56 protein-coding genes, 2 pseudogenes and 2 riboswitches (1 of these 60 running past the window's edge) are annotated in these 57,671 nt (G+C 40.1%); of the genes and pseudogenes, 42 read left to right on the top strand and 16 right to left on the bottom strand.

Annotated features, from left to right (window positions below; translation table 11 throughout):
* From ACFWE9_RS06345 to ACFWE9_RS06330, 4 genes are all read left to right on the top strand, one after another.
* Positions 1 to 2,061: the 3' portion of a YhgE/Pip domain-containing protein gene (locus ACFWE9_RS06345; protein WP_377356086.1), read on the top strand. Its footprint begins 42 nt before the window's first position; the window shows 2,061 of its 2,103 coding nt (coding positions 43-2,103); its start codon lies off the left edge, out of view; it ends in the stop codon at positions 2,059 to 2,061.
* Positions 2,062 to 2,342: 281 nt separating this feature from the next.
* Positions 2,343 to 3,185: an ABC transporter ATP-binding protein gene (locus ACFWE9_RS06340; protein ID WP_230157789.1), complete on the top strand. Its 843-nt coding sequence runs from the start codon at positions 2,343 to 2,345 to the stop codon at positions 3,183 to 3,185.
* Positions 3,118 to 3,876 carry an ABC transporter permease gene (locus tag ACFWE9_RS06335; RefSeq protein WP_377356083.1) on the top strand — a complete coding sequence of 253 codons (759 nt, stop codon included), beginning with the start codon at positions 3,118 to 3,120 and terminating at the stop codon, positions 3,874 to 3,876. The genes ACFWE9_RS06340 and ACFWE9_RS06335 overlap by 68 nt, the downstream gene beginning before the upstream one ends.
* A gap of 34 nt (positions 3,877 to 3,910) precedes the next feature.
* Positions 3,911 to 4,921: an aliphatic sulfonate ABC transporter substrate-binding protein gene (locus ACFWE9_RS06330; protein WP_230157785.1), complete on the top strand. Its 1,011-nt coding sequence runs from the start codon at positions 3,911 to 3,913 to the stop codon at positions 4,919 to 4,921.
* Positions 4,922 to 5,017: 96 nt separating this feature from the next.
* Here ACFWE9_RS06330 and ACFWE9_RS06325 read toward each other — a convergent pair whose 3' ends face one another.
* Complete coding sequence (locus ACFWE9_RS06325; protein WP_230157784.1) at positions 5,018 to 5,956, bottom strand: DHH family phosphoesterase; 939 nt, start codon at positions 5,954 to 5,956, stop codon at positions 5,018 to 5,020.
* Positions 5,957 to 6,363: 407 nt separating this feature from the next.
* Here ACFWE9_RS06325 and ACFWE9_RS06320 point away from each other — a divergent pair, with 407 nt between their 5' ends.
* The 3 genes from ACFWE9_RS06320 to ACFWE9_RS06310 are packed head-to-tail and all read left to right on the top strand — an operon-like array spanning position 6,364 to position 9,104.
* A complete protein-coding gene (locus ACFWE9_RS06320; protein WP_377356079.1) occupies positions 6,364 to 7,551 on the top strand; it encodes a CaiB/BaiF CoA transferase family protein in 1,188 nt (395 codons plus the stop codon).
* Between the two features lie 14 nt (positions 7,552 to 7,565).
* Positions 7,566 to 8,771, top strand: coding sequence for an acyl-CoA dehydrogenase family protein (locus ACFWE9_RS06315; RefSeq protein WP_230157884.1), 1,206 nt, complete (start codon positions 7,566 to 7,568; stop codon positions 8,769 to 8,771).
* 21 nt (positions 8,772 to 8,792) lie between these two features.
* On the top strand, positions 8,793 to 9,104 hold the full coding sequence (locus ACFWE9_RS06310; protein WP_230157780.1) for a DUF3870 domain-containing protein: 312 nt from the start codon (positions 8,793 to 8,795) through the stop codon (positions 9,102 to 9,104).
* Between the two features lie 145 nt (positions 9,105 to 9,249).
* On the opposite strand, the gene ACFWE9_RS06305 is transcribed toward ACFWE9_RS06310, so the two are convergent.
* Entirely contained in the window at positions 9,250 to 9,687 is a 438-nt protein-coding gene (locus ACFWE9_RS06305; protein WP_230157778.1) for a hypothetical protein, read from the bottom strand.
* Positions 9,688 to 9,924: 237 nt separating this feature from the next.
* Between ACFWE9_RS06305 and ACFWE9_RS06300 the strand changes: the two genes are divergently transcribed.
* Together ACFWE9_RS06300 and ACFWE9_RS06295 are read left to right on the top strand one after the other, a co-directional pair.
* Positions 9,925 to 11,016, top strand: coding sequence for a CotH kinase family protein (locus tag ACFWE9_RS06300; protein WP_230157777.1), 1,092 nt, complete (start codon positions 9,925 to 9,927; stop codon positions 11,014 to 11,016).
* Positions 11,017 to 11,174: 158 nt separating this feature from the next.
* Entirely contained in the window at positions 11,175 to 12,146 is a 972-nt protein-coding gene (locus ACFWE9_RS06295; protein WP_377356075.1) for a TRM11 family SAM-dependent methyltransferase, read from the top strand.
* A 45-nt stretch (positions 12,147 to 12,191) separates the two neighbouring features.
* Here the strand turns inward: ACFWE9_RS06295 and ACFWE9_RS06290 are convergent, their stop codons facing one another.
* A complete protein-coding gene (locus ACFWE9_RS06290; RefSeq protein WP_230157775.1) occupies positions 12,192 to 13,157 on the bottom strand; it encodes an MBL fold metallo-hydrolase in 966 nt (321 codons plus the stop codon).
* Between the two features lie 251 nt (positions 13,158 to 13,408).
* On the opposite strand from ACFWE9_RS06290, the gene ACFWE9_RS06285 reads away from it, so the two are divergent.
* Both ACFWE9_RS06285 and ACFWE9_RS06280 read left to right on the top strand, forming a co-directional pair.
* On the top strand, positions 13,409 to 14,386 hold the full coding sequence (locus tag ACFWE9_RS06285; protein WP_230157773.1) for a 2-hydroxyacid dehydrogenase: 978 nt from the start codon (positions 13,409 to 13,411) through the stop codon (positions 14,384 to 14,386).
* Between the two features lie 414 nt (positions 14,387 to 14,800).
* Positions 14,801 to 16,024, top strand: a complete 1,224-nt coding sequence (locus ACFWE9_RS06280) for a multidrug effflux MFS transporter (protein WP_230157881.1) — start codon at positions 14,801 to 14,803, stop codon at positions 16,022 to 16,024.
* A gap of 82 nt (positions 16,025 to 16,106) precedes the next feature.
* Here ACFWE9_RS06280 and ACFWE9_RS06275 read toward each other — a convergent pair whose 3' ends face one another.
* A complete protein-coding gene (locus ACFWE9_RS06275) occupies positions 16,107 to 16,892 on the bottom strand; it encodes an SDR family oxidoreductase (protein ID WP_230157772.1) in 786 nt (261 codons plus the stop codon).
* Positions 16,893 to 17,098: 206 nt separating this feature from the next.
* On the opposite strand from ACFWE9_RS06275, the gene ACFWE9_RS06270 reads away from it, so the two are divergent.
* From ACFWE9_RS06270 to ACFWE9_RS06175, 20 genes and pseudogenes are all read left to right on the top strand, one after another.
* Positions 17,099 to 18,085 carry a Gfo/Idh/MocA family protein gene (locus tag ACFWE9_RS06270; RefSeq protein WP_377356071.1) on the top strand — a complete coding sequence of 329 codons (987 nt, stop codon included), beginning with the start codon at positions 17,099 to 17,101 and terminating at the stop codon, positions 18,083 to 18,085.
* A 100-nt stretch (positions 18,086 to 18,185) separates the two neighbouring features.
* Positions 18,186 to 18,494 carry an iron-sulfur cluster assembly accessory protein gene (locus ACFWE9_RS06265; RefSeq protein ID WP_230157768.1) on the top strand — a complete coding sequence of 103 codons (309 nt, stop codon included), beginning with the start codon at positions 18,186 to 18,188 and terminating at the stop codon, positions 18,492 to 18,494.
* A gap of 22 nt (positions 18,495 to 18,516) precedes the next feature.
* Positions 18,517 to 19,638 (top strand): NADH-dependent flavin oxidoreductase, encoded by a 1,122-nt coding sequence (locus tag ACFWE9_RS06260; protein ID WP_377356069.1) that lies wholly within the window; start codon positions 18,517 to 18,519, stop codon positions 19,636 to 19,638.
* A gap of 265 nt (positions 19,639 to 19,903) precedes the next feature.
* Positions 19,904 to 21,313 carry a GH1 family beta-glucosidase gene (locus tag ACFWE9_RS06255; RefSeq protein ID WP_377356067.1) on the top strand — a complete coding sequence of 470 codons (1,410 nt, stop codon included), beginning with the start codon at positions 19,904 to 19,906 and terminating at the stop codon, positions 21,311 to 21,313.
* An 895-nt stretch (positions 21,314 to 22,208) separates the two neighbouring features.
* The gene (locus tag ACFWE9_RS06250; protein ID WP_377356065.1) at positions 22,209 to 23,849 is read left to right on the top strand and encodes a SulP family inorganic anion transporter; all 1,641 of its coding nucleotides are present in this window, start codon (positions 22,209 to 22,211) and stop codon (positions 23,847 to 23,849) included.
* An 84-nt stretch (positions 23,850 to 23,933) separates the two neighbouring features.
* Positions 23,934 to 24,347: a MerR family transcriptional regulator gene (locus tag ACFWE9_RS06245; RefSeq protein ID WP_230157760.1), complete on the top strand. Its 414-nt coding sequence runs from the start codon at positions 23,934 to 23,936 to the stop codon at positions 24,345 to 24,347.
* Positions 24,348 to 24,643: 296 nt separating this feature from the next.
* On the top strand, positions 24,644 to 26,158 hold the full coding sequence (locus ACFWE9_RS06240) for a carboxylesterase/lipase family protein (protein ID WP_377356063.1): 1,515 nt from the start codon (positions 24,644 to 24,646) through the stop codon (positions 26,156 to 26,158).
* 125 nt (positions 26,159 to 26,283) lie between these two features.
* Positions 26,284 to 26,560 (top strand): annotated as a pseudogene (locus ACFWE9_RS06235) (kynureninase/PvdN C-terminal domain-containing protein); the annotation flags it as partial.
* 14 nt (positions 26,561 to 26,574) lie between these two features.
* Positions 26,575 to 27,924: an amino acid permease gene (locus ACFWE9_RS06230; RefSeq protein ID WP_377356061.1), complete on the top strand. Its 1,350-nt coding sequence runs from the start codon at positions 26,575 to 26,577 to the stop codon at positions 27,922 to 27,924.
* A gap of 17 nt (positions 27,925 to 27,941) precedes the next feature.
* Positions 27,942 to 28,787: a tryptophan 2,3-dioxygenase gene (gene kynA, locus ACFWE9_RS06225; protein WP_230157754.1), complete on the top strand. Its 846-nt coding sequence runs from the start codon at positions 27,942 to 27,944 to the stop codon at positions 28,785 to 28,787.
* Between the two features lie 24 nt (positions 28,788 to 28,811).
* Positions 28,812 to 29,438, top strand: coding sequence for an arylformamidase (gene kynB / locus ACFWE9_RS06220; protein ID WP_230157746.1), 627 nt, complete (start codon positions 28,812 to 28,814; stop codon positions 29,436 to 29,438).
* A gap of 17 nt (positions 29,439 to 29,455) precedes the next feature.
* On the top strand, positions 29,456 to 30,109 hold the full coding sequence (gene nadD, locus ACFWE9_RS06215; RefSeq protein WP_230157743.1) for a nicotinate (nicotinamide) nucleotide adenylyltransferase: 654 nt from the start codon (positions 29,456 to 29,458) through the stop codon (positions 30,107 to 30,109).
* 268 nt (positions 30,110 to 30,377) lie between these two features.
* Complete coding sequence (locus ACFWE9_RS06210; RefSeq protein WP_377356058.1) at positions 30,378 to 31,430, top strand: sulfate ABC transporter substrate-binding protein; 1,053 nt, start codon at positions 30,378 to 30,380, stop codon at positions 31,428 to 31,430.
* 70 nt (positions 31,431 to 31,500) lie between these two features.
* Positions 31,501 to 32,340, top strand: a complete 840-nt coding sequence (gene cysT / locus ACFWE9_RS06205; protein ID WP_230157739.1) for a sulfate ABC transporter permease subunit CysT — start codon at positions 31,501 to 31,503, stop codon at positions 32,338 to 32,340.
* Positions 32,341 to 32,399: 59 nt separating this feature from the next.
* Entirely contained in the window at positions 32,400 to 33,239 is an 840-nt protein-coding gene (cysW, locus tag ACFWE9_RS06200; protein ID WP_377356094.1) for a sulfate ABC transporter permease subunit CysW, read from the top strand.
* Positions 33,240 to 33,250: 11 nt separating this feature from the next.
* Positions 33,251 to 34,315: a sulfate/molybdate ABC transporter ATP-binding protein gene (locus ACFWE9_RS06195; protein ID WP_230157727.1), complete on the top strand. Its 1,065-nt coding sequence runs from the start codon at positions 33,251 to 33,253 to the stop codon at positions 34,313 to 34,315.
* Between the two features lie 521 nt (positions 34,316 to 34,836).
* A complete protein-coding gene (locus tag ACFWE9_RS06190; protein WP_230157726.1) occupies positions 34,837 to 36,195 on the top strand; it encodes a C40 family peptidase in 1,359 nt (452 codons plus the stop codon).
* 197 nt (positions 36,196 to 36,392) lie between these two features.
* Positions 36,393 to 36,836: a hypothetical protein gene (locus ACFWE9_RS06185; RefSeq protein ID WP_230157879.1), complete on the top strand. Its 444-nt coding sequence runs from the start codon at positions 36,393 to 36,395 to the stop codon at positions 36,834 to 36,836.
* Positions 36,824 to 37,126 (top strand): YxcD family protein, encoded by a 303-nt coding sequence (locus tag ACFWE9_RS06180; protein WP_230157725.1) that lies wholly within the window; start codon positions 36,824 to 36,826, stop codon positions 37,124 to 37,126. The genes ACFWE9_RS06185 and ACFWE9_RS06180 overlap by 13 nt, the downstream gene beginning before the upstream one ends.
* A 293-nt stretch (positions 37,127 to 37,419) precedes the next feature.
* Complete coding sequence (locus ACFWE9_RS06175) at positions 37,420 to 38,391, top strand: aldose 1-epimerase (RefSeq protein WP_230157723.1); 972 nt, start codon at positions 37,420 to 37,422, stop codon at positions 38,389 to 38,391.
* Between the two features lie 40 nt (positions 38,392 to 38,431).
* On the opposite strand, the gene ACFWE9_RS06170 is transcribed toward ACFWE9_RS06175, so the two are convergent.
* Positions 38,432 to 39,820, bottom strand: a complete 1,389-nt coding sequence (locus ACFWE9_RS06170) for an amino acid permease (protein WP_230157721.1) — start codon at positions 39,818 to 39,820, stop codon at positions 38,432 to 38,434.
* Between the two features lie 523 nt (positions 39,821 to 40,343).
* On the opposite strand from ACFWE9_RS06170, the gene ACFWE9_RS06165 reads away from it, so the two are divergent.
* From ACFWE9_RS06165 to ACFWE9_RS06155, 3 genes and pseudogenes are all read left to right on the top strand, one after another.
* The gene (locus tag ACFWE9_RS06165; protein ID WP_377356053.1) at positions 40,344 to 40,511 is read left to right on the top strand and encodes a YezD family protein; all 168 of its coding nucleotides are present in this window, start codon (positions 40,344 to 40,346) and stop codon (positions 40,509 to 40,511) included.
* Positions 40,512 to 40,691: 180 nt separating this feature from the next.
* The gene (locus ACFWE9_RS06160) at positions 40,692 to 41,477 is read left to right on the top strand and encodes a serine hydrolase (protein ID WP_230157716.1); all 786 of its coding nucleotides are present in this window, start codon (positions 40,692 to 40,694) and stop codon (positions 41,475 to 41,477) included.
* A 162-nt stretch (positions 41,478 to 41,639) separates the two neighbouring features.
* Positions 41,640 to 42,190: pseudogene (locus tag ACFWE9_RS06155) on the top strand (YdcF family protein).
* Positions 42,191 to 42,240: 50 nt separating this feature from the next.
* Here ACFWE9_RS06155 and ACFWE9_RS06150 read toward each other — a convergent pair.
* Positions 42,241 to 42,501 (bottom strand): hypothetical protein, encoded by a 261-nt coding sequence (locus tag ACFWE9_RS06150; RefSeq protein ID WP_377356051.1) that lies wholly within the window; start codon positions 42,499 to 42,501, stop codon positions 42,241 to 42,243.
* A 335-nt stretch (positions 42,502 to 42,836) separates the two neighbouring features.
* On the opposite strand from ACFWE9_RS06150, the gene cspC reads away from it, so the two are divergent.
* Complete coding sequence (cspC, locus tag ACFWE9_RS06145) at positions 42,837 to 43,037, top strand: cold shock protein CspC (RefSeq protein ID WP_010331195.1); 201 nt, start codon at positions 42,837 to 42,839, stop codon at positions 43,035 to 43,037.
* 125 nt (positions 43,038 to 43,162) lie between these two features.
* Here the strand turns inward: cspC and ACFWE9_RS06140 are convergent, their stop codons facing one another.
* The 3 genes from ACFWE9_RS06140 to ACFWE9_RS06130 form a co-directional block, all read right to left on the bottom strand.
* Positions 43,163 to 43,330: a hypothetical protein gene (locus ACFWE9_RS06140; protein WP_169792904.1), complete on the bottom strand. Its 168-nt coding sequence runs from the start codon at positions 43,328 to 43,330 to the stop codon at positions 43,163 to 43,165.
* A 364-nt stretch (positions 43,331 to 43,694) separates the two neighbouring features.
* Entirely contained in the window at positions 43,695 to 44,927 is a 1,233-nt protein-coding gene (locus tag ACFWE9_RS06135) for an aminopeptidase (protein WP_230157712.1), read from the bottom strand.
* A gap of 440 nt (positions 44,928 to 45,367) precedes the next feature.
* Positions 45,368 to 46,855 carry an aldehyde dehydrogenase family protein gene (locus tag ACFWE9_RS06130; protein WP_230157710.1) on the bottom strand — a complete coding sequence of 496 codons (1,488 nt, stop codon included), beginning with the start codon at positions 46,853 to 46,855 and terminating at the stop codon, positions 45,368 to 45,370.
* Positions 46,856 to 47,128: 273 nt separating this feature from the next.
* Here ACFWE9_RS06130 and ACFWE9_RS06125 point away from each other — a divergent pair, with 273 nt between their 5' ends.
* Positions 47,129 to 48,334: an MFS transporter gene (locus ACFWE9_RS06125; RefSeq protein ID WP_230157709.1), complete on the top strand. Its 1,206-nt coding sequence runs from the start codon at positions 47,129 to 47,131 to the stop codon at positions 48,332 to 48,334.
* A 40-nt stretch (positions 48,335 to 48,374) separates the two neighbouring features.
* On the opposite strand, the gene thiE is transcribed toward ACFWE9_RS06125, so the two are convergent.
* From thiE to tenA, 5 genes are read right to left on the bottom strand one after another with little or no spacing between them, the layout of a single operon-like run.
* On the bottom strand, positions 48,375 to 49,007 hold the full coding sequence (thiE, locus tag ACFWE9_RS06120; protein WP_230157707.1) for a thiamine phosphate synthase: 633 nt from the start codon (positions 49,005 to 49,007) through the stop codon (positions 48,375 to 48,377).
* Positions 48,988 to 49,803 (bottom strand): hydroxyethylthiazole kinase, encoded by an 816-nt coding sequence (gene thiM / locus ACFWE9_RS06115; RefSeq protein WP_230157705.1) that lies wholly within the window; start codon positions 49,801 to 49,803, stop codon positions 48,988 to 48,990. The genes thiE and thiM overlap by 20 nt, the downstream gene beginning before the upstream one ends.
* Positions 49,800 to 50,606, bottom strand: coding sequence for a bifunctional hydroxymethylpyrimidine kinase/phosphomethylpyrimidine kinase (gene thiD / locus ACFWE9_RS06110; protein WP_230157696.1), 807 nt, complete (start codon positions 50,604 to 50,606; stop codon positions 49,800 to 49,802). Before thiD ends, thiM begins: the two co-directional genes overlap by 4 nt.
* The gene (gene thiW, locus ACFWE9_RS06105; RefSeq protein WP_377356092.1) at positions 50,575 to 51,096 is read right to left on the bottom strand and encodes an energy coupling factor transporter S component ThiW; all 522 of its coding nucleotides are present in this window, start codon (positions 51,094 to 51,096) and stop codon (positions 50,575 to 50,577) included. The genes thiD and thiW overlap by 32 nt, the downstream gene beginning before the upstream one ends.
* A 15-nt stretch (positions 51,097 to 51,111) precedes the next feature.
* Positions 51,112 to 51,801, bottom strand: coding sequence for a thiaminase II (gene tenA, locus ACFWE9_RS06100; protein ID WP_230157694.1), 690 nt, complete (start codon positions 51,799 to 51,801; stop codon positions 51,112 to 51,114).
* 97 nt (positions 51,802 to 51,898) lie between these two features.
* Positions 51,899 to 52,003, bottom strand: a riboswitch (TPP riboswitch).
* A gap of 160 nt (positions 52,004 to 52,163) precedes the next feature.
* A riboswitch (SAM riboswitch) is annotated at positions 52,164 to 52,268 on the top strand.
* 149 nt (positions 52,269 to 52,417) lie between these two features.
* On the opposite strand from tenA, the gene ACFWE9_RS06095 reads away from it, so the two are divergent.
* Together ACFWE9_RS06095 and ACFWE9_RS06090 are read left to right on the top strand one after the other, a co-directional pair.
* Positions 52,418 to 52,630, top strand: coding sequence for a Fur-regulated basic protein FbpA (locus ACFWE9_RS06095; protein WP_377356046.1), 213 nt, complete (start codon positions 52,418 to 52,420; stop codon positions 52,628 to 52,630).
* A 253-nt stretch (positions 52,631 to 52,883) separates the two neighbouring features.
* Positions 52,884 to 53,078 (top strand): aspartyl-phosphate phosphatase Spo0E family protein, encoded by a 195-nt coding sequence (locus ACFWE9_RS06090; RefSeq protein ID WP_230157685.1) that lies wholly within the window; start codon positions 52,884 to 52,886, stop codon positions 53,076 to 53,078.
* 91 nt (positions 53,079 to 53,169) lie between these two features.
* On the opposite strand, the gene ACFWE9_RS06085 is transcribed toward ACFWE9_RS06090, so the two are convergent.
* Positions 53,170 to 53,676, bottom strand: a complete 507-nt coding sequence (locus tag ACFWE9_RS06085) for a GNAT family N-acetyltransferase (RefSeq protein ID WP_230157683.1) — start codon at positions 53,674 to 53,676, stop codon at positions 53,170 to 53,172.
* Positions 53,677 to 53,900: 224 nt separating this feature from the next.
* On the opposite strand from ACFWE9_RS06085, the gene ACFWE9_RS06080 reads away from it, so the two are divergent.
* The 4 genes from ACFWE9_RS06080 to ACFWE9_RS06065 all read left to right on the top strand — a co-directional run bounded on the left by ACFWE9_RS06080 (position 53,901) and on the right by ACFWE9_RS06065 (position 56,658).
* Entirely contained in the window at positions 53,901 to 54,602 is a 702-nt protein-coding gene (locus ACFWE9_RS06080) for a DUF459 domain-containing protein (RefSeq protein WP_230157681.1), read from the top strand.
* Positions 54,603 to 54,863: 261 nt separating this feature from the next.
* A complete protein-coding gene (locus ACFWE9_RS06075; RefSeq protein ID WP_377356043.1) occupies positions 54,864 to 55,370 on the top strand; it encodes a DinB family protein in 507 nt (168 codons plus the stop codon).
* Between the two features lie 74 nt (positions 55,371 to 55,444).
* Positions 55,445 to 55,984 carry a M15 family metallopeptidase gene (locus ACFWE9_RS06070; protein ID WP_377356041.1) on the top strand — a complete coding sequence of 180 codons (540 nt, stop codon included), beginning with the start codon at positions 55,445 to 55,447 and terminating at the stop codon, positions 55,982 to 55,984.
* A 131-nt stretch (positions 55,985 to 56,115) separates the two neighbouring features.
* Complete coding sequence (locus tag ACFWE9_RS06065; RefSeq protein ID WP_230157678.1) at positions 56,116 to 56,658, top strand: acyl-CoA thioesterase; 543 nt, start codon at positions 56,116 to 56,118, stop codon at positions 56,656 to 56,658.
* Positions 56,659 to 56,878: 220 nt separating this feature from the next.
* On the opposite strand, the gene ACFWE9_RS06060 is transcribed toward ACFWE9_RS06065, so the two are convergent.
* Positions 56,879 to 57,514, bottom strand: coding sequence for a Bax inhibitor-1/YccA family protein (locus ACFWE9_RS06060; protein ID WP_230157677.1), 636 nt, complete (start codon positions 57,512 to 57,514; stop codon positions 56,879 to 56,881).
* Between the last annotated feature and the right edge of the window lie 157 nt (positions 57,515 to 57,671).

Raw genomic sequence — 57,671 nt, 5'->3', positions numbered from 1 at the left:
ATTTATAAAAACTTCTTTGTTTGGATCGTTGTTATTTTTCTTATGTTCATCCCGTCCATTTATGCATGGTTTAATATTGTCGCGTCTTGGGACCCATATGGAAACACGGAAGGGATCCTCGTCGGTGTGTCCAATAATGATAAAGGTGCGGAGTTAAATGGTAAAACCGTGAATTTAGGAAAAGAAGTCATAGAGGGTTTAAAGGGGAATAAAGATTTAGGCTGGAGATTCACAAATGAAAAAGATGCGATTGCAAAGGTGGAAAAGGGGGATTATTACGCAACGATCATTATTCCAGAGAATTTTTCGGAACATATCGCGACCATCATGACGGATGACCCAATGAAAGCGGAGATTGATTACTATGTGAATGAAAAAATCAATTCCATTGCTCCTAAAATTACCGCTGCAGGAGCCAACAGCATTGTAGACAATGTGAGCAAAAGCTTTATTAAATCAGCTAGTGGGAGTATCCTTTCCATCTTTAATGAACTGGGTATCACGTTGCAAAATGAGTTGCCAACCATTCAAAAAATGAAAAATATGGTGTATTTATTAGAGGGGGAACTGCCTGAACTTGAAAAAAATATCAAAACTGTTCGAACACATGTAAAAAGGGCAGAGGATATCATTAAGATGGTAAATGATGGTCTTGATGCAATAGAAGGAATAACGTCGCAGAAGGATAAATTGGAGTCTGACGTTTCTAGTTATGTAGATTCAACAAGGCAGGCTTTCGAAGAAATGAATCCACTCTTGCAAAATGATATTGCGAATTTAAGGAGTGATAATGAATCCATATTAGTGCTGGCAAACCGGTTAACGGATCAGGATTTGCCGGGCAATGAAGCGGATCAGTTAGTTGATCAAGGGATAACGAGGATAAATAAAGAGTTGTACCTTTTGGACAGCATGTTTAACTTATTGGTGAGAGTCAATCAATTTAGTGCAAAAAACGGGCTTCAACCAGAAATACAGCTAGTAGATGATCTTCGGGATAATGTTTCGAAACAACTTCAAGCGCTGAATGATCGCTCCTTCGGCTCACTTATAAATCTTGGTGAGAACAATGATCAAGTCTTGGCAAGCTTCCAGGATAACTATTCAAAGGATACAGGTCCAAAATTCAATGCAATATGGAATGAAACGGATTCCATATTGCAGAAAGTTCAGCTTACGATGACGGAGGGCAGCCAGGTTCTTCCTGAAGTGAGGACACTATTGAATGAGACCAATCGAACGTTGGAAACACGTACAGGAGAAATCGATGAATTACAGGAAAAGTTTCCGGAAATAGAATCGAAAATAACGGCTCTAGCATCTAAAATGAGAGAAATCGATAAGTCTTATAATATGGAAGAAGTGATTGCGTTCCTGAGGAATGACATTGAACAAGAAAGTGACTTTTTTTCAGAACCAGTACTGCTCAATAAACACAGTTTATTTCCAATCCCAAACTATGGATCTGCCATGTCTCCTTTCTTCACGGCATTATCCCTATGGGTGGGCGGCACAATTTTGATTTCCATGCTTAGCGTAGGTGTTTCTCATAAAGTTTACAGCCCGTATCAAGTTTATATTGGGCGGTACCTTATATTCTTCATCATTGGATTAATGCAGGCACTTAGTGTTTCCATTGGGAATATTATCCTGATTGATGTGTATGTAGCGGATAAATTTGAGTACATCATGTTTTCTGTCTTGATAAGTACAGTATTTACACTCATTGTGTATACGTTGGTTTCAGTTCTAGGTAATGTTGGAAAAGGGTTGAGTGTAGTCTTGATGGTCCTTCAAATATCAAGTTCAGGCGGCACCTTCCCCATTCAAGTGACACCGCCCTTTTTCCAACATATCAACCCCTTTTTGCCATTCACCTATGCCGTTGGCTTACTTCGTGAATCGGTTGGTGGAATAACCTGGAGCGTTGCTGGCAAGGATATTTTCATCCTGTTTCTCTTTTTATTAATCGCGTTCCTTATAGGTATCATTTTGAAAAAGCCCTTGCATGCTAGGACGCAAAAGATGAAGGATAAATTGTATGGAAGCAGGATTTTCTAGATATTAAATGTTTATGGGGGACCTTGAAATGCAAGGCACTCAAGATGCCTCATTAAATTATAAAATCAGCCTGAGCCTTAATAAAAGGGCTCAGGCCTTTTGTGTGAAGTAAGGAATTTGTCAAGTGAGTTTTTGATATGGGCATGGAATTGAAAGCTAAATAGAAAGATATCAAAAAATTAGAATTTTTGCATTTTTATAGTTGACAAAAACCATTGGATTAATCATTATTAAGAAATAATGTTTTGTGAATCGATGCGATATAAAAGTGGGGTGACTTTATGTATTTAACAATAGATGGCATAGAAAAAAGTTTTTCGAATGAACATAAAGAACGCACAAAGGTACTTGACGAGATTAACATAGAGGTCGAGAAAGGAAGTTTCGTTTCCATCGTCGGACCATCGGGTTGCGGGAAATCGACACTCCTTTATCTAATCGCTGGCCTTGATAAGGCTGATAAAGGTGAAATACGTGTAGCTGGAAAAAAGGTGATGAAGCCTGGACCGGAACGGGTGGTAGTTTTTCAAGAGGCTGGGTTATTTCCCTGGTTAACGGTACTTGAAAATGTTACATACGGCTTGAAGCTAAAGAAAATGCCCAAAGAAGAGGCTAAATCGAAGGCAATGGACATTTTAAAAATGGTTCATCTCAGCCGTTATGTGGACTCCTATCCACATCAACTATCAGGGGGCATGAAACAGAGGGTAGCCATCGCAAGAGCGCTGGTGATGGAACCGGATATTCTCTTGATGGATGAGCCATTTTCTGCGCTTGATGAGCAAACGAGGATGGTCTTGCATAAAGAGTTGCTCGAAATCTGGAGAAAAACAAAGGTGACAATCTTTTTCGTTACCCATAATATTCGTGAGGCCGTTCAGCTTTCCGAAAAAATTATCGTCTTTGCAACCCGTCCCGGGAAAATTAAAGAGACGATTTCCGTCCCTTCCATGAAAGATGGAGTTATGCCGGATAGTGTAACTTTACATACTGAACAAAGGGTTCTATCTATCTTGCAGGAGGAAATTGAAAAAGTGTTGAAGGAGGAAATGGGGAATGATTACAGCTTTAAGACGAATCATATTCATCGCGATGATAGCGGGGATATGGGAAGTCACATCTAGATTATCCAGTCTTCCGGATTTCATGTTCCCGAGCCTGACTCAGGTTTTGGAAACTTTGTTTAAAGGGCTAGTAAGCGGACAAATAACCGAAGCTATCGGAAAAAGCCTCGGCCGTATCCTGATAGGCTTTACGATTGCCATTATAGTAGGTCTGATATTAGGCTATTTCATTTGGCGCTTCAAACTGGTTGAAGACACTTTAGGATTCGTCGTGACGGCCTTACAGTCCATCCCGAGTATCGTTTGGTTCCCTTTAGCGATCATTTGGTTTGGGTTGAATGATTTCTCGATTCTCTTTATCGTCACCATCGGTGCAACATGGACGATGACAGTTAATGCAACCAGCGGATTCCGAAATGTGCCCCAGTTGTATCAACGGGTTGCCAAAACATATGGATCGACAGGTTTTCACTTTCTGCGCACCGTGATTTTACCAGCTTCCGTCCCGCAAATAATTTCCGGACTTCGAATTGCGTGGGCATTTTCCTGGCGCGCATTGATGGCTGGTGAATTGCTTGGCGGAGGAGGCGGTCTTGGACAATTGCTTGAAATGGGCAGATCATTGGGTCAAATGGATTTGGTCATCTCCGTAATGATCATTATCGCAATTATCGGAACAATCGTCGATAATGTAGTCTTCTCCCGTCTCGAACGTAGTGTTCAACTTAAATGGGGAGTGAATCAACGGTAGTTTAATAAGATCATAGTAAAAAAGGAGAGAAAATATGAAAAAATCATTTTTTGCCCTTATTTTGTCTGTATTGTTCATCGGAATAGTAAGCGGGTGCACCCAGTCCACCAGTAAAGACGAGGGAAAGGGTTCTGGGAAACAAACCGTGAAAATTGGATATTTTCCTAATTTAACTCATAGTGCAACGATCATTGCGCTTGAAAAAGGCTATTTTGAAGAAGAGTTCGGTAAAGATGTTAAGATAGAAACCAAAACGGTGGCAAATGGCGGATTATTTATGGAAGCAATGGCTACAAACGCTATTGACGTCGGAACTGTCGGACCTGGTCCTTTGCTTAACTTTTACGTTAAAAACCCGGAATACCACCTAATCTCTGGAGCAGTTAATGGCGGTGCCGTTCTTGTGGCAAGTGAGGGAAGCAAGGTTACGGATTTAAAAGATTTGGATGGTAAAAAGGTAGCGATTCCCGTCATAGGTAGTACACAGGATGTCATGCTTAGAAAAGCGCTTCAAGATGTTGACTTAAAACCGTCTACAAATGGGGGAACAGTTGAGCTATATGCATCAGCACCTGCTGATACAACCGCTCTTTTTGTCCAAAAGTCAGTCGATGCAGCAGCGACACAGGAACCATGGGGATACGTATTGGAAAACCAGGCAAAGGGAAAGTTAGTGCTTGACTGGGATCAGTTTGCATGGGGAAAAGATTCACCAAACACTGTAGTGGCTGCAAGCCAGAAGTTCTTGGATAAAAAAGGTCTCGCTGCTTCCTATTTGAAAGCGCATAAGAAAGCGGTGGATTTTATTCGAAAAAATCCTGAAGAAAGCCAAGAACTAGTTATTAAGCATTTGAAGAAACTGACTGGAAAAGAATTAAGTAAAGAAGAAGTTGCCTCGGCATTTTCACGCCTTGAAGTGACAACTGATGTGAATGAGCAAGTCATTCAAGAAATGGCTGATATAAGCAAAGAGGCGGGTTATATTCCTAGCAGTGATATTAAAGGCCTGATCGATTTATCCATTCTTGGAGAAGTCACCAAGTAACTTGAAATAAGAAGGCGCCTCAGCCGTTCGGGCTTAGGCGTCTTTTTGTAATGAAGTTAGGAATGTTTATTCACTCCTGCAAACAATGACTCCCTGCTATGGACAGACGTGATTCAATGCTTGAATAACTTGATCAACCTCTTCCCAGGAATGGATGGTTGCACCTGAAGCCAATGAATGTCCGCCCCCATTGAATTGACGGGCTACGGAATCGATGGGAATATTCCGCGAACGAATCCTGACACGGATTTCCTTAGGATATTCGATGAAAAACGCCCAGATCTTGCTACCTCTAATGCTTGAAAGCGTATTGATTAAATTCGAAGCTTCGACTCGGTCTACTCCATACATATTTATCAGATCCTCCGTAATAAAGAAGTAAGCTACCCCTTTGTTGGTTATCCTGTAGGTCATGAGAATGTCTTTTTGAAGCCTTGAAGAGTTTGGCGTTTTTGTATTAAGAAAGTTATGGATTCTTTCTGGCTGAAAATTATAAGTTCTTAAATGCGAAACCATTTTTAAAGTTCTAGGAGTGATATTCCCATTCATGAAATTCCCTGTATCACTAAGTATCCCTGCATAAAGTGCTTTAGCCGTTTCTTTATTCAGGAAAAAGTCTTCTTGAAATTCCATACTTAATTCAACAAGCATTTCGCATGTAGAGCTATAAGAAGGGTCGACCCAAGAAATGTCGCCAAATAATTCATATTCGGGATGGTGGTCAATTTTGATCAGCATATCCCCGAGTTCATGGCGGGGATCACTGATTCGTGAAATGTTGGCAGTATCACACACAATCACCAAAGCCCCTTTATATTTGTTATCGGTAATGACATCCATTTCACCAATGAATAAAAGCCTATCCACTTCATCGCCTACCACAAAAACTTCCTTGGAAGGGTAAGAGTGCTTCAAAAGCCGTTGGAAGCCGATTTGTGATCCCAATGCATCGGGGTCCGGATTAACATGGCGGTGAATGATTATCGTTGGGTATTTCTTGATCGCTTCGATTATTTCCTTTTTTATATTGACCATATTGCCATCTCCCTTTGAATCTTTCCTTGTTTGTCGAGCGTTAATGGATCGTACGAATCATTTAAGTATCTCCAATCATCACATTTAACACGAATAAAGGCAATTTCAAATACTGTGTATTGTATTTAAGAATATTTAGGCATTACCAATTGACCATCAAACAAAATTATTGCAAAATTCAAATAATGGATTTATACTTAATTTACCAAACCGATGACAGCAAGTTACCTTGTTGCATGGCCGGCTTGTTATAAATCTGGAATTCATAAAAATTGACTTGGTTCACTTGATCTTCCTTTGCAGGAAGACAGTGCGTGGATAAGGGTCAGTGAAACGTTCAATGTAAGTACATTGTTTGTTTTACTGGCTCTTTTTTTGTATCGCGATAGTTTGAAAGGGGTGATGATATGAATGGAGCTTTGGAAGGAGTCAGGATCATTGATGTCTCCCGTGTTTTGGCAGGGCCGTTTTGTACAATGATTCTTGGTGATTTGGGTGCCGATGTTATTAAAATCGAGCATCATGAATCAGGTGATGAAACGAGAGGATGGGGTCCGCCTTTCGCCCAAGGAGAAAGCGCTTACTATTTATGTGCGAATCGAAATAAGCAAAGCATGACCTTGAATTTAAAGTCGGAACAAGGGAAAGAGATTTTCCGGAAGTTGGTGTCTTCCGGGGATATAGTGATTCAAAATTTCAAGACGGGCACCTTGGAAAAAATGGGATTAGGTTATGAAGAATTAAAGGAATTCAACCCCAAACTGATCATGGCCTCGATTACTGGATTCGGTTTAACCGGTCCTTATAAAGATTTACCTGGCTATGATTATATCATTCAAGCGATGAGCGGTTTGATGAGCATTACAGGAGAAAAGGATGGGAACCCCGTAAAAGTCGGTGTGGCCATAGCTGACATATTGACTGGCTTATATACATGCATTGGCATTTTATCAGCTTTACATCATAGGGATAAAGCGGGGGAAGGACAGGAAATAGATATTTCGTTAATGGATTGTCAGGTATCTTCACTAGTGAATGTCGCCAGCAACTATTTATTCAACGGTTTGACCCCTGAACGAATGGGAAACCAACACCCAAATATCGTTCCATATCAAACATTTCGTACAAGCGATGGAGAGCTCGTGGTGGCTGTAGGGAATGATGAACAGTTCAGGCGATTCACAACTGTTATAGGCAAACCCGATTTAGCGGAGCGAGAACAGTTTAAGCATAACGAAAATCGTTTGCTGAACAAGGAAGAATTAATATCTATAATAGAGGATTCATTGAAAGGAAAGACAAAGAAAGAGTGGAAAATGCTGTTTGATGATGCAGGAATACCGAATGGTCCGATTAATGATATTGCAGAGATGTTCGAAGATCCACAAATCATTGCAAGGGGAATGTTGGTGAAAATGGAACATCCTACAATCCAAGACCTTAGAATGACAGGATCGCCCCTTAACCTTTCAAAAACCCCTGTCACGATGAGAAACCACCCACCGCTGTATGGAGAGCACACCGATACCATTTTGGCAGAAATAGGGTATGACCCGGACCAAATAATCAAATTTAAGCAAAATAAAATTATTTAGGAGGAATTTTGATGATGAATTTCGAATTAACAGAAGAGCAGCAAAGCGTGAAAAAAGTGGTAAGGAAATTTGTCGATAAGGAAATTATCCCATATATTCAAGAATGGGATAGGCAAGGTCAATTTCAACCCCATATTTTAAAAAGACTAGCTGAATTACAATTGATGGGCGTCTGTATACCCGAAGAGTATGGCGGGGTCGGAATGGATTATAATACCCTGGCAATCGTTTGTGAAGAGTTGGAGAGAGGCGATACGGCTTACCGAACTGCAGTGTCTGTACATACAGGCTTGAATAGCATGACTCTGTTGCAATGGGGGACGGAAGAACAAAAACAGAAATATTTAGTTCCGCAAGCAAAAGGGACCAAGATTGGTGCTTTTGGTCTGACTGAACCGAATGCAGGGTCTGATGTAGCGGCAATGAAATCAACGGCAAAGCGTGTTGGGGATCATTATATTTTAAATGGGTCTAAAACATGGATTTCACTCTGTGATTATGCGGATCATTTCCTCATATTTGCCAAGACCGATCATGATCTTGGTTCAAAGGGAATTACTGCTTTCATTGTAGAAAGAACTTTTGAGGGCGTGGAGTCGAAAGCCATTAAAGGCAAATTAGGAATTCGTGCAGGGAATACAGGCGAAATCTTTTTAACGGATGTAAAAGTTCCGGTGGAGAATAGGGTTGGTGAAGAGGGAGAAGGCTTTAAAATTTCCATGTCGGCATTGGACAGTGGCCGGTTTACAGTGGCCGCTGGTGCTGTAGGATTAATTGAAGCAAGCCTGGAAGCAAGCTTGAAGTATTGCCATGAACGAAGTACATTTGGAAAAGAGATTGGCAGGCATCAGCTAGTTCAACAGATGATCGCCAAGATGACTGCAAATTTAGAGATATCAAGATTACTGGTCTTTAAAGCGGGGACTTTAAAAAACCAAGGAAAACGGAATACGAAGGAAACATCCCTTGCTAAGTGGGTGTCATGTAATGCTGCTAATGAAGCAGCCAATGATGCCGTTCAAATCCATGGCGCCTATGGCTACTCTGATGAATATCCGGTCGAACGTTTTCTGCGGAATTCAAAAGCTCCGGTCATTTACGAGGGAACCCGTGAAATTCATACTGTGATGCAGGGTGAATACGCACTTGGCTACAGAAAAGATAAAGAGCTTCGAAAGCAATTGCCTGCATGGCCCTTCGAGCAAGTTTCCGTACATTAATTATATAGAGGAGATCAGATGATGAACACATATTTAATTGCAGGGCATGCAAAACTTCCACAAGGTATGGCAGCGAGAAATATATATGATTCCATCACGATAACTGTAGAACTGGACTTTAAATATGGTGTTATCGTCGAGGCTTCCTGTACACTTGCCACAGAGCATGGTAGGGAATTCATTCGTCAATTGCTGCGCGGTTATTGTCTGAAAGATGGTATCGATGAACTAATTGATCGTGTACAAATGTATTATCGTGGAAAGGCTGGTCAAGCCATACAAGCCGGGCTGAAAGATGTGTATGCACAATTCGAATTGGTCTCCGTTAAATAAAGGAAAATAGAAGGATCCTACCGGTATGTATGAGGGTAGGATCTTTTTTTAGAGGATCTTAATTTATAATCCTTCCTTTTTTTGTAACGATTTCGGGATATAAAAAAGAGGTGTTGAAGAAAACACCTCTTTGCCCTTCAATATATTATTGTACAAATACATTAAAAGGGTTCGTGAACCTAGAAGCCCCAATTCCATTTCCTATGGAAGTTTCTGCTGCTGCCGTGGCATCTGCAGTTGTGAGAAGAACACCGATTTCTGCTAGTGCGCCTTTGGGTGCTGCAAGTGGACCTCCTCCTGCTAGTGCGCCTTTGGGTGCTGCAAGTGGACCTCCTCCTGCTAGTGCGCCTTTGGGTGCTGCAAGTGGACCTCCTCCTGCTAGTGTTCCTTTGGGTGCTGCAAGTGGACCTCCTCCTGCTAGTGTTCCTCTGAGTGCTGCATGTAGATCTCCGTTTCCAGCAAGAGCGCCTTTGCGTGCCGGAAGTGGACCGATTCCTGCTAGTGCAACGTTGAGTGCCTCTGCGGGAAGTTCGCCTATTATTGTTGTTTTTACGTGAAGAACGGCCTTTTGAACATGGGTCATTATGCATGAAATCGCCTAACCCGAAGGAATTGGCTCTAGCCACCGCATTTTGTATACTTTCAATGATGTCAGACATATTTATATATCCCCCTTTCTATACGTTAACCTATGCGCTTGTACGTAATGTGCCAGAGATAATAGCACAATTTTATAAAAAAATTTGTTTTGGGTGACCCCCTTTGCTTTTTTTCCATAATTTAATATGAAAGTGAAAGTGAAAGGGAAGGGTTAGGTTATATGAATGCTGACAAGAAGCTGCCTGTGTATCAGCTTTTTATTCCACCTGTAAATTTAAAGGAACTTCGAAGCGATATATGGTGCAATGATCCTGTACCTGCAAAGTTAACCATCAACAAAAAAAAACTGGATATTGATATTGTTTACCGTGGCTCACATATCCGAAGTTTTCGGAAAAAGTCCTATAATGTAGTTTTTTATAAACCTAATACATTTAGGAACGCCAAGGAAATTCATTTAAATGGAGAATATAAGGATAGATCTTTACTAAGAAATAAATTATCTTTGGATTTTTTTGCGGATATAGGGACCTTATCACCGAAATCCCAGTTCGTTTTCCTGAATCTGAACGGAAAGGACGAGGGAATATATCTGGAATTGGAATCAGTGGATGAATATTATTTGAGGAAAAGGGATCTACCAAAAGGGTCAATTTTCTATGCAGTGGACGGTGATGCCAACTTCTCGTTAATGAGCGATTTGGATAAAGGAATCAAAAAATCATTAGAGATGGGATATCAAAAAAAATGCGGCACAGCAAAAGATGAATTATATTTACAAGAATTGATTATGCAAATCAATACAATTCCAAGGGTGGATTTTGAAAGGGAAATAGTAAAATATGTCGACATGGAAAAGTATCTGCGGTGGCTTGCTGGTGTCATATTGACGCAAAACTATGATGGGTTCGTTCATAACTATGCCTTATATCGGAATGGAGATACAGGACTCTTTGAAATCATACCCTGGGACTATGATGCGACATGGGGGAGGGATGTCAATGGGAAAGTGATGGAAGAGGACTATGTGGGAATCGAGGGGTTTAATACATTGACTGCTAGAATCCTTGATATAAGGACATTTCGTGTTCGATACCAAAGTCTTCTAAAGGAGATTTTGAACACCCAGTTTAACGTTAAGTATATGAAACCTATCATTTCTGAAATGCATGATCAAATAAGACCTTATGTTTCAAAAGACCCATATATCAAGGATAAAAAGGATAAATTTGATAATGAACCCGATTTTATCCTAAAATTCATAAAGGCCCGTGCAAAGTATGTAAATAGTCAGCTGTATAAATTGGATTAATAATTTCCCTTACTTTAGATGGAGAGTATGATTGGACAATGAAAAAAACAGCAGGAGTGTTGAAATAATAACACGCCCTGCTGTTTTTCTGCACGATTCCATTTGCTTTTCTAACCTATTACAGCTATGTTTGATAGAAAGATATAATCTAAAGTAAAATGAAGGATGGGAATGGATTGACTAATCTTAGCCGTATACCGGCATATATATATACCTTTACCTGCACCCCTGACGAACGCTCATTATCTAAAATGGAGATGCGCTCGTTTTTTGGCTTTGAGACTACGGAAAATATTTTGAAAAGTGATATAGAAATTGAACCGAGCAGAAGTCCTTTTATTAAAGGGCGGGTCGATGTCATGTTTGAAGGGGAAAGCATATCCGACATTGTTGAGCAAGTAAAGGATATTCAATTGCCTAATTCAACGTTCAAAGTATTATTCGTAAAAATTAATGATTTGAATAAAGAAGCAAAAATAGATTATGATGGACAGCGCGAAATTGAACGGGAGATTGGCTGGCACATTCAGGGAAATGCAGATGTGCGTAATCCTGATCAGGTCTTTGGAATAGTGACCTTAGGAGGCCGTTGGTATTTTGGGAAGTATGTCAAACCCGAAGCGGTTTGGTTACATCATATGAAGAAGCCGCGTGAATATTCCACAGCGCTTAGCACAAGAGTTGCGAGAGCCATTGCCAACATAGCCGTTCCACATCCAGATGGAATCAAAGCCATTGATCCATGTTGCGGAATCGGGACGGTATTGGTAGAAGCACTATCAATGGAGATAAATATTGTTGGCCGAGATATCAACCCACTTGTTACGGATGGCTCTAGAGAGAACATTGCCTATTTCGGACTAGAAGGTGATGTAACTACGGGTCCGATTTCGGAGGTCACCAGTAACTATGATGTAGCGATTATCGATATGCCTTACAACTTATATACACATGCGACACCGGATGATCAACTCTCGATCCTTAAACATGCTAGGCGCTTTGCAGACAAGGTCGTTGTCGTAACGATTGACACGATGGATCATATGATTTGTGAAGCGGGTTTTGAAATTGCTGATCGCTGTGTAGCCAGGAAAGGCATTTTTTCCAGACAAGTTGTAGTTTGTGTGTGAATTTAAAAGGCTGAAATCCAAAATGGATTTCAGCCTTTTTGATTGTTACATAGCTTGATAATGAACTACATTTTCGATGGTTTGTTTCTTGACCTTTCCCTGATATTCTAAGTAATCCAGTTGGCCGATGATTTCTGACATGACAAGCGGGAACTCTGTTACATACTTTTGTTTGTAAAATTTCTTTGCCAGTTCATTGCCTGTAGAAATTCCAGATTCTATCAATGCCAAGATTTTTTGTGATTTTCTCTCAATGCTATTGAGTCTTTTTTCAATCAGAGGACCAGGCTGCTCAATGATGTTACCATGACCAGGTAAGAGGAGTTTCACCTGTAAAGATAAACACCGCTTTAATGAGTCGATATGATCCACAAGAGTCAGCATTCGATTGCCGTTTTCATCAGGTTCGATCAAAGCATTACTTGATATATGTTCAATCAATAAATCACCGGCAAGAAGCTGATTCTCCTTTTTGTCAAGGAAGGCAATTTGATCCGGGGCATGTCCGGGAAATTCGATCACTTCGAAATTCAGCATTTGTTTTTCCGTGATTTCGATGATGTCACAATTCAGTTTTTGGTCTTTGTTATTATCGACTGCATTGAAAAGGTAAGCTACTTGCTTTTCACCAAGTTCACCACAGCCCATCTCAAGATAAAGCTGCTTATAAAATTCAATTCTCATACTTAAGAAGTCAGGATCCCGTTTTAAACGAGGAACGGATTTAGTATGGGCATAGACGGGAATCGGATGGAGTGCTGTAATCCGGTTTACCAAACCAACATGGTCTCCATGGTGGTGGGTTAACAAAATTTCCGTTATATCCTTAAGGGTATAACCATTTTTCTTTAATGTTTCCTGCAATGCATTCCAGCAAATGTCATCGTTCATACCAGCATCGACTAATGTTAAGGATTCATCCTGTTTAACTAAATAAAAGTTTATGCTTTTTAAAGATAAAGCACTTGGAGCCATAATTGGAAAAATTTTAAATTTTGTATTAGTTTTCATGAATGTCCCATATCCTCCTAAATTGAGATAACTTTATTGGAAAAATTTCATTTGACTAAATATTGAAATTTAAAGGGTTATTATTCTATGATTAGTTAAATGGAATGAAACTGTCAAGCTGAAATTTCCAGGATCCCGAGAATTTAATAGACAGAACGCGTGGAAATGAATGGTCTTATCATTAATCATTGAAAACTAAAAGGTGTAAAGTACAATTGCTGAATGAATAAAACTGTATAGGAGGATATAGAATGAAGCCCAGGATCTATATTACAAGGAAATTGCCAGAACAAATCATCGATGGTCTATGTAAGAATTATGATGTAAGGATGTGGAACCAGGAGGATATACCGGTTCCTAGAGAAGTCCTTGAAGAAGAAATGAAAGAAGTCGAGGGGCTGCTTTGCTTGTTGACGGAACAAATCGATGAGTCACTGATTGATAAGGCCGCTAATCTGAAAATCATCGCGAATATGGCAGTTGGCCATAATAACATTGATGTTATTAGTGCCACAAAAAGGGGCATCATGGTAACGAACACACCTGGTGTTTTAACGGAAACGACTGCTGATTTAACCTTCGGCTTGCTGCTTGCAACGGCAAGAAGGCTGATGGAGGCGGAAGATTATTTAAAGAGTGGAAAATGGGAAACGTGGTCCCCCATGCAGCTGACCGGACAAGATGTGTACGGTGCAACGATGGGAATCATCGGGTTAGGGAGAATTGGCGAAGCCCTTGCTAAAAGAGCAAAGGGATTTGATATGAACTTAGTTTATTTTAATCGCAGCCGTAAATACGAACAGGAAAAAGAATTAGGTATCGAATATCAGCCACTTGAAAAATTGCTCCAAATCTCTGATTTTGTTTGCGTCATGCTGCCGCTCACACCGGAAACCGCTTATATGATCGGCAAGGAGCAGCTTGAATTAATGAAAGAGTCCGCTGTGCTCATTAATACGGCAAGAGGTGGGATTATTGATGAAAAGGCGTTATACAAGGCGCTGAAGAATCGTGAGATCTGGGCGGCAGGATTGGATGTATTTGAAGAGGAACCAATTCCCGTGGATCACCCGCTGCTTACATTGCCCAATGTAGTTACATTACCGCATATCGGGAGTGCCAGCATCGCCACAAGATTGAAAATGGCAACTCTCGCAGTGCAAAACTTGATGGAGGGATTAGCTGGTGACACTCCCCGTAATTTAGTGGTGGTGAATAAAAGTAAATGACCCCATTAGGGTGTCGTTTTTTAAAATTGAACTTTATAATCATTTTTATTAGTGAGCAGGTGAGGGATTTATTCATTAGCATCATTGATACCCCATGTCATTTTAAGTGGAGTTGGAGGATTGCTTGGACCTTTAATGGTGAAACGAATATATGTTTATAGTGATGATGACCATCTCATTGTTTAGATTCGCAGTATTATAATGAAATAGACGTTTTAGCTTGGAAACAAGTTTGAATTTCCAGTAGGGGTAGATATTCGGTGACATGCACTAAAAAAGAGTGTTGCCAGGAAGAATCCAATTCTAGGAAAGCATACTTATCGTAAATTGACAGGATTTTTTGTAAAATAAAGAAAGTCAAGTGTATTTAGGAACAACAACTAGTTGAAAGGGATAGGGGCAATAATGATTGAAATGAAGGAAAAAATATCATCACACAACGAAATGACTAAATCCAAACGACTGCTGCTGGCACTTATGCTTGGGTCTTTTGCAGCGATTGGACCACTGTCACTTGATATGTATTTACCGGGACTCCCAACACTGGCCGTGGATCTGAAAAGCAGTACGTCTTTAGCCCAGCTAAGTTTGACAGCCTGCTTATTAGGGTTGGCTTTAGGCCAAATTTATTTAGGGCCACTAAGTGATGCTAAGGGAAGACGGACACCGTTAATCATATCGTTATCCATTTATTGCATTTCATCACTGTTATGTGCTTTTGCTCCAACCATTGAATTGCTTTTATTATTACGTTTTATCCAAGGGGTTGCAGGAGCGGGTGGCATTGTCATTTCAAGAGCCATCGTTCGTGACCTTTTTTCAGGAACGGATTTGACCAAGTTCTTCTCCATGTTAATGCTGGTAAATGGTGCGGCACCGATCTTGGCTCCAGTTTTTGGTGGTCAACTTTTGCAGTTCACCTCTTGGCGGGGAGTTTTCATCGTCATTTCAATATTGAGTGTCCTTATGGTTGCCGCAGCATTTTGGGGGATAAAGGAAACACTATCTCCTAATCTAAGGAGTGCCGGGGGAGTAAGCGATACAATCATGACCTTCGGGAACTTATTGAAGGACCGCGTATTCATGGGCTATGCTTTTTCACAAGGATTTATAAGTGCCGCTATGTTCGCTTATATTTCCGGCTCGCCTTTTGTTCTCCAGAACATTTATGGGGTCTCCCCACAGACATTCAGCCTGATCTTTGCCATAAACGGAATTGGGATCATCATTGCTTCCCAAGTGGCCGGAAAGCTGGCAGGGAAGGTTAAAGAAGAAAAGCTGCTTCAAATAGGATTATGTCTTGCTTTGTTTGGAGGAATACTCCTTCTTTTCTCAGTCCTACTCGAAATTGGGTTAGCGGGAATCTTGGTCGCTTTGTTCCTTTCGGTTTCCAGCGTCGGTATTGTCGGTACAACGAGTTTTTCTTTAGCGATGCAAAATCAGAAAAAAACAGCAGGCAGTGCTTCGGCCTTAATTGGTCTGCTTCCTTTCATATTAGGATCACTGATGGCTCCGCTGGTAGGCTTAGGCTCAGGTGATTCACCCTTGCCGATGGGAATGGTCATGATAGGTTGTCATATCCTGGCCATGTCCGCTTATTTAATACTTGCCCGCCGTGGCTTAAGGCGAGTTGCTTAAAAAAGGTAAAAGCTGAAGTCCCTTTAGGGGATTTCAGCTTTTTTCTTTTAATGGATTCTTTCGATCCTTAGGGCTGTATGAATCATAATAGTGATTCTGCTCCATCGATATATACTTCCGTGCCCGTAATATGGGAAGACATGTCTGAAGCTAGGAACAATACTAGATCACCTGCTTGCTCGGTAGTTCCTGCTTTCTTAGCCAAGGGTTGTGAGCCTTGCGGATATTCAATGGGTATCCTGATTTTTTTTAAGCTTTCATCTTCCGGGAAAGTGTTATCGTGGATATTCGTATCGATTGAGCCTGGACAAATGGTATTGACCCTGATTTTATATTTTGCCAATTCGAGTGCAGCCATTTTACCAAAAGCGACTTGACCAGCTTTGGATGAACTATAAGCGGAAAAACCAAAATTCTTGAAAAATCGGTTTCCATTGATGGAGCTGTTGATTACGATGCTGCCACCCTTTTCCTTCATATATGGAATGGCGTATTTGATGGTGAGAAAGGTGCCTTTGAGGTTGATGGTATGTGTTTGATCCCAATCTTCTGGCTTTATATCTTCTATAGGGGCGATCACTCCGTTGATGCCTGCGTTGGCGAATACAAAATCAATTTTTCCAAAATGATCATAGGCGGCCTTGTAGGCATGTTCAACTTGCTCAGCCTTGGATACATCCGTTTTAATGATTAAAGCCTCTCGACCGAGGTTTTCAACTTCTTCCTTCACTTTTTCGGCATTTTCGACTGTACGGTCAAAAAAGATGATGTTCGCGCCGTTTTCAGCTAGTTTCAGTGCAGCACCCCGGCCAATTCCCGATCCTCCACCGGTAATGATGGCCACTTTGTTTTTCATTAAATCTGTCATAAACTTCACACGCTCCTTTTTTAGTTTTCTTTCCCGTTTAGGGAGTATGTAGAAACATCATGGCAGTGGTAATACAGGAAAATTATATACGAATATTGCCTAAAAAATCCAATTTAAACCGTTGCTCGTGTTCATTTTACTTTGTTTTTCAGTGAAATGTCTGTATATTGAGGACATGATTAGTTAGCTTGAAAGGGGATAGGCTGTTGATACGATTAGGTGTAATAGGAACAAATTGGATAACTGAACGATTTTTGGAGGCTTCAAAACATATAGAGGATCTATCGTTAACGGCTGTGTATTCACGTACAGAAGAGAAAGCCAAGGAATTTGCGAGTAAATACGAAGTACATACGATTTTTACAAATTTAGAAGAAATGGCTGCAAGCGATGAAATCGACGCTGTATATATAGCAAGTCCTAACTCCCATCATTGCAGGCAAGCGGTTTTGTTTTTACAAAATAAAAAACATGTATTATGTGAAAAACCTATGGCCTCAAATGCGTCGGAAGTGAAGGAAATGATAGAGGCTGCCCAACAAAATGGAGTGCTATTAATGGAAGCGATGAAATCGACCATCATGCCGAATTTCGAAAGTGTAAGAAGCAATCTAGGTAAAATCGGTAAAATACGACGTTTTACGGGGAGCTTTTGTCAATATTCATCACGCTATGATGCGTATAAACAAGGCACTGTGCTCAATGCGTTCAATCCTGAATTCTCCAGTGGTTCTTTAATGGATTTAGGGATTTACGTCCTATATCCGCTTGTTGCACTGTTTGGTAAACCAAACAAGGTGCAGGCATCGGGAACATTGCTTGAATCAGGAGTTGACGGACAGGGTACGATCTTGCTTTCCTATGATGAAATGGATGCAGTCGTCATGTTTTCTAAGATTACTGAATCGAATCAGCCATCGGAAATTCAAGGCGAACTTGGGAGCATCCTAATAAGTAAAATTTCAGGACCGCAAGCCGTGGATATTCAGTATCGGGATGGAACGGCTGAAAATGTTTCGGTTAAACAGGACATGCCTTCTATGTATTATGAAGCGAAAGAATTTGTTGAATTGATACAGAAGGGGAAAAAGGAGTCTGATATAAATTCATTTTCAAATTCGCTTTTGACAATGGAAATCATGGATGAAGCAAGAAGGCAAATAGGCACGGTCTTTCCGGCAGACCGATTATAATTGGACATGGCCAAGTAGGAAGGGTATAAATGGATGTTACTGATACCCCTTAATTGGGTAGAATTTATACATGGATAATTTTATTTTTGGAGGAATGGACATGAAATGCAAAATTAATCGTAATGCAGCAAAGGTTTTACAAAATATGCTGAGCACTGAAGAAGCCGAAGGGAAAATGATTCGTGTATATATCACGCATATGCATGGCGATCATGCTCATTATGATATGAAATTAGATACAACGACAGAGCATGATGAAATAGTCAAAACAGATAAAGATATAGATATTTTACTCGATTCACGTGAGGAATTTCTGGATGGTGTCTGGATTAAATATTTTTACGTACCTCAAGAAGGCTTTGAAATTACGAACCCTTCTAAAGAACCGCACGGACATCATCACCATTAAGAAAAAAAGGGGGAGAATTGGCATGAATCAAAAATACGAAAAGATCTTTCAACCATATAAATTTTCATCAGGTGTAGAAGTGAAAAATCGTATCATGATGGCTCCGATGACCACCTATTCTTCAGATGATCAAGGGCTGATAACCGATGATGAACTGGCTTATTACGCGGAACGCGCGGCAGGTGTAGGGGCCGTTATTACGGCATGTGCCTATGTAACTGCCGGAGGAAAGGGTTTTCCAGGTCAATTTAGTGCAGCAGACGATTCCTTTATCCCATCTTTGAGAAAATTAGCGGAAGCGATTCAATCTAATGGGTCAAAAGCGATTTTACAAATATATCATGGCGGTCGCCAAAGCCCGCCGGAATTATTACCTGATAACCAGCCAGTTTCTGCAAGTGCCATTGCTTCAAGCGAGAATGAACCGGTACCGCGGGAAATGAGTGAAGACGAAATTCAAGACGTTATTAAGGCATTTGGTGAAGCAACAAGAAGGGCCATCGAAGCAGGATTTGATGGTGTTGAAATACATGGTGCCAATACGTACTTGCTTCAACAGTTCTTCTCGCCACACTCGAACCGACGTACTGATAAATGGGGGGGAACACTAGGGAAACGATTAATTTTTCCGCTCACCGTTGTGAATGAAGTGGAGAAAACAGTGTCCGAGCATGCCCAAAAGCCTTTTATGATCGGTTACCGCATATCTCCTGAAGAAGGAAGCAATCCAGGAATCACTTTAGATGATACGCTACAGTTTGTTGATAGATTAGCGAACCAAAACCTGGATTATCTACATATATCGGTAGGTCATTTCTGGAATGGATCATTCCGTGAGAGTGATAGGATGAAGTCGCGCATCGTTAAAATTTACGACAAAGTAGGCAATCGTATTCCGGTTGTCGGGGTAGGGTCCCTGCACAGTCCAGATGAAGTTGCAGAAGCGATGGAAACGGGGGTCCCATTTATCGCTCTAGGCCGTGAACTTCTTATGGAACCGCATTGGATTGAAAAAATCAGGGCCGGAAAAGAATCCGAAATACGGACAACCCTATCCAAAAAAGATCAGGATGAATTGGTCATTCCAGATCCGCTTTGGCAAAAATTGATTCAGATAAAAGGTTGGCTTCCGGTAGTGGAGTGAAGAGCAAGTTTTTGAATAAATGTGTAACCCGTCCTCTTTTTATCGGAGGACGGGTATTGTTATTTCTGTTTATACGATTGTTGTGAAATATGGTTGAATTGCTAAGTGATAAGATCATAAAGGGTTAATCATTCCATTACTGTAGATACTATCTTTACACCTTATGTTATACGACGTTTAAGTAGTTAAATATTCAAAAAAACTATATAATCACAGTACTATTTGTACCCATAAATAAAGCTGGTATAAAGACGGAGGGTTTATATTGAGGTTTCCACATGATTTTTTATTCGGAGCGGCTTCTGCTTCTTTTCAAATAGAAGGAGCATGGGATGAAGATGGTAAAGGTATAACGAATTGGGATGTTTTTTCAAAGATTCCGGGGAAAACATATGATGGTACAAATGGAGATGTAGCCATAGACCATTATCATCGTTATAAAGAGGATATTAAATTAATGGCAGAAATGGGACTCGAATCGTACCGGTTTTCCATTTCATGGGCACGTATCTTGCCCACAGGTGACGGAGATGTAAACGAAAAGGGCTTGGAGTTTTATAATAATGTTATTGATGAATGTTTAAAATATGGGATTGTTCCATTTGTTACGCTGTATCATTGGGATCTCCCTTTGACGCTTGAAGAAGATGGTGGATGGACGAATAAGCGAACAGCTGAAGCCTTCGTCAAGTATGCGGAAATTTGTTTTCGGGAATTCGGAGACCGCGTCAAACATTGGATTACGTTTAACGAAACGGTAATGTTTTGCGGATTAGGCTATTTAAAAGGAGCGCATCCGCCTGGCATACAAAACGATGAGATTAAATATTTTCAAGCGACACATTACGTGTTTTATGCACATGCAAAAGCTGTAGAAGTCTATAAGGCACTGAATCATTACGGCGAAATTGGTATTACCCATGTGTTCTTACCAGCTTACAGCATAGATGATAAACATGAGAATGCATTAGCTGCTCGACATGCTAATGAATATGAAACCTTTTGGTATTATGACCCAATTTTAAAAGGTGAATATCCATCTTATGTGGTAGAACAATTAAAGGAAAATGGCTGGACGCCAAGTTGGACTGAAGAAGAACTAGATACGTTAAAAAGGAATGCGGAAAAAAATGATTTTATTGGACTTAATTATTACCAGCCCATTCGTGTGGAAAAAAACCAAAAAGCATTCTCAACCATGGAGCATTCACGAGAAACATCTACTCTAGCTCCAGGAAACCCATCTTTTGATGGCTATTATCGGACTGTGAAAATGGAAGATAAAACCTATACTAAATGGGGATGGGAAATCTCACCTCAAGGATTTTTAGACGGGCTGCATATGTTAAAAGAGCGTTATGGCGATATTAAAATGTATGTTACAGAAAACGGACTTGGTGATGAGGATCCGATCATTGATGGTGAGGTAGTAGATGTTCCTCGTATTAAATATATTGAGGAACATCTAAAAGTGATTAAGCGTGCGATCAAAGAAGGCATTCATTTAAAAGGGTACTACGCATGGTCTGTCATTGACCTATTAAGCTGGTTAAACGGGTATAAAAAGCAATACGGATTTATTTACGTGGATCATCAAGATGATTTAAACCGAAAAAAGAAGCTGTCGTTTCATTGGTATAAGCATATTATTGAGACGAGAGGAGAAGAGCTCTAAATAAAAAGAAACCTCTTATTAATCAGGAGGTTTCAGACTGTAGACAAACTCGATAATAATGGAGTTTGTCTACTTTTTTTAGGTCTTTATAATATGAAGGTTGATTTCCCCACCAGGCATTCGCTTTTCGCGGGCGTCCGCTCTCGGCGCTGTTGCGGCTGCGGGGTCTCCCTTGGACGCGTATTCCCGTAGGATTCTCGCACATCTGTTCCAATCAACTTTGTTTTAACCGTTAGATAGAACTCCTTTTGCCTACTGTCTTTTTTGTTTTAATAATAGAAGTATTTGATACGGATTCTTCTGAACATGATACTATTCAGCGAGATCAACCTGAATTGAAGTATGGAAAAATTATTAAACTGTTTTATACAAGCATCAATCCATCTAATAAGTTAAGAGCATGTTTTGAGTAACTTTTTTCAAAACATGCTCTTTCTATTTTTCTAAAATTTCTTGTTTGAGTTTGGACACTTTTACTTCAAGGCTACATTACGGAATGAATAGGGAAATAGTCGAAAGTTCAAACCTCATGGTTCGTAGTCAATAGTTCCGACTTCAAAATAACTAGGCTGGAAGTATCGTCCTAGATTGTAATCTAAACGTAAAAGTAAGTGAATATTTGTAAACAAATGTTAACATTTCTAGTAATGTACAGTTTTACGTTTTACTGTATAATGTTGAAGCGAAGTGGAAAACCATGTCACATAACTTAACAAAAGGAGATTATATATGACGAGTATATTTTAGTTTGTATAAGCCCTCGCATTTTTGTTGTAAACAAATATTTAGCATACACTTCACTAGTAATTGATCGAAAAACTCCTCTAAGAATCTATTTTCCTGATGTTCGTACGTTCCAAACATAAAAATGACTAAGGATGTGAGAAGGATAATAATGATAAAAGATACTAGATTTCAAGGATATAACATGAAGGGTGTTCAAAAAGATGTAACGGCAGGATTGGTTGTAGGTGTGGTAGCCATCCCTTTAGGATTGGCTTTTGCAATTGCTTCAGGCGTCGAACCGATATATGGGTTATATACGACGATCATCGCTGGAATCCTCATTTCCCTTCTGGGTGGATCCAAGTTTCAAATTGGAGGGCCGACTGGAGCGTTTGTTCCTTTATTATTTGGGATCGTTATGCAATATGGATATGAAAGTCTGCTCATTGCCGGTTTTTTGGCGGGGATAATATTAGTCTTGATGGGTCTTCTTAAGCTAGGAGATTTGATGAAGTTCATTCCCCGTCCTGTCATCATCGGGTTTACCACAGGAATAGCGATAATAATCTTCTCGGGGCAGATTGCCAGCTTCTTTGGTATGAAGGTGGAAAAACATGAAGCGTTTATAGATAACATGAAGGAATTGGTGATTAAAGCGGATACGATCAATATATATAGTGTGGGTGTTGCGGTTATATGTTTTATCGTCATTCTGTTGGCACCAAGAATTCTGCCACGGGTACCAGGGCCACTTCTGGGTCTGCTCGTATCAACGATCGCAGCTTACTTTTTATTTCCCGATAAGGTGGCTACAATTGGTTCCACGTATGGAGCGATTCCGAAAGGATTTCCTGAATTCAAAGTGCCGGAACTTTCGGTGGAAATCATTATCACCCTCCTTCCTGTTGCGATTACGATTGCCTTATTAGGCGGTGTCGAGTCATTGTTATCCGCTACCGTTGCCGATAACATGGGGGGGACCAAGCATGATAGTAATAAAGAATTGGTTGGACAAGGAATCGCGAACATCGCGACTCCATTTTTCGGCGGGATACCGGCAACAGGTGCCATTGCCAGGACAGCTACCAATATAAAAAGCGGTGCAGTCTCACCGTTGTCAGGGATCATTCATGGAATTGTCGTATTGTTGGTTTTGCTTGTACTATCTCCATATGCAGAGCATATACCTTTGGCAAGCATGGCACCCATATTGATGTTTGTAGCCTGGAATATGAGTGAAAGAAAGGAATTCGCACATGTACTGAAAACGAAGACAGCGGATTCCATCGTTTTACTAGTCACCTTTCTCGTCACGGTCTTCACTGATTTAATCATGGGGGTCGGAATGGGCTTATTGATTGCATTCGTGACTTTCATTACAAAAATGAGCCATACGTTAAAGGTTAGAGAAAGAAGTCATGAGATTACAGAGATTTTTCCAATTGAAAATTCGGATTCAATGATCAATGTGTATAACTTGGAAGGCCCTCTGTTCTTTGGTTCGATAGATGTCCTGGAGTCATCGATATTAGCGAACTTGGATCATAAGACGAAAGTTTTGGTATTAAGCATGCGCCGTGTAACATATATGGATACTTCAGCAGAGGCAGCACTTTTGGCGATTGTTAATCGAATCGGAAAATATAAAGGGAAATTGATCATTTCGGGAATCCAGCAGCAACCAAAGGAATTGCTTCTCAGCACTGGGTTGTATCATAAAATAGAGAAACAGCATTTCTTTAAATCGAGGGAAGATGCCCTGTACTTTGCCAAGAAGCAGTTGAATGGTAATTCGGATAAAGTAGTCTAATAGATTCATTCTCGAAGTCACCTTATTGGATTGTTATGTTATAGTATCGTTAACAGTAGATTTTAAAAGAAGGTGACTATCTGGGTGAAAATCTATCGGATTGGCCAGCTTGCCGAACTTGCGAATGTTTCGAAGAGAACCATCGACTATTACACACAATTAGGAATGCTGAATTATGAAAAAATGGGTTCAAGATATCGGTATTACACCGAAGACGCTCTAAATCGTCTTCAAATGATTAATCTGTATAAAGAACAAAATATGCCGTTGACGGAAATCAAAGAACGGTTGCTTGTATGGTCGGAAACCAACGTGGATTCGGAGCAAGTGCTCTTGTTGGTGGACAAGATATCTACGGACCTTAAAGAACTGGAAAATGAATTGCTGGAATTAAAGCCTTTACTTGATCAGCTCAATGAACAGCAGCTGACATATGCTGCACAACAGCTTTCCGTTCGGGGCGGGTCTTTACTGAGCATCATTGCCATGCTCTCCTAAGCATGCTGCCGCGTTCAACAAAAAAAGACCTGATTGGGTCTTTTTTTGTTGTCTTGGTCATTAATAATACCTTTCATTGTATTCTTGAAGGGAATATTCATGTTGGCACCCCTAAAGTGGTATTTGCCCAATGTGCGTTTCTGTCCCTTAAGGATGACCTGAACTTGTATATATGGTAGTAATACTTGATTTTGTTTGAAATGACTGATAAATCTTTTTTCGATAAAGATGAAGGATATAAGGGAATGGAAAAAGAAGAACTTAAGTAACTACAACTATTTGTGAGGTGGAAGTGAATGATTGGGTCTATCGTAACGACGGCAAAAGGACATCTTCAAGGTACTATGGAAAACGATATATATGTTTGGCGTGGAGTCAGGTATGCGAAAGCACCTATTGATGCTTTGCGTTTCCGTTCACCTGAAGAGGTTGAAAATTGGAGCGGAGTCTTGGATGCAGTGGATTTCGGTGCCATTCCGCCACAGCCGATGGATCGGGCTGTCAAAACCGGACTGGCAGGGAATGAAAAAATGGATGAGGATTGCTTGTTCTTGAATATTTGGTCGCCGAGAGCTGATGATAAAAAGCGTCCGGTCATGGTTTGGATTCCTGGTGGAGCATATGTAACAGGAGCTGGATCTATTGATATGTACAACGGACACTTATTGGCTAAGAATGGAGACGTAGTCGTAGTAAGCATCAACTATAGGTTAGGGGCATTGGGATATTTGGATTTTACAGAGTTGGCAGCAGATGGGGAAATGTTTGAAACCAATTTAGGTTTACGTGATCAAGTGGCGTCTCTGAAATGGGTCAAAGAGAATATAGAAGCGTTTGGCGGTGACCCTGAGAATGTTACGATATTTGGAGAATCGGCTGGAGGTAATGCCGTAACGACTTTACTAACCGTACCTTCAGCGAGGGGGCTTTTTAAAAAGGCCATTGCAGAAAGTCCCGCTCCTACATCTGTTTATGGAAAAGGATTTGCGCAGCAATTCAGTGAAAGGTTCCTTAATATCTTAGGGATTGGCAAAAATGATATCCAACGGTTAAAAACACTTCCAGTTCAAGAGATTGTCACAGCGTCCTACCAACTCCTACAGGAAAACTCACAAGCCATGCCAGGCTCCCTTTCATTTGGACCGGTCGTCGACGGTGACTTCCTGCCTGATTATCCACTTGAATCGATTCGATCCGGTAGTGCTAAAGGGATTTCCTTGCTTATTGGAACAAATAGGGACGAAGCGACGTTATTCGATCAGATGGATCCCCCTTTAATCCCGACTAATGCAGAGATGATCCATAAAATGTTTGAAAATACTGACCCGGAGGCGAAAGAGAGAATTACGAATGCTTATTGGAACTTCCCTGAAAAGGGAGCGGTCCTCGGCATTGGCCGTGATGCAACTTTCCATATTCCTTCGGTTTGGTATGCGGAGGCATACAGTCGCTTTGAAAAAACATGGATGTACCGTTTTGATTATAAAACGCCGGCAATGCGCCTAAGTAAATTAGGGGCGACACATGGTATGGAGATTCCATTTGCCTTCCAGACTCTCGACTCTGCACTGGGCAAATGGATCACTTCCTATGGTTGCAGGTCAGCCGCGCTTAAGGTTTCCCATAGAATACAGGGTCATTGGGTTAACTTTGCGAAATATGGGAACCCCAATCCTCCAGAAGGGGAAGTCTGGCCGAAATATGATGAAACCAACCACTACACGATGATTTTTGATAAAAAAGATTACATTGAAAAGGATCCCAACAAAATGATAAGGCTGGCATGGGAAGGCGTAGGGATTTATAAGTAAAGTGTAAATATTGGAATAACACGAGGGGGACATGGATATATATAATGGCTCGCTTGAATTGTTTGTAGATGTGAAAATGTGAATCATTGAGGCTGACGCAATATCTATAGGATTTATTCGAATCGGAGTTGTCTGAACATGGATTTGAAATGGGCAGTCCAAAGGATGATTCGAAGAGGACCGATCCTATCATTCTTGAACATCAAGAGTATGCTAGAATATGTAAAGCGTTGAATCAAGAAGATCATTCCTGATTATCGCGAGCCAAACATGATTCGTTTAACACCTGTTCCACTTTACATCTCTTTTCAGGAAGTGTATGAAATGGTACAGGTCCTTAAAAAGATCATGGACGGTAGGTTATATGAAAGCTATGAAAATAAAAGGGGAATCATCGCCTAGGATGGGAGCAACATATGGAGAAAAATAAGCTGCGTCGTGAATTATCAACGAATCAAATCACAATGATTGCAATGGGATGTGCAATTGGCACCGGATTATTTCTGGGCAGCGGCCTTGCGATTTCGACGGCAGGTCCCAGTGTACTGATCAGCTATGCATTGGGTGCATTCATTGTCCTTCTTTTGATGGGCTGTTTGGCGGAAATGACTGTTGCTTATCCAACGTCGGGATCTTTTGGAACCATTGCCGAAAAATATTTAAGTCCATTTGCCGGTTTTGTTGTGAGATATTCATATTGGATAGCGAATGTCCTTGCCATTGGCGTCGAAGTGAGCGCCATCGCTGTTTATATGAAATATTGGTTCCCGGATGTACCTGGAAGTGTTTGGATCTTCCTTTTTGCTGCCTTACTTATCTATGTAAATGCAACGAGTGTTAATGCATTCGGAAATTTTGAGTATACTTTTTCTATGATCAAAATAAGCGCCATTGTCATTTTCATTTTAATGGGGGCTTACGTGGTGATTGGAGCCGAACCTTCAAGCGGAATCGGTTTAGAGAATTATGCCAATGATGGAGGTTTTATGCCATTTGGGTTTTGGGGGCTATGGATCGCTATATTTATTTCTCTCTTCAGCTTTTTGGGAACAGAGTTGATTGCGGTGACGGCGGGAGAGGCAAAGGACCCTGATATTGCTGTACCTAAAGCTTTGAAGGCAACTGTTTTCAGACTTGCCACTTTTTATGTACTGACAATCGGAATCATGTTAATGATTGTTCCCTGGCAATCCGCTGGGATTGATAAAAGCCCATTTGTTAGGGTAATGGAAATCCTCAATATTCCTTTTGCATCAGGGATCATGAATTTCATTATATTAACTGCAGCTTTATCTGCAATGAATAGTCAATTATACGCCTCCACCAGAATGATATTTTCTTTATCCGAGGGGAAGCAGGCACCCGCCTTATTTCAAAAAGTGAGCCGGAAAGGGGTCCCGATAAGGGCACTGCTCATTTCCTCTTTAGGCATATTTCTTGCTGCAGGTGTAAAGGTACTGCTCCCGGATACTTCGTATGCATTCATGATGGGGATATCGATGTTCGGAGCCATTTTCACCTGGTTCATGGTGTTCATCTCCCATTTATATTTCAGGAAAGGCTGGGAGAAATCAGGAGGGCGTAAATTACCGATTAAAATGTACGGCTTTCCGTATTTAACGATTCTTGGTGCATTCCTTTTGTTTGCTTTGACTGTATCAACTTGGTTCACTGGTCCATTTAAAATCGTCCTTCAGTTCGGTGTTCCTTGGCTGATCTTTCTGTGCATCGTTTATTTATTCATGTCGAAAATGAAAAGAACGTAAGGGAGGATTGGGATAGCATGGATAAGGAATCAATGGATAAACATCGATTGGAAGAAGGTATGGTAACTGATTTTGAAAAGGAAATGTCCTATGGAGACTACCTGCATTTAGATCAAATATTATCAAGTCAGCATCTGCTTTCTGGTCATCACGATGAAATGTTGTTCATTGTAATTCACCAAACCAGTGAATTATGGATGAAGCTGATCCTTCATGAAATGACTGCAGCAAGGGACCATATTCAATCAGGGCGTTTGGAGCCTTCCTTTAAAATGCTATCAAGAGTGGCCAGGATCCAACAACAACTTATTCAATCTTGGAATGTACTTTCGACTTTAACTCCCTCGGATTATATGGAATTCCGCGAGAAACTAGGAAACTCTTCCGGATTTCAATCTTCTCAAAACAGGTTGATAGAATTTGCAATGGGTCAAAAGAATAGGCAGATATTAGCCGTTTTCCGTCATCAGCCTGAGCTTTATGAGAAGATGATGGCTGCTTTGAATCAACCAAGCATTTATGATGCGGCTATTGGGGCTTTGGCACAAAGGGGGCTCCCTGTTGATGAATCGGTCTTGAACAGGGATTGGTCTGAATCCTATCGGATAAATGCCAGTGTTGAAAGTGCGTGGCTGACGGTTTACCGTGATGTCCATAAATACTGGGACTTGTATGAGTTAGCCGAAAAACTCGTTGATATTGGCAGTCAGCAACAATTCTGGAGATTCAATCATATGAGCACCGTAGAACGGATCATCGGCCAAAGAATGGGAACCGGTGGATCGTCCGGTGTTAGCTATCTGAAAAAAGTGGTCGATCAGCCATTTTTTCCAGAGCTTTGGACATTAAGAACGAAACTGTAAACAATGACTGGAGAGAAAAAATATATGAGTCAATGGTTAGATATTTCTCAGAGGCTGAATGAAAATACGCCATCTTGGCCAGGTGACACAAAGTATTCATATTGCCTGAATTCATCAATAGAGAAAGGATCATCTGTAAATGTAGGGGAAATTCGGATGAGTACCCATTTAGGAACACATATTGATGCTCCCTTTCATTTTGATGGAAATGGAAAAAAAGTCATTGAACTTGATCTTGATTTATATATGGGCACTGCACTTGTAGTAAAGGTGGACGCTGCTGAAAGTATCAGCATTGAATCCTTCAAAGGCATCGAATTGACAGGGGTCCAACGATTGTTGCTGGCAACGGGACAATGGAAGGACCTCAGCCGTTTTCCTGATTGGATTCCACCTGTTGAACCAGAATTAGCTCCCTTCCTTGCAAATAAAGGAGTGAGGCTGTTAGGCCTGGATTTACCATCCGTTGACCATCTCGACAGCAAGGAATTGCCGGCCCACCATGCTATGTCAGACTGCGGCATTCATATCTTGGAAGGCCTGGTCCTTGAAGGTTTGGAGCCTGGGCTGTACGACCTGGCTGCATTGCCCCTTGCTTTAGAGGCAGGGGACGGGAGCCCCGTCAGGGCAGTAGTGAAAAAGAAGGGCTGATGAGGGGGATATGGGGGATGGGCAAAATTGGAGTTTATGGATCTTCCTTCGATCCAGTCACAAATGTACATTTATGGACAGCATCCACCATCGCGCATCGTGCTAAGCTAGACAAGGTGATTTTTTTGCCTTGCGCAAATGGGCGCATCGATAAACAGATGAAAACGAGCAATGAACACCGTTGGGATATGCTTGGATTGGCAATAAGGGGCAACCCGATATTCGAAGTTAGTGATTATGAAATTAATGAACGGGCTGGGACGAGTAAACAATATACTTGGTATACGATGGAATACTTTAAATCACGATACCCAAAGGATGAAGTTTATTTTATAATGGGTGCCGATTTACTTGAAGATATTGATAATCAGGAGTTACCGGTACACCTGCGATGGAAATTCAGGAAAAAATTGATTGCTAATCATAAATTCATCGTTATGGCACGGGACGGGATAGATATGTTGAAAATCATATCCAAAAGTCCTTTGCTTAGGAATTATGATGATGGTAATACATTTCACCTTATAGATAAAGGCCTTTCCATGGAAATTAGTTCAACATATATAAGAGATGAATTCGCGATGGGTGGGGAACCAAGATATTTACTGCCTGATCAATGTTATCAGTATATTATAGAAAATAAGCTGTATCAAAAAGAATCAAAGCCTTAATGGCTTGCCTAGGTAATTAAAGGGCTCAATCTCTCCGTTGAGATTGAGCTCTTTTCATTTCAATAAATTCTTTCGCCTTATATATGAGAATGAGTTTAAAAAAAGGACATATTCATTAACAAAAACATAGTTGACAACTTGGTATACTTTGCTTTATGTTAGGGATACATAAAATCAGAATATTCGCTGATCAGAAAACTGAAGGCATACTATCTCCTTGAATAAAATTATAAAGTAGGAAATAGTATGCCTTTTTTGTTGCAAAAAAGTGAAAAACAGGGGGAAGTCTATGAAAAAGTTGATGGTATTGTCAAGTTTGATTTTAGCCTTCGGAGTACTGGCAGGATGCAATTCGGAAAAAACGGGAGGAGAAGGGAAATCAAAGTCTGTCGAGTTATTGAATGTGTCATATGATCCAACACGGGAACTGTATCAGGAATTCAATGAAGCGTTTGTGAAGCATTGGAAAGAAGAATCGGGTCAGGATGTAACCATTAAACAATCCCATGGCGGTTCTGGTAAACAAGGCCGGGCTGTTATTGACGGATTGGAAGCGGATGTCGTTACATTGGCATTGGCATATGATATTGATGCAATACACGATGCTAGTAACCTATTAGCGGCGGATTGGCAGAAACGCTTACCGGAAAACTCTACACCTTACACATCAACCATTGTGTTTTTGGTGAAAAAAGATAACCCAAAAGGAATTAAAGATTGGGACGATTTAATCAAAAAGGATGTATCCGTCATTACACCAAATCCAAAGACAAGCGGAGGGGCAAGGTGGAATTATCTGGCTGCCTGGGCATATGCAGAGAAGAAATATGATAATGACGAAGCAAAAGTGAAGAATTTCATGAAAAAACTATATCAGAATGTTGAGGTTTTGGATTCGGGAGCACGTGGTGCCACGACCACTTTTGTGGAAAGGGGAATTGGTGACGTGCTTATAGCTTGGGAGAATGAAGCCTATTTAACACTGGAAGAATTCGGTGATGATAAATATGAAATCGTCAATCCTTCAATCAGTATATTAGCTGAGCCTCCTGTAGCCGTAGTCGATGAAGTGGTCAAGAAAAAAGGAACCAAGGAAGTGGCTGAAGCCTATCTGGAATACCTATACACCGATGCCGGACAAGAAATTGCCGCGAAAAACTTCTATCGTCCGAGGCATGAGAAGATTCTCGCTAAATATGAAGATCAATTTGCAAATATCGATATGGTGACTGTTGATGATAAGTTTGGCGGGTGGAAAAAAGCCCAAGAAACACATTTCAATGACGGTGGTACGTTTGACGAAATTTATCAACCGAAATAAGCATGGAGGGAGAAGGTGTGTGTTTACATCTTCTCCTTCATAAATCATAAGAAAGAGCTGGGGCGAAGCGATGAATATAGTGACAGAAGGTAAACGAAAGAAAAAGAGGACCATACCCGGTTTTGGATTGACGATGGGTTTTACGCTGCTGTATCTCACCATCATCGTTTTGATCCCATTATCCATGGTTTTTCTAAACACATTTACAATGGGATTTCAGGATTTCTGGGCGACCATAACAGAACCAAGGGTGGTCGCTTCGTATAAATTGAGTTTTATGACAGCGTTAACTGCGGCCTTTGTGAACGCAGTTTTTGGCGTTTTAATTGCTTGGGTGCTTACTCGTTATGAGTTTCCCGGCAAACGGATCATCGACGGACTGGTTGATTTGCCTTTTGCCCTCCCGACTGCCGTGGCAGGGATCACTTTGACCACCTTGTACTCACCGAATGGATGGATCGGCCAACTTTTTAGCTTTAAAGTCGCTTACACTCCTGCCGGGATCATCATCGCCCTTATATTTATCGGTCTTCCATTCGTTGTGCGGATGGTTCAACCAGTGCTTGAAAATGTTGAAAAAGGAATGGAAGAAGCATCTGCTTCATTAGGGGCGAATCGAATGCAGACATTCATTAATATTATCTTTCCGGAATTGGTTCCAGCGATATTGACGGGTTTTGCCCTTTCTTTTGCAAGGGCACTTGGAGAGTATGGATCCGTTGTATTCATTGCAGGAAATATGCCGTTTAAAACGGAAATTTCCCCGCTCATCATCATGACAAAGCTCGAACAATATGATTATGAAGGGGCAACCGCTGTAGCAGCCGTCATGCTTATTATTACATTTCTAATTTTGTTCACCATCAATATCTTACAATGGTGGACTGGCAAAAGATTTTCTGGGAAGTAGTAGGAGGGGACATGTTGGAACATGAACATACAGTGGTTGGAAAAACGAATGACCCAGTCATTATAACGAGAAACGCGACAAAAGAGCCTAAATCCATACAGTGGATCCTTATTTCCATTGTGTTGTTATTCCTGACTTTGTTTTTAGTTGTCCCATTAGTCGCGATCTTTGTAAAGGCCTTTGAAAAAGGTGCCGAAGCTTATTTTGCCGCCATAGCCCATCCGGATTCCTTGGCTGCCATTAAATTAACATTGATCGTTGTCCTCATCACCGTCCCCCTCAATGCCATATTTGGGGTAGTGGCTGCATGGACGATAACAAAATATGATTTTAAGGGAAAAAACTTCTTAATAACGTTGATTGATTTACCCTTTTCGGTTTCACCCGTCATTGCCGGTTTGATTTTTGTCCTTCTGTTCGGCTTACATGGGGCACTTGGTCCGATGTTGCAATCATTTGACATTAAAGTGATCTTTTCGATACCAGGGATTGTCATCGCCTCCATTTTCATTACTTTCCCATTCATTGCGCGTGAATTGATCCCGCTCATGCAAAGTCAGGGGACATCTGAAGAAGAGGCCTCTCTCACACTAGGTGCAGGAGGGTTTAAGACATTTTGGTACGTAACGCTCCCTAATATTAAATGGGGATTATTATATGGGGTCATACTTTGCAATGCTAGGACAATCGGAGAATTCGGAGCTGTATCGGTCGTATCGGGCCATATACGAGGGATGACCAACACCATGCCGCTTCATATTGAAATCTTATATAATGAATATCAATTTTCTGCCGCCTTTGCCGTTGCATCCCTGATGTCCATTTTTGCGATCATCACCTTGATCATTAAAAGTTTCATTGAATGGAAAACCGACTATAAATCAACAAAAGCGAGTTAGGAGGGAAAGTAATGAGTATCATCATTGAAAATATTACAAAATATTACGGTTCTTATCAGGCTCTTCAAGACATCAATTTGGAAATAAAGAGCGGGGAACTCGTAGCCCTTCTCGGCCCTTCCGGATCAGGAAAGACGTCATTGCTGCGTATCATTGCGGGGCTTGAACAGGCAGAGAACGGAAATATCCTGTTCAATGAAGAGAATTACACGCATAAGCATGTAAAAGATCGAAATGTGGGGTTTGTCTTTCAGCATTATGCCCTTTTTCGAAATATGACTATCTTTGATAATATTGCCTATGGATTAAAGGTCCGGCCAAGAAAAATAAGGCCCAGTAAAAAAGTGATTGAAGAAAAAGTTACCGAATTGCTTCAGCTCGTCAAGTTGGAAGGATATAAAGATCGTTATCCATCCCAATTATCAGGCGGCCAGCGTCAGCGTGTGGCATTGGCAAGGGCACTTGCGGTTGAACCGAACATTCTTTTACTTGATGAACCATTCGGGGCATTGGATGCAAAAGTTCGTAAGGAACTTCGGCGTTGGCTAAGAAGGCTTCATGATGAATTCAATGTTACGAGTGTGTTCGTGACGCATGATCAAGAAGAAGCGATGGATGTTGCTGATCGGGTCGTTATCATGAATGAAGGTAAAATTGAACAGATCGGAACTCCTGAAGAAGTATATGATCAACCTAAAAATCCATTTGTTTATGATTTCCTAGGGAGTGTCAATCTTTTCAAGGGCAACGTACATCAAGGGAAATTGGTAACGGGAAATGTCGAAATGAATGCTCCGGACAGTGAAGATGGAGTGAGTACAGGTTATGTAAGGGCTCATAACTTTATCATTGAAAGAGAATCATCTGAAAAGGATTCGATTGCATCAGTTATTGACCACATTCATGCAATTGGTCCCATTGTCCATATAGAAGTAATTCGTCAGGATACAAACGAACCGCTTGAAATCGAACTGACAAAAGAACAATATATGAATCTGGAATTAAGGAAAGGCGAAGAAGTGTTTGTCCGACCAAAAGAATTGAGAGTCTTTGTCGACTATATGGCTGGAATTTAAACATGGGTCGAAAATTGACGAAAAAACCGCTGATGAGCGGTTTTTTGTTTTTTTCGAGATGGGAATATTACTGGCTTTCCTTAAAAGAACGGTAATAAGCTGCCGATTGCTTTAAAAAGTGCTTCTATGCTTTCGAAATAGAATGTATGACCTGCCAATGGTCTGTAGCCCTTAGGTGCTAAACACTAGATAGAAAGTCTTGTATAAAGAAATGAAGAGGCACATGTAAAATAATGGTCCTAATATCACGTAAAAAAGTCGAAATTTTACCTTTAATGTTAAAAATGAAATGTAATTGTAATATTGTTATCACGTATTTGACAAAATGTGATGATATACTACGAATTAAGTAAAAACATAGTGGGATTTTAGAAATGTATTTAATATTGTTACAACCTTAGAAGATTACATAACGAATAAAAAAATAGAGAAGAGTTCCCAGCAATTTATTTTGACTAATCATTTTTCATAGAGAAAAAGAAGTGGGTCGATGGAAATGCAAGGGGAGGAAAGCAGGGGAAATGAGTTTGAAGAAAAAACTTATCGTATTGAACACGACAATTATGCTCGGATTAGGAAGCGCTTTTGCCATACCGTCAGTAAAGGCTGAATCATCTATATCGGATATTCAATCAGAACGCACAGGAGTACAATCGGATATTTCAGAGGCAAATCAAGTTATTCAGGAACTGAACAAAGAACAATCGAAAATGAATTCCCAAATTGCCCAGATCGAAACGGCAATGAAAGAAAATGATGAAAAAATTAAAGATACTAAACAAGAAATTACAGACACGGAAAAAGATATAGATTCATTAAAGAAAGAGATTAAAGCGTTGGAAGAAAGAATCGCAAAACGCGAGGAAGTATTGAAAGAGCGCGCCCGTTCATTCCAAGAGAGCGGTGGAGACGTTGAGTATCTGGAAGTTGTTTTAGGTTCTAAAAGCTTTGGTGAATTTGTTAATCGTGTTGGAGCGGTAGCAACTATTGTGGAAGCGGACCAACAGATTCTAAAAGAACAGGAAGCGGATAAAGCTGACTTAGAAAAAAAACAAGCAACTGTAGAGAAAAAATTGCAAAGCCTAAAGGATATGGAAGTAGAACTTAAAGGCATGCAATCTCAAATTGAAGATCAAAAAGCAGAAATGGTTAATATGAAGGCAAAGATTGAAAAGAAAGAATCAGAAACAGAGGCCCTTAAACAATCTTTAGAGAATAAAGATGCAGGGTTAGAATCGCAAATTGCATCAATTCGTGAAAATATCAAAAAAGAGGAAGAACGTAAAGCATCTGAAAAAGCGGAACTTGACCGTGCTGCGGATGAAGTGAAATCATCTTCAAATTCTTCTCGTAACGAATCATCAAGCTCGTCTAAAGGCGAAGCGTCAGCAACAACTGCGTCTAAAGATGAATCATCTTCAAATTCATCTAAAAACAGTTCTGCTGATAAACCTAAAGCCAGTAAAACTGAAACATCAAGCAAGCCAAGCAGTGCAAATACAGGCTCTGCCATTACAGCAGGCTATAAATATATCGGTAACTCCACATATAAATTTGGTGGCGGAAGAACGGCATCCGACATTGCGAACGGTCGTTTCGATTGTTCAGCGTTCGTTGCATGGGCATATAAACAAGCTGGTGTGAATCTTCCAGCTAGTACGGGAGCATTGACAAGTGCAGGACGTCAAGTATCTAAAAGCCAAATGCAACCTGGAGATCTAGTATTTTTCAATACCTATAAAACGGATGGACATGTTGGTATTTATGTTGGTGGCAACAAGTTTATCGGTTCTCAAAGTTCAACAGGTGTCGCCATTGCTAATATGGGAAGCGGATATTGGGCAGAAAAATTCAATGGCCGTGTTGTTCGTGTAAATTAATAGTTCAGAAATAAGCAGGGAAGCAAATGCCCTGCTTATTTTTTTTGAAAAAAATTCGAAAAAAGTGAAACTTATTTTGATATTAAACGTAAATACTATAAGATAAAACAAGGATAGGTGATGTGGACTTTCAGTAAAGTTAGGAAACATATAATGAAACAGCATTCCATACTATTAAACGGAGGCAAAAAAACATGATGAAAAAATTAATGGCTGCATTACTTACGATTACACTAGCATTCTCGCCAGTCGGCACCTATGTATTCCAAGATCATTCTGAGTCAGTCGATGCAAGAGGCTACAAATCAGGTAAAAGAAGTTTTAATAGCAACAACAACAATAATAATTCGAATTTCCAAAATAAACAAACGAACAAATCAGATGCTACTACTAAAGCAAAGACGGATACGAAAAGTGGAAGCTCGTTTGCTAAAGGCGGCTTAATGAAAGGAATTATGCTAGGAGGACTGGCAGGTTTACTTTTTGGTGGCCTATTCGCCAATATGGGAGCGCTTGGTTCCATTCTTGGTCTATTAATCAACGTGTTAGCGGTTGTTGTATTAGTGGTTGTAATCCGTAAAATATTCACATATTTCAAAGATAAGAAGAAGAAAGAGGATACAAACCCATGGAGAGGCTAAAGATTTCCGAACAGGATATCATCAATGCCGTTTGTGTTTACATTGCCCGTAAAAAGCAGGTAGAGCCTAATGAGGTAGAAGTTGAGTTAATGTATGATGATGATTATGGTTTTTCGGCTGAAACGTTTGTCGATGGCCGGAAACAAGTATTAATTACCATCAACTTGATAGAAGCGCTTCGCTTATGGCTTGATGAATATTTGAATAAAGATCCATATTCGGGTATTGAGCTTGTTTTGGATGATGAAGAAGGCATAGTCGCTTTAATAACTGAAAGTAGTAATCGATAAATAAAAAAGGATGCCGTATAGGCATCCTTTTTTTATTTTGAAGGCTAGTCGCTTTGGAATAAGGGAGTTTATTAAGGAAGTAGAATTATAGTCAAAACTACTAAAAAACTCGGCATGAGATAGGTTGCCTCCTATTTAGCAGGATAGATCAACATCATCTCACCACTTATTTTGTAATAATGGAATGGTTTTATAAGAATGGTCGCATTAAAATTCATTTATATTCCATTTGTTGCAAAAGATGGTCGGTGGAAGTAGGATGGATATATGCTAAATCCAAAGGGGGAGAATGTGTGACAAGTTATATAGAAGATATAACTTTCTTGAATGAAAAGGCCATAAAATTCGGTAATGAAGAAGTGGAGGCGATACTTGTACCGGAATTAGGTAGCAATCTTTTTTCGTTGAAGTTCAAGCGAAAGGATATTGAAGTGCTGCGAACCCCGGATAGTTTGGAAGACTATAGAAAAGTGCCCATTTTATTTGGAATGCCCATCTTGTTTCCTCCCAATCGGATTGAAGATGGCCAATATACATATAAGCACACCGTGTATAAATTTCCAATCAATGAAAAGGAAAAATCCAATCATATCCATGGCTTTTTGCATGATAAGCCATGGCAAGTCGTTAAAAAGGAAGTGGAAGGGGATCAAATTTTCATAAAGACTGAATTTTTAAGCAAGGATTTTCCTTATCTAAGAAGTTGTTTTCCACAAGACCTCATCGTGACTATGTCTTTGTTTTTAATGGATGAAACACTGGATATACAATTGGAAATTACCAACAAGGGCATTGAACCCTTTCCGTGGGGGGCGGGTTATCATACGGTATTCAATTTTCCATTTGGACCAGATAGTAAGTTGGAGGATTGCAAAATAGCACTTCCCATCAATAAACAATGGAAGTTGAATGAAAGGTCATTACCTACCGGTGAAATTCAGGAAACGGCCAATGCGTTGGCAATCCAAAATGGATTCAGCGTGGGTGATCGGCTGTTTGATGATCTATTTGGCTATGAAAGTGATTTGAAAAACGAATGTACACTCACAGACCAGGATGCAGGCGTACAAGTCGTGTATCATGGCGATCAACATTTCAAGTATTGGGTATTGTTCAATCAGGAGGGTTTTGTATGCCCTGAACCATACACATGGGTAACGAATGCTCCCAATCTGGATTTACCGGCCGAATTGACTGGTTTAAGGGAGTTAAGCGCAGGGGAAACAGTTCAGCTGAATACAAAACTGGTGATGAAAGAAATATAAAAAAACACCTTGGCAGATATGTTTGCCAAGGTGTTTAGAATTATGCTTTCTTTTTCATCCAGAGTGGGTATAGAACGAATCCAAGGACATATAAGGCAATACCAAGTATGAATGTTTTCAAATCAGCTGTACCTGTCTTGATGACCCAAATCGAGTAGACTAATGCCAGGATGGTGATAATGCCATCGCGAACCCTCGAGCCCTTCATGATGTCATACGTTTCCCCCGTCATGACTAATTTCAATTGATACAGAACAGATGCAAGATAAGGAATCAAATAAGCGAGTGTAGCGACGATCATTGAGAATTTATAAGCTTCTAAAATGGTTCCCGAAATAGTGGAGAATAAGAATATCTGTGTCATGATATTTGTTATTGTCATAGAACGGACAGGTGTGCCATTTTTGTTCGCTTTTGCAAAATAGGACGGAAAAAGATCTGATTTCGCTGCCTGATAAGGAACTTCAGATGCAACGACAATCCATCCGATTGTAGATCCTAATAAGGAAATGACGGCAAGAGCGGCCATTAAATACGTTCCGCTTGAGCCAACTACAGCTTGTAATGCATCAACAAGTGGCTTTTGTGAAACTTTCAGATCTTCTTGTGATATAGCACCCATTGTCAATAAAGTAATGCCGATATAAATGGCAACGGCGATAAATAATCCAAGAATCGTCGCTTTCTTTACATCATTTTGCGACTTGGCACGATTTGAAAGCATGACGGCAGCTTCAATTCCAATGAAGGCCCATAATGTTGAAATTGCAGCAGCATTAACTTGAGCACCTAAAGAGATGGAGGTACCAGCTTTATCGTAAAATTCAGCACCATTTCCTAGATTGGAAGAATCAAATATGAATATCGTGACAATGATGAAAAATAAGAAACCAAGCACTTTTGTAACCGTAGCAAAAAGATTCATTTTCCCAGCACTGTTAAAACTTCTTACCAAGATTGCCTGAATCCCCCATAGGGCAATGGAACATACTGCAAATGTTAGGAATTTACCAAGTTCGAGTTGAAACGAACCTGCTGTATAAATCACTTTCGTACTATGCAACACCGGGAAAAACGTCGACAGGTAGCCAGCAAATGATATGATGACAGACGCTGTTGCTGCCCAATTCGCGGCCCAATACCCCCAAGCCATGCTATAACCCGAGATCCTTCCTTTAGCAGGAGATCTAAATAATGCTTGAGCATAACTTTGAGGCCCTGCCTTCAATTCAGGTTTCCGGACAGCCAAGTTACCAAATACAAGTGCTATTAAAAATACTCCCAGTCCAGTAACGATCCATGCCAATGTGGATCCTAATGGACTGGATACTTGTGCTAATTGAGCGGGGAGCATGAAGATTCCGCCGCCGACCATATTTCCAATTACGAATGTGGTCAAAATCAATAAACCCCATTTTTTATTTACCATTTATAATCGAACCTTTCTTAAATGCAATATGTGAGTTTTATTTACGGACAACTTATACTAAAATAGTATATCTCAAATAGTTTAGTTTGGTAAAGTGGTAAATAAGTAAAATGTAAAACACAGATTAATCAGAAAATTATAGTATGTCATTGACAAAAGGAAGAGATTGGATTATATTGGTTAATACCAAGTTAATTGGTAAGAATAATGTAGTTTATCGTGTTGAAGCTCCTATTGCATAAGTAACTCCTGAATATTGCCGATTAGTCAACTAAAGGCACCCTTACATCTAAACTGTTAGATGGTGGGTGCCTTTTATTTCTTATAGTGAAGGGAGGGGAATATGGAGTTCCTATGAACGGGTTATTCTAATTCGCACATTAATTGATGAGGATATAATAGGTAAACTAAATTCCTCAAGAAAACATTGAAAGTGGGAAGAGTACGTGTGGTTTTCGTACGATCTCTTTTTGACATTAGGTATGAAACGTAGCTTTATTACCAGTAATAAAGGGGAGATATTATGGAAAAGCAAGAAGAATTGAAAATCAGGCATATTATTTCAAGTCTGGAAAATCTACAATATGGATCCGTCATAATTACCGTACATGATGGGGAGATCACACAGGTGGATACAACGGAGAAGAAACGATTCCCGTTAGTGAAGGGGCGGGCTGTAAAAGCTAGATGAATACCAGTTATTAAAGGAGCTTTCGATACGAAGGCTCTTATTTTGCGTTATTAAATAGAAATTTATTCAATCGGGAATTTCGAAGAAGATTGTACTGCTTTTTACATGGTAGAATAAGTTAAGGGATAGAGAAGTTTTTAAAGGGAATTAGATGATATCTTAAGGAGGAATAGGGAATCGATGACCTTACAAACGATAGAAAACGATATCTTAGCTTTAGTTGAAACATTTAATGGAAAAATTGCTTATAAAATAGAAAATGGTCATGGGGATACGATTGGTTATCATGAGACAGACTCCTTTCAATCGGCAAGTTTGATCAAAATACCAATGATCATCGAAGGGTATCGACAAAGTGAACAAAAGAAAATCTATTTGAACCAACCAGTGACAATACCCCCTAATGAAGTGACTGGGGGATCAGGGGTCCTGCATGTCTTGTCGAATAAAGTCTTTTTAACTGTTGAAGATTTATTGACCTTGATGATAACTGTATCTGACAATACATCGACAAATATGATGATGAGTTTGTTGGGCTTCGATGAAATTAATCAATGCATAAAGGAGCTTGGTTTGAAAAATACCATCCTTGAACGGAAAATGCAGGATTTTAAGGCATTAAAGGAAGGGCGGGACAATACCATTTCGGCAGAAGATACGATTACCTGCCTTAAAGCTATACATACAGGTGACTTTTTAACGAAAGAAAGCCAGGAAAAAATTATGCGTGTATTTGACAATCAGCAATTGAGAGATAAACTTCCATCACTGATGGGCAGAGAAGTGAAGATCGCCAGCAAAACAGGTGGAATTCGGGGCGTTGCCCATGATTGTGCAATCATTCGGTCAGAATCTCAAACTGTTTATGCTGCCGTTCTTACTGAAGATATAAAAACAGAGGAAGAAAGCCGTCAAGTAATCAGTAAAATTGGTAAGTTGATTTATGATGATATGGTCGCCGAATAGATTGTTTCCGATCCAGTTCTTGGAATGGTAAAAGGGTTAGCAAGATGATAATAAGAAGGAGCGGGAAGTCAAACAGATTTCCCGCTCCTTTAAGCCTTACTGTTATATGTTGAAACGTAAATGAAACGGGGAATAACTTTGAAAAAAACAAGGTAGTTCTGTCTGATTGGTGCTGTTGTGTTCCTGGGATATTTTAGTTTAATACATATGAAGATTCAAGAAAGCATTCACAAGCCTATTGCGGATGATGCCGGTTACCTCATAATTCTTGGAGCAAGGGGTCGGTTCCATCATTATCTTTACAATACCGGATAGATAAAGCTGCTGAATACTTAATGGCGAATACACATACAGGAGTCATTGTATCCGGCGGCAAAGGAACAGGAGAAGACATTTCGGAAGCGCAGGCAATGCAACAGGGGCTTATCGAACAGGGAATTGAAGAATGACGTATTATCATGGAAGATAAATCTACCACAACTTATGAGAATATTGTTTTCTCTAAAGAACTCATTCCTGATCCAACTGCTTCCGAAGTGATTGTCAGTAACGATTATCATATTTACCGGGTAGTTGAAATGGCCAACAAAGAAGGGTTGGACATTATAGGAGTGCCGGCTATGACACCAAAGGTGGTATTGGTGAAATCATATTTACGTGAATATCTGGCTATTACCAAATACTATTTAACAGAGTTGGTGACCATTTCTTAGATCATAGCGTAAAGTCCCTCTCTTGAATAAAAGGGCGCGGGGATTTTGCTTTATTCGACTTCCACGACAACATTAGGCACTTCCCAAAAATCTTTCTCTTGGTGAAGCTCCTGAAGTGTCTTATAAACGGGATACCCAGTGTAGGAAATCTCGACTCTTTCATCCGCATCCACTTCTTCCACATCTATAGCATCAACGAAACCAAGTTGATCATCGATTTCCATTAAGTAAAATCCAAGTGCCTCATATCCGCTATAGGCTACAATAACCTTCCTGTCAAAACCGCTATTAGAAACTTTGTAATATTTCATTGATAGACCTCCTAGGTTGTTTACTCTTTAAGTGTAATGGCAATATTTCTTATACTCTGATATACCCGTTAATCACTATCTGAATCCATGGATTGGAAAAATAAAGAAATATGTATAGAGGGAATCAAAAATCTCAATATAAATGGGCATTGAGAAGAACAAAAAAGGACGGGACGATTGTCATATAATAAATATCTCTGGAAAATTTGCTATCTGAATCATTTCATGTTAATCTAATAAAGAATTGTTTTTGATTGTGGAAGAGGATACTAGTTATTTTCCAAATGATTAAAAATAGTAATACATTGTGTGTTATGCACTAGGAGGCAACAAAAATGGAACAAGGTACAGTTAAATGGTTTAATGCAGAAAAAGGTTTTGGATTTATCGAGCGTGAAAATGGAGACGACGTATTCGTACATTTCTCAGCTATCCAAAGCGAAGGCTTCAAATCTTTAGACGAAGGTCAAAAAGTAACTTTCGACGTTGAGCAAGGTGCTCGTGGAGCTCAAGCTGCTAACGTTCAAAAAGCTTAATTTTAAAATTAAATCGTAACCTAATATGAACAGACTCCTCGATGAGGGTCTGTTTTTTATTGTGCCAAAGAATGAAGGCAATAAAAAACCCACTCTGAGCTGAGTAGGGTTTAAGGGACGTATTTTTAAGCTTTTTTTAATTCTTCTTCAAAGAAAAAAGTAGTCGGATGTTCTTTTACAGTATAAGAATATCGTTTCATGTTTTTTACATATGCCCATTTATTAATGGTTACTAATTCATCAGTATCCTGAATAGTTACTGTTTCGCCAGTATTATACTTATTACTTTTCAATTTATGCACCCTCTTTACTAATAGTATAACATATTTGAATATAAAAAATGTGTCCAAGATATTCCACGTCATATTTTGTGGCTATCCTAAATGGTAATGGAAGGATGTTATGATTCATCAGAGCTATTTGAAAAGCTATTGTACATTCGGATATGATAATGTGGGAAAAGAAAGGATCAAGGGTAAATTGCCTGAACCCATGGAATGAGAGGGGAGAGGGGCAGGAATGGTAACAGTTTGGGAAAAAATGGAGTGTGGACTTACTAAAGTTAATATGTCCTCATTAAATTAAAAACAGCCACATGTTCCCAGATATACTGGTAACACATGGCTAATGAATAATATGGATGGTTTCAAGTCAAAATTAAAACGCCCAATCCCCATTACGGAAGACAGGTTCCGAAGAGCCGTCCTGTTTGATGCCGTCGATGTTCATCTTCTCTGAACCGATCATGAAATCAACATGTGTAAGGCTTTCGTTCAGACCATTTTCTGCAAGCTCTTCTGGACTCATGTTTTTTCCACCTTCGATACAGAACGCATAGGAGCTGCCGATAGCGAGATGGTTAGACGCGTTTTCATCGAATAAGGTATTGAAAAATAACACGTTCGATTGGGAAATCGGTGAATTGAAAGGAACAAGTGCCACTTCACCAAGATAGTGTGAACCTTCATCCGTTTCAACCAATTGTTTCAGGATTTCTTCGCCTTCTTCAGCTTTTACTTCAATGATTCGTCCTTCTTTAAAGGTCACGGAAAAATTGTTAATGATGTTGCCGCCATAACTAAGGGGTTTCGTACTGGAAACCGTGCCGTTAACACCTGTTTTCAAAGGAACCGTAAACACTTCTTCGGTTGGCATGTTAGCCATGAATTCATGACCCTGAACGTTAACGCTTCCTGCTCCGACCCAAAGGTGCTTGTCGGGTAACTCGATTGTCAAGTCAGTTCCAGGAGCCGTGTAATGCAATTTTTGGTAATGCTTATCATTTAAATAATCTACCTTTTCATGCAGGGTATCATCGTGTTTTTTCCAGGCTTCGACGGAATTCTTCACATCAACACGAACTGCTTTGAAAATGGCTTCCCATAGCATATCAACGCGTTTTCCTTCTGCCTCTTCAGGGAATACTTTATCAGCCCAAGCCTTTGAAGGGACGGCGACTATGGACCAGCTTACTTTATCCGATTGCATATATTGACGCCATTTTTTCAGTGCAGTCCCAGATGCTTTTTGGAAGTTAGCAATCCTTTCAGGTTTTACATTTTTCAATAGGTCAGGGCTTGAAGAGATGACGGATAGATAAGCAGCTCCGCTTTCTGCAAGTTCGATCGTTTCTTCTGCGCGCCACTTTGGATACTCGTTAAACACTTCATCCGGAGCCAGTTCATATTTGGTACGTGAAACGGTATCGTCATTCCAATTAACGATGACATTACGCGCACCGCTTTCATAAGCTTTTTTTACAATGAGACGGACAAGTTCAGCGCCCTCTAATGTAGTGTTAACGACTAAGGTTTGATCTTGTTGGATATTAACGCCGACTTTAACGGCAAGTTCTGCATATTTTTCTAAATTCGCTTGAAAATCACTCATCATTTCAAAACTCCTTTTCCATTTTCTACATTTATAATTGTACTTATTGTGATTTAAAAAAGAAACTTTTTACGTCGTCCTGAGGAAAAACTTAAACCTAAAATCAATAAAGGAGCTCTTCATAATCAGGAAGAAGCTGAATTCAGGGGATCATGATCATTTTTTTTGTACATCATGGTCCACATAACAATCCCCATTTATTTCACTTATGAGAAACTCTAGCACGATCCACCGGGAGTGACTATCGCATGAACACATACACCGGCACCAGCTCTTCCGTTTACCTTTATTCCTATCATTCATTCTACCAAAGCTAAAGAGGGAAAGACTATTGAAAAGGTTTGAATAATCTAAAGAATTCAATTAATTAAACTGGTGAATCCACTTAAAGAAAGAGGGTCCCTTTTTGAGACCCTCTTTCTAAATAAGTATTCAGAAAATCATTTACTTAAATTGATCCAGACGCTTTTCACTTCTGAATAGTTGTCCAGTGCATAAGATCCCATTTCGCGACCGATTCCGGATTGTTTGTATCCGCCGAAAGGGGAAGCTGCATCGAATGCATTGTAGCAGTTCACCCATACTGTGCCTGCACGAAGTTTTCCTGCAACATAATGGGCATTGGCTAAATCGCTTGTCCATAAGCCAGCAGCCAATCCATATTCACTGGCATTTGCACGGTCAATGACATCGTCTAAATCTTCATATGGCATTGCGGCAATGACCGGCCCGAAAATCTCTTCTCTGGCAATGGTCATTTTCTCTTCAACCCCAGCGAATATTGTAGGGGATACAAAGTAGCCTTGTTCACTCGGTTTATTGCCGCCGACGAGAACTTCCGCACCCTCGCTTTTCCCTTTTTCAATATAGCCCATTACCCGATTTTGCTGCTCCTGGGAAACAAGCGGTCCAATTTGTGTGCTTGGATCTAAACCTACCCCTTGTTTGATGTTTTTGGCATGGCTGGCCATATCGGCAACAACATTGTCATAATGTTTCTTTTGAATGTAAACCCTGGATCCTGCGCAACATACCTGTCCTTGATTAAACATGACCCCATTCAAAGCTCCAGGGATGGCTTTTGAGAAATCAGCATCTGGCAGAATGATGTTTGGAGATTTTCCTCCAAGTTCCAATGTGACCCGTTTCAATGAATACGAAGCGGAACGCATGATTGATTTTCCAACCTCGGTCGAACCGGTAAATGCAATTTTATTTACCTGAGGATGGTCGACAAGTGCTTGTCCAGCTGTTTCACCAAAACCAGGAACGATATTGACGACTCCATCCGGGAACCCGGCTTCAGCGAATAATTCAGCCAAGTATAGGGCGGATAGGGGTGTTTGCTCAGCTGGCTTCAAAATGACTGTACAGCCTGTGGCAAGTGCCGCTCCAAGCTTCCACATCGCCATAAGAAGCGGGAAGTTCCAAGGGATGATTTGGCCAACAACACCAACGGCCTCGTGTTTTGTGTAGTTAAAATAGTTTCCGCTTACCGGAATGGTCTGTCCAACGATCTTGGTGGACCAGCCAGCAAAATATCTCATATGTTCAATAGCTAAAGGAATGTCAGCGTTGGTAGTTTCACTGATTGGTTTTCCATTATCCAAAGTTTCTAATTGAGCGAGTTCAGTTTTATTTTCTTCCATTAAATCTGCTAGTTTGTACATTAGCCTACTGCGGGTAGCTGCGCTCATTCTTGACCAAGGGCCTTCATCGAATGCTTTGCGTGCGGCTTTAACGGCTAAGTCAATATCTTCTTTATCTGCTTCATATACATCGGCAAGTTTTTGTCCTGTAGCAGGATTTGGTGTGGAGAAGGTCTTTTTTGAAGCACTTTCTACAAACTGACCATTAATAAAAAGTTTCTTTGGTCCTGTTAAAAATTTTTGCAGCTTTCCACTTACTTCTAACGTTAGATTTGTCATAAGTACCCTCCTGAATATAATAATTATCTTGGGCAAAACATGATGACTTATTGATAACGCTATGATTTATGCCAACTTTTATAATAAATGAAAAAAAAGGAATATTCAATCTTTATTATTCGACATAATATTTCAAACTGATTCATTCACCATTTAAAAAAGGTGAAGTTTTTTGTCTTGACATGTGTAAATACTATAGCAAAAATGAAAGTTAATAGTTAAAATGAATAAGGATAAAATAACTAGAAGGTCTAAAAGTTTCAGGAGGATCATATGGGAAATAACGCTAAAACGATATCGCAGCGTAAATTACTTGGTGTTGCGGGTCTTGGATGGATGTTCGATGCACTAGATGTCGGCATGCTTTCTTTCATTATTGTTGCTTTGAAACAGGAATGGAGCTTAACCAGCGAGCAGGTTGGCTGGATTGGGAGCATTAACTCCATTGGGATGGCTGTTGGAGCTGTTGTCTTTGGAGCGATGGCTGACAGGGTCGGACGGAAGAATGTCTTTATCATTACATTATTATTGTTTTCAATCGCGAGTGGCCTGTCTGCAGCAGTCAGTACACTCAGTTTGTTTTTGATTTTGCGATTTTTGATTGGAATGGGACTAGGGGGAGAACTACCGGTTGCCTCGACATTGGTCTCTGAAAGTGTTGAAGCAAGTAAAAGGGGGAGAGTCGTCGTCCTTCTTGAAAGTTTTTGGGCAGTTGGCTGGATATTGGCAGCGCTCATTTCCTTTTTCGTCATTCCAGCTTATGGCTGGCGGATTGCATTGATATTAAGCGCCGTTCCCGCTTTATACGCGTTGTACCTGCGCTTGAAACTACCAGATTCACCTAAATATACGGAACTTGAAAAAAAACAGAGACCTACTGTATTGAATAATATGAAAAGTGTCTGGAAAAAGGAATATTCTCGCCAAACCCTCGTCTTGTGGATTCTATGGTTTTGCGTGGTCTTTTCATATTACGGGATGTTTTTATGGCTGCCAAGTGTCATGGTCCTAAAAGGGTTCAGTATGATTCAAAGCTTTGAATATGTTTTGATCATGACGCTTGCACAGTTACCAGGCTATTTTTCAGCTGCATGGCTGATAGAGAAGATGGGACGTAAATTCGTTTTGATCACATATTTGATTGGTACGGCCATCAGTGCTTTTTTCTTTGGTTCAGCAGATGGGTTAGTACCACTGATCGTATCGGGAATGTTCCTATCCTTCTTCAACTTAGGGGCATGGGGGGCGCTTTATGCGTATACTCCTGAGCAGTATCCAACCGCAGTTCGTGGTACAGGCGCTGGTTTAGCTGCCGGTATAGGCAGGATTGGCGGTGTCCTGGGGCCATTGCTTGTCGGGTATTTAGTTGCTGCAGGCACCTCGATTTCAACCATTTTCACTGTATTTACAATTGCTATTCTAGTGGGGGCTGCTGCCGTTGCTTTTGGGAAAGAAACTAAGAATACTGTTTTGACATAAACAAAAGGGAGGGGACTGAAATTCAGTCCCCTCCCTTTTGTTACTTAAAGTCTTTAATTATTTCTAAAAGGAATTCCGAGGCATTCTTCGGATTATCTGCATTCATGATGGCTGAAACGACTGCGGTACCCGCTAGCCCTCTATCAGAAAGTAAGGAAATATTATCAGCCGTAATACCTCCGATGGCTACGGCAGGAATTGAAACGCTGCGGCAAATTTCCTCCAAATCCCCAATTTCCATAAGGGTTGCATCTTGCTTCGTCTTTGTAGGGAAAACGGAACCAACCCCGATATAGTCCGCTCCATTTCGTTCGGCTCTCTGAGCTTCTTCCAGGGTGGAGACTGAGACACCGATAATCATATGGTCAGGAACCATTTGTTTGACGACAGGAAGTGGAAGGTCATCTTGCCCAATATGAATTCCGTCCGCTCCAACAGCAAGTGCTATATCCACCCGGTCATTAATGATAAGGGGAATGGACATTTCGTTCAGTAACTGTTTTAATGCAGCAGCTTTTTTATAAAAGGAGAGGGAGGAATTGTTTTTCTCTCGAAGTTGTACGATCGAGACTCCTCCTGAAACCGATTCTGCTATGATTTTGGTCAAATTTTCTATGGAGATCGATTCCTCTGTAACTAAATATAGGCTTAAATCAATTTGGGACTTCTTCATTTATTTTCACCTCATTCAGCCAAATTTCCTTATCCATTCTCGATATTGCATCGATTAATCGCACACGAAACGTTCCAGTTCCTTCATCTTTTTGAAGCTTTGCAGCAGCTAGTTCCCCTGAAATGCTCATGGTCGAGATCCCTGCAACTGCTGCAGAATAGAAATCGTCCGTAACTCCGGAAAAGGTGCCTATAAGAGCAGTGGCCATGCATCCCGTACCTGTAACATTAGTTAAAAGTAGATTCCCGTTATGGATAATAGACGTATTTTTCCCATCGCTGACAGCATCCATTGCTCCGCTGACTACGATAACACTATTTAGTTTATTTGCAGCGCATGCAGCCAGCTCTGCATTGCTAATCTGAAGTTCCCCTGAATCCACTCCGCGTGTAACGATATCCCCACCCATCAATCGAAGGATTTCACTAGCATTTCCGCGGATGATTTGGAAGGTAACCTTCTTCAGGAGCTCTGCGACTTTCTCTGTACGATAGGAGGTGGCACCAACTCCTACCGGGTCCAAAATAACCGGGATATTTTTGGCATTTGCCGCCTTACCGGCTATCTCCATTGCCTCCAAGGCTTTATCATCTATCGTACCGAAATTCAGGACCAATGCATCTGCTAAATTGACCATTTCCTCCACTTCTCTAGGACTGGATGTCATTACAGGTGAACCACCGATGGCAAGCGTGGCGTTTGCACAGTCGTTGACCGTAACGAAGTTGGTGATTTGGTGAATGAGTGGTTTTCTTGCTCTTACCTTCCCGAACAAGTCAGCTGCTGAAACCTTCATATTAAGTCACTCCTTTCTTTTTTTGAAAACGAATGAAAATGGTGGACAGGTCCATGACCCTTACCGATTGAAAAGCTATTACGTATCGCTTCAGAAATGTAGGTTTTGGCCTGTTCAATCGACTCTTCCATTGATAGTCCATTTGCCAGGTTGGATGTAATGGCGGAAGATAGGGTACAACCTGTTCCATGTGTGTTTTTTGTATGAATGCGTTCTCCCTCGATCCAGTGGAAGTCCGTCCCATTATAAAAAAGATCGTTTGGATTACCTGCTGCATGGCCTCCTTTAAGTAAAACGGCTTTAGGCCCTAGTTCTTGTATGGACATGCATGCCTTGTAAAAATCTTGCTTCGTTCGAATCGACAAGCCAGTAAGAACTTCAGCTTCAGGTACATTAGGGGTTACAAGTGTTGCAATTGGAAGCAATTCGGTTTTTAGAGCAGTGACAGCCTTTTCGTCGAGCAAATGATGGCCGCTTTTGGAAATCATGACAGGATCAAGGATAACGATGTCAGGTAAGAAGGTTTTAAGAGAAGCAGTGACTGTTTCCACAATTTCTTTTGAGCCTAGCATGCCTATTTTTACTGCATCTACATGAATATCTTCAAAAATAGCTGCGATTTGATCTGTGATGATAGCGGTTTCGATAGCCTGAACTGAACGCACTTCCATTGTGTTTTGTGCCGTTACGGCTGTAATGACAGACATGCCAAAAACCCCATGTGCAGAAAATGTTTTTAAATCTGCTTGTATTCCGGCACCGCCCCCTGAGTCAGAGCCTGCGATGGTTAATGCTGTTTTCATAAAAAAACCCCTTCATATAATTATTTTTGAATAGTATTTTTAGTAATATGAAAGCTAAAATGGCACCCGCAAAAGAACTAAGCATAAAAGCTGGCAAAAACCCAAAAAGGGCTGCTTTATCTCCCAAAATGAGAACCGCCAGTGGATAGCAAGCTAGGGACCCAAGAATCCCAGTTCCTATCACTTCCCCTAAACAAGCGAATTTTAAGCTTTGAGTTTTTCGATATAGAACGGCAGCCAAAAGTGCACCGATCATGCTGCCCGGAAAGGCGAAAATTGAACCGGTACCAGATATGTTTCTAATGATGGAAACTAAAAAAGCTTGTGTTACAGCATAAGCAGGTCCCAATAAAACGGCTGTCATGACATTTGCGAGATGCTGAATAGGAAAGATTTTTGCAAATCCGGCAGGGATGTATATAAAGGAACTGCTTAGAGTCGTGATGGCCGTGATCATGGCGGTCAGCGTCATTTTCTTGATTGGATTCATCATCATGTTAACGACCTACAGTGGCCAATCCTGCTCGTTTTGAACCATTTCCCAAAATAAATATTCATAGCGGGAAGTCACCAAAAAGTGCTTTTCTAATCTAAGAAGTTCATTTTCAGGCATGCCTTCGATTAATTCTTCCAACAAAGCAATCAGCCACTTGTGTGCTTCACCGAATTCAGGAGATGAATAGGATTTAATCCAATCGGCATAACGATTATTATCCAATGCTTCACCATTTTGTGCTTTTAATTTCAAACCGATTTCATAATAATCCCAAGCACATGGTAGGAGACAGGCGATCAGGTCTGCCAAAGTCCCATGCTGCGCGGCATTTAGCATGTAACCTGTATAGGCTAGCGTGGTTGGAGTTGGTTCTGTATTTTCTAATTCCTTTGAACTGATACCGAATTCCAAAGCATATTGTCGATGGATGTCCATTTCCACTTGAAGGGTTTCATTCAAGATACTCGCAAACTTTGCCATGGTTTCGACATTATGAGCTTTAATGACACCTAAGGCAAAGAGCTTGGAATAATCCATGAGATAGATATAGTCCTGCTTCAAGTAATAGGCAAATTTCTTTTCAGGAAGAGTGCCGTTGCCAATTGCCTGGACAAAAGGATGTGAATGGTTCCTTTTCCAAATTCCTTTTGCACGTTCGTGAAGTCTATCACTGAAGGTTCCTAATTTAGTATTCTCCATTGTTCATCCTCCTTTAGAATGGTCCCCTTTGCTTTAATCCAATAAAAAAACCCGCTCCTGAATAACGGAACGGGGTAGATGGATAAAGTCAGTGTACGGACGATATCATCCACTTCCCTCCGCCGGTATGAGCCGGTTCAGGTTCAAAGGGTCCGGAACAATTTCCATCTCAGTCTTAAAAAAGACTCCCCTAGTGGTGTGAATTGTATGTAATTACTGACATCATATCAGAAAGCGAAGAAAATGCAACCCGAATTTGCATGAAGAAACCATATATCGCCTTGAAATAAGGGAAAACAGGGCAATTGACTTTTGTTGATAATTGGGATAAAATCATGTCTACATCAATTATATATAAATAATTCTTATCCAGAGAGGTGGAGGGACTTGGCCCAACGAAACCTCGGCAGCAGACCCATTTTGGGAACTGTGCTACATCCAACAAGCTAACGCTTGGAAGATAAGAAGAGCCGTACGGACACTGCAGCCTCTTCTTGAATTAGAAGGGGCTTTTATTTTTGTGAAATAACGTTTAGTGACATAATAGAAAAGGTATATATAATTTGGTGATAATGAAATCTGTTACATTTTAGCTCAATTTGAAGCAGGCTCTAAGATGAATAAGAAAGGAGCCATTTACATGGCAGAATTAATTAAGAGGATCGAACAGAGGAAGACATTGCTGATAGAAGCGTTATTGGCAAATGGAGTATACAAAACCTCTGATGAAAGGCACCTTTATGATGCCCCGTTAAAAGTACTGGAAGATGAATATAAAATTGTTATAAATAGACCTAATAACGAGACACCTTCGGAATGGATGACATAGTAAACGATAGATTATCTTGGGATAAGGGATATTTGAAAGCATTCGCAGTGTAACAAGGGGTGAATGCTTTTTTATTTATGTCTATATAGAGGGATGTCACAAAAAATACATATATTAAGAAAAAAGTAGGCTTTTTGTCACATTTAACATACAAAATAACACATTTAAATTCCTAAAAATGGTTGATTTTAACTATAAGTTTCATTATAGTGATAAGTGTAAAAAAATTGAATTAATGGGAGGTGTGTATAGAATGCATTGTCGAAAGGTAACTGTTGAAAGAATAGAAGAGAAGAGACAGGAAATGATTAAATTGGCAGCAATTTATGGATTTACCAGTTTTCTAACTATTCAAGCAAGTCAAGAACTGGATACCCTGTTAAATGCATTAGCCAAGAAAAGAGAATCTGAATATTTCGCGCTTCAGAATGTTTATAAGCATTTTTAAACCCGCCGTTTGGGGTTAAGCTTCATAATAGACTCCTGCGTTTAAACTAAAAAAACTACTGCTGAAGGCAATAGCTTTTAAATAATTATATTTAAATATCGATACGTTTACCAAGAATGACCAAGTCCCGTTCAATGCCATCCAGCTCGGCAACTTGTGGTAAGTTTGCCCATTTTTCAAAACCAAATTTTGAAAAAAGCTTCAGGCTCGGTATATTGTGAGCAAATATGAAACCTAAAAGAGTCTTCACCCCTAATTTTGGGCTCACTTCTATTGCCTTTTGAATCGAAGTTCGTCCAATTCCTTTTCCCCGGAAATAATCATCAATATAAATGCTGATCTCTGCCGTAGAATTATAGGCGGGCCGACCATAGAAAGATTGAAAGCTCATCCATCCTGCAGTTTTTCCTTCTATAGTAATGATATACAGCGGTCGACTTTCTGAGTTATGATTCTCAAACCATTCAATCCTCGATTGTACGGAAACAGGTTCCGTATCTGCAGTAACCATTCTTGAAGCAATTGTGGAATTATATATTTCTACAATTTTTGGTAAATCCGACCGTTCTGCTTCCCTAAACTCTATGTACTCGTCCATCATTTAAACTCCTATCTATCATATATTTTCAATATCCGGAATAAAGAGTCATCATCTCACAAATTATGAAGGAAAGGTGAGCGAAACCTAATCCATTGAAAGTTTTATATTATCATACACTTTTTACTCTTTATCTGACAATTTTTTTTATTGTTAATAATGCAGATTTTTGGGTATTTAAAAAATGAAATACTTCATAGTGAATATGCAAAGGAGAAACACAAATGAAGAAAATGGCAGGTTTATTAATTATTGTACTAGGTATTTGTTTTGTTGCATATAAATTTCAAGCTTCCGAGTCGAAGGATGTGCAAAGGGTGATGGCTTTTGGAGATTCATTAACCTATGGAAAAGGTGATAAGGATGGGGAAGGCTATGTAGAGGGTCTGGAGGATGAATTGAATAATCCTGACTCCAAACAAAAAGTGACTTTTTGGAATTACGGTATAAAGGGACAGGAAACGGATGGTGTTATTAAACAGCTTGATGACTATCGCATTAACACGAAACTTGATAAAGCAAGTACTTTCATCGTTTATATTGGAACGAATGACTTTATCAATAGTAACGGTGGGAACTTGGAGAAAATAAGTGATTGTAAAATCGATAAGGGTAAACGGGAGTACATCAAGCACCTGAATAAAATTACCTCAACTCTAATGAAGGAAAACGATAAAGCGAATATACTAGTGGTAGGACTCTATAACCCATTTAAAGACAATCAAAAACTTGAAAAGCACATCCAGGACTATAACCAATCAATAAAGAGGATAGTGGAAAAGGATAAGAACATGATATACATTTCTACCAATGATCTTTTTGAAAATAAAAAGAAATCGGAGTATTTCAGTGATAAGATTCATCCGAATGAAAAAGGGTATCAGGTGATTACGAATCGGATTTTGGAAAGTTACGATTTCAAGTAATTCCATGCACAGAATTCTTTCTGTGTATTTGCCGCTTTTGCTAGTTCAATGATCCCCTCATCTGTATCAGTTTTTCCATTCACGATGTTATCACGAATTCAACCAGTAAATAAATGGATAGTTAGTGGAGGTTCAAAGGAATCTCCTTGTCACTGTGTTTTGGTTATTTCTTCAAATTTCAGTGATCCGCGCTAAGGCGCAAAAAAGTATTATTATTTTACACATTCATATATAACATGGAATAATTAATGCAGACTAACCATGCCTAGAAAAGGGGATGCTAAAATGAATGAAAATGAAAAAATCAGAGAAGAACTGTTAAATACTGTTACCGGACTATCGGATGAACAGCTGAACGCCCATCCAGAAGAAGGCCGCTGGAGCATTGTACAGGTATTGGATCATTTATATTTAATGGAGAGGGCCATAACAAAAAGCATTGCCGATAAATTGCAAAGCGATGAGAGGATTCCTGCTGGAGATAAACCGATCGAGCTCACTTTAAATCGCGAAGTGAAGGTACAGGCCCCGCCATATGTCATTCCGTCAGAGTCATTTCAAACTTTGAATGAGGTTAAGGATAAGTTATCTGACTCCCGTAAAGCATTTCTACATCTCGTTGACCATGCAAAAGAAAATGATCTCGAACAAAAGTCTTTTCCCCACCCGCTGTTTAAAGAATTAAGCTTGAAGCAATGGATTCCATTTGTGGGACTGCATGAAAAAAGACATTTAAAGCAAATAGAAGAATTGAAATCAAAGTTATAAAGGAAGAAAAACTCATCCGTCTTTGGTTGAGTTTTTCACTTTCAGACAGTTATTCGTAAAGGAAGGATCATTCAGTGAATGTTAAATGGTTAAGGGCCTGTCTTGTATTGGGGTTATTCGGATTGTTGTTGGGTCTCTTGATCAAGTTTATGCTGCCACCTGATCTAGATGATATCAAACTTACTGACGAGCTGCAGCCGATCGTTGCCGAAAAACAAGATGAACTCATTCAACAGGCTAATGCATTAGGCATCACGGTAATCATTACAGCAGGGTTCCGTTCTTTAGACGAGCAAAATGCACTCTATGAAAAAGGCCGTTTAACGAAGGGGAACATCGTAACGAATGCAAAAGGAGGGGAGTCGCTTCATAATTTCGGCTTGGCAATAGATTTTGCCCTCCTAAACAAACAGGGCGAGGCCATTTGGGATATGGAATATGACGGCAATGATAATGGGAAATCGGATTGGATGGAAGTCGTCACAATCGCTAAAGGGTTAGGTTTTGATTGGGGTGGGGATTGGGCAGGGTTTAAGGATTATCCTCATTTACAAATGACATTTGGTTTGAGCCTGCGAGAGCTGCAGCAAGGTAAGCAGCCAAATGGACAGTGAGTTAGGGGCTGCTTTATTTTATTTCGAATAAATATGACTGAAAGCAGGAAAATAAGCATGTGAATTGCTTTACAGGTAAGAATTCGATAAAGTGGACTAGTGATAAATAGACATAAAGGAGTGCAGTCACCATGGAAGAAATAAAAAATTGCCGGGACTCTTTGGTCATAAAAACAAGCCTTGTCCTCCCGCCTGATACAAATAATATTGGTACGATGTTCGGAGGCAAATTAATGGCATACATTGATGATGTAGCAGCTATTTCCGCCATGCGTCATGCGAGAAGCAACGTTGTTACGGCATCAACTGATTCTGTCGATTTCCTGCACCCTATTCACGAAGGAAATGCAGTTTGCCTGGAAAGCTTCGTGACTTATACGGGCAGAACATCAATGGAAATCATCGTAAAGGTGATTGCAGAGGATTTAGTTACAGGGGACCGGAATTTATGCGTCATTTCCTTTTTGACCTTTGTGGCCATAAATGAAGAAGGTAAACCAATACCGGTTCCACGTTTGGTTCCTGAAACAGAGATGGAAATGAACTTAAATGAATCGGCAAAACAACGGGCACAAGTAAGGAAAAAGAGAAGAGAAGAAACACAGTTCATTGCAAGTACCTTCGGTGTGAAACTGCCGTGGACCGATCAATCAAATCCAGGATTATATAAATAAGAGACGCACATTTCTTGTTTAATGAAAGAAACCGTACCAATTGAAGACCAAATTGTATTGTGATTTGGTCTTTTAATCTTGTCATGGTAAGTAAAATGGCTTGATGGATATTCTTATCAAAGACGGATGCTTGGCCAGTATTCGAACATTTACGTGAAAAGACGCTTGGTTACAGTCCAAGCGTCTTTACTTACTATATCCTTTATCATTCACTTCGTATTTAGTCATCGCTTGCTAAAATACCAAAGAAACGTAAGATGTTAATGAAAAGGTTAATGAAATCAAGATATAGATTCAAGGCCATGAGCGGCACTTCTTCAGCTGTTACTCCGTAATGCTTCATTCGATTGAAATCGTATAAAATATATCCACTGAAAACTAATATCCCAATAAATGAAAAGATCAGCATCGCGGTGGAGCTTAAAGGCGAGAAAATGTTAAAAATACTAATGACCACTAAAGCAAGCAAGGCCGCAAATAACATTCCTCCCAAGAAAGAAAGGTCCCTTTTGGTGGTTGTAGCATAAATGGCTAGACCGCCAAATACAACAGTCGTCGTAATACCGGCTAAGATAACCACATTAGCCCCTGCAGCTGCTAAGTAATGTGCAATTATCGGATAGGTGGTAATTCCTGAAATAAATGTAAAGCTATACAAGAATGTGTAACCGATCGCTTTTTTCCTCCGCATGATGAATGCTCCGATCAACATGGCGATTTCGAGGATCGCTAAGGGAAGAAACAAAGATGGCGGAACAATAGTGCCTAGTGCCATCCCTAATACGGATACTGCAAGAGATAAAGCGAACGTCCGCATGACGGAGGGCATATATGTTTGTACAGTTTGAGAATACATTCAATCACCTCATCATTTATTTTATACCGTTTTCTACGAATTAGTTTTAAAAAGGTTTCATTGCCTGTAATGAAATAAAGGTGTTTTTTTCTAAGTCTTGAAATATATATGAAAGAAATATTTATTTATGTTTATCCTACCTTCGAACTAATTTCTG

Source organism: Peribacillus sp. NPDC060253 (genome assembly GCF_042727425.1).
Taxonomy (GTDB): Bacteria; Bacillota; Bacilli; order Bacillales; family DSM-1321; genus Peribacillus.
This window is presented reverse-complemented; position numbering and strand designations above follow the sequence as displayed.

Excerpts from the sequence above, each read along its gene's own strand:
- ACFWE9_RS06340 (WP_230157789.1), top strand. The coding sequence starts at position 2,343 with ATGTATTTAACAATAGATGGCATAGAAAAAAGTTTTTCGAATGAACAT.
- ACFWE9_RS06335 (WP_377356083.1), top strand. The coding sequence starts at position 3,118 with ATGATTACAGCTTTAAGACGAATCATATTCATCGCGATGATAGCGGGG.
- ACFWE9_RS06330 (WP_230157785.1), top strand. The coding sequence starts at position 3,911 with ATGAAAAAATCATTTTTTGCCCTTATTTTGTCTGTATTGTTCATCGGA.
- ACFWE9_RS06325 (WP_230157784.1), bottom strand. The coding sequence starts at position 5,956 with ATGGTCAATATAAAAAAGGAAATAATCGAAGCGATCAAGAAATACCCA.
- ACFWE9_RS06320 (WP_377356079.1), top strand. The coding sequence starts at position 6,364 with ATGAATGGAGCTTTGGAAGGAGTCAGGATCATTGATGTCTCCCGTGTT.
- ACFWE9_RS06315 (WP_230157884.1), top strand. The coding sequence starts at position 7,566 with ATGAATTTCGAATTAACAGAAGAGCAGCAAAGCGTGAAAAAAGTGGTA.
- ACFWE9_RS06310 (WP_230157780.1), top strand. The coding sequence starts at position 8,793 with ATGAACACATATTTAATTGCAGGGCATGCAAAACTTCCACAAGGTATG.
- ACFWE9_RS06305 (WP_230157778.1), bottom strand. The coding sequence starts at position 9,687 with ATGACCCATGTTCAAAAGGCCGTTCTTCACGTAAAAACAACAATAATA.
- ACFWE9_RS06300 (WP_230157777.1), top strand. The coding sequence starts at position 9,925 with ATGAATGCTGACAAGAAGCTGCCTGTGTATCAGCTTTTTATTCCACCT.
- ACFWE9_RS06295 (WP_377356075.1), top strand. The coding sequence starts at position 11,175 with ATGAAGGATGGGAATGGATTGACTAATCTTAGCCGTATACCGGCATAT.
- ACFWE9_RS06290 (WP_230157775.1), bottom strand. The coding sequence starts at position 13,157 with ATGAAAACTAATACAAAATTTAAAATTTTTCCAATTATGGCTCCAAGT.
- ACFWE9_RS06285 (WP_230157773.1), top strand. The coding sequence starts at position 13,409 with ATGAAGCCCAGGATCTATATTACAAGGAAATTGCCAGAACAAATCATC.
- ACFWE9_RS06280 (WP_230157881.1), top strand. The coding sequence starts at position 14,801 with ATGAAGGAAAAAATATCATCACACAACGAAATGACTAAATCCAAACGA.
- ACFWE9_RS06275 (WP_230157772.1), bottom strand. The coding sequence starts at position 16,892 with ATGACAGATTTAATGAAAAACAAAGTGGCCATCATTACCGGTGGAGGA.
- ACFWE9_RS06265 (WP_230157768.1), top strand. The coding sequence starts at position 18,186 with ATGAAATGCAAAATTAATCGTAATGCAGCAAAGGTTTTACAAAATATG.
- ACFWE9_RS06260 (WP_377356069.1), top strand. The coding sequence starts at position 18,517 with ATGAATCAAAAATACGAAAAGATCTTTCAACCATATAAATTTTCATCA.
- ACFWE9_RS06250 (WP_377356065.1), top strand. The coding sequence starts at position 22,209 with ATGATAAAAGATACTAGATTTCAAGGATATAACATGAAGGGTGTTCAA.
- ACFWE9_RS06240 (WP_377356063.1), top strand. The coding sequence starts at position 24,644 with ATGATTGGGTCTATCGTAACGACGGCAAAAGGACATCTTCAAGGTACT.
- ACFWE9_RS06230 (WP_377356061.1), top strand. The coding sequence starts at position 26,575 with ATGGAGAAAAATAAGCTGCGTCGTGAATTATCAACGAATCAAATCACA.
- kynA (WP_230157754.1), top strand. The coding sequence starts at position 27,942 with ATGGATAAGGAATCAATGGATAAACATCGATTGGAAGAAGGTATGGTA.
- kynB (WP_230157746.1), top strand. The coding sequence starts at position 28,812 with ATGAGTCAATGGTTAGATATTTCTCAGAGGCTGAATGAAAATACGCCA.
- nadD (WP_230157743.1), top strand. The coding sequence starts at position 29,456 with ATGGGCAAAATTGGAGTTTATGGATCTTCCTTCGATCCAGTCACAAAT.
- cysT (WP_230157739.1), top strand. The coding sequence starts at position 31,501 with ATGAATATAGTGACAGAAGGTAAACGAAAGAAAAAGAGGACCATACCC.
- ACFWE9_RS06195 (WP_230157727.1), top strand. The coding sequence starts at position 33,251 with ATGAGTATCATCATTGAAAATATTACAAAATATTACGGTTCTTATCAG.
- ACFWE9_RS06190 (WP_230157726.1), top strand. The coding sequence starts at position 34,837 with ATGAGTTTGAAGAAAAAACTTATCGTATTGAACACGACAATTATGCTC.
- ACFWE9_RS06185 (WP_230157879.1), top strand. The coding sequence starts at position 36,393 with ATGAAAAAATTAATGGCTGCATTACTTACGATTACACTAGCATTCTCG.
- ACFWE9_RS06180 (WP_230157725.1), top strand. The coding sequence starts at position 36,824 with ATGGAGAGGCTAAAGATTTCCGAACAGGATATCATCAATGCCGTTTGT.
- ACFWE9_RS06170 (WP_230157721.1), bottom strand. The coding sequence starts at position 39,820 with ATGGTAAATAAAAAATGGGGTTTATTGATTTTGACCACATTCGTAATT.
- ACFWE9_RS06165 (WP_377356053.1), top strand. The coding sequence starts at position 40,344 with ATGGAAAAGCAAGAAGAATTGAAAATCAGGCATATTATTTCAAGTCTG.
- ACFWE9_RS06160 (WP_230157716.1), top strand. The coding sequence starts at position 40,692 with ATGACCTTACAAACGATAGAAAACGATATCTTAGCTTTAGTTGAAACA.
- ACFWE9_RS06150 (WP_377356051.1), bottom strand. The coding sequence starts at position 42,501 with ATGAAATATTACAAAGTTTCTAATAGCGGTTTTGACAGGAAGGTTATT.
- cspC (WP_010331195.1), top strand. The coding sequence starts at position 42,837 with ATGGAACAAGGTACAGTTAAATGGTTTAATGCAGAAAAAGGTTTTGGA.
- ACFWE9_RS06135 (WP_230157712.1), bottom strand. The coding sequence starts at position 44,927 with ATGAGTGATTTTCAAGCGAATTTAGAAAAATATGCAGAACTTGCCGTT.
- ACFWE9_RS06130 (WP_230157710.1), bottom strand. The coding sequence starts at position 46,855 with ATGACAAATCTAACGTTAGAAGTAAGTGGAAAGCTGCAAAAATTTTTA.
- ACFWE9_RS06125 (WP_230157709.1), top strand. The coding sequence starts at position 47,129 with ATGGGAAATAACGCTAAAACGATATCGCAGCGTAAATTACTTGGTGTT.
- thiE (WP_230157707.1), bottom strand. The coding sequence starts at position 49,007 with ATGAAGAAGTCCCAAATTGATTTAAGCCTATATTTAGTTACAGAGGAA.
- thiM (WP_230157705.1), bottom strand. The coding sequence starts at position 49,803 with ATGAAGGTTTCAGCAGCTGACTTGTTCGGGAAGGTAAGAGCAAGAAAA.
- thiD (WP_230157696.1), bottom strand. The coding sequence starts at position 50,606 with ATGAAAACAGCATTAACCATCGCAGGCTCTGACTCAGGGGGCGGTGCC.
- thiW (WP_377356092.1), bottom strand. The coding sequence starts at position 51,096 with ATGAATCCAATCAAGAAAATGACGCTGACCGCCATGATCACGGCCATC.
- tenA (WP_230157694.1), bottom strand. The coding sequence starts at position 51,801 with ATGGAGAATACTAAATTAGGAACCTTCAGTGATAGACTTCACGAACGT.
- ACFWE9_RS06095 (WP_377356046.1), top strand. The coding sequence starts at position 52,418 with ATGAATAAGAAAGGAGCCATTTACATGGCAGAATTAATTAAGAGGATC.
- ACFWE9_RS06090 (WP_230157685.1), top strand. The coding sequence starts at position 52,884 with ATGCATTGTCGAAAGGTAACTGTTGAAAGAATAGAAGAGAAGAGACAG.
- ACFWE9_RS06085 (WP_230157683.1), bottom strand. The coding sequence starts at position 53,676 with ATGGACGAGTACATAGAGTTTAGGGAAGCAGAACGGTCGGATTTACCA.
- ACFWE9_RS06080 (WP_230157681.1), top strand. The coding sequence starts at position 53,901 with ATGAAGAAAATGGCAGGTTTATTAATTATTGTACTAGGTATTTGTTTT.
- ACFWE9_RS06075 (WP_377356043.1), top strand. The coding sequence starts at position 54,864 with ATGCCTAGAAAAGGGGATGCTAAAATGAATGAAAATGAAAAAATCAGA.
- ACFWE9_RS06065 (WP_230157678.1), top strand. The coding sequence starts at position 56,116 with ATGGAAGAAATAAAAAATTGCCGGGACTCTTTGGTCATAAAAACAAGC.
- ACFWE9_RS06060 (WP_230157677.1), bottom strand. The coding sequence starts at position 57,514 with ATGTATTCTCAAACTGTACAAACATATATGCCCTCCGTCATGCGGACG.